General features: G+C 66.8%; 46 protein-coding genes and 1 pseudogene (1 of these 47 only partly in view). 21 read left to right on the plus strand and 26 right to left on the minus strand.

Annotation, left to right across the window (positions count from 1 at the left end):
* The 6 genes from GR303_RS17970 to GR303_RS17995 all read left to right on the plus strand — a co-directional run.
* On the plus strand, positions 1-330 hold the 3' portion of the coding sequence (locus tag GR303_RS17970; RefSeq protein ID WP_161724707.1) for an FAD-linked oxidase C-terminal domain-containing protein. It extends 1,104 nt beyond the left edge of the window; the window shows 330 of its 1,434 coding nt (coding positions 1,105-1,434); its start codon lies beyond the left edge, outside the window; the stop codon is at positions 328-330.
* Entirely contained in the window at positions 327-1,511 is a 1,185-nt protein-coding gene (glcE, locus tag GR303_RS17975) for a glycolate oxidase subunit GlcE (protein WP_161724704.1), read from the plus strand. The genes GR303_RS17970 and glcE overlap by 4 nt, the downstream gene beginning before the upstream one ends.
* A 63-nt stretch (positions 1,512-1,574) precedes the next feature.
* Positions 1,575-2,930, plus strand: coding sequence for a glycolate oxidase subunit GlcF (glcF, locus tag GR303_RS17980; protein ID WP_161724701.1), 1,356 nt, complete (start codon positions 1,575-1,577; stop codon positions 2,928-2,930).
* A 250-nt stretch (positions 2,931-3,180) separates the two neighbouring features.
* Positions 3,181-4,545: a chromosome partitioning protein ParA gene (locus tag GR303_RS17985; protein ID WP_161724699.1), complete on the plus strand. Its 1,365-nt coding sequence runs from the start codon at positions 3,181-3,183 to the stop codon at positions 4,543-4,545.
* A gap of 123 nt (positions 4,546-4,668) precedes the next feature.
* On the plus strand, positions 4,669-5,268 hold the full coding sequence (locus tag GR303_RS17990) for an NUDIX hydrolase (RefSeq protein WP_201752126.1): 600 nt from the start codon (positions 4,669-4,671) through the stop codon (positions 5,266-5,268).
* A 55-nt stretch (positions 5,269-5,323) separates the two neighbouring features.
* Positions 5,324-6,028 carry a DUF2076 domain-containing protein gene (locus GR303_RS17995; RefSeq protein ID WP_161724694.1) on the plus strand — a complete coding sequence of 235 codons (705 nt, stop codon included), beginning with the start codon at positions 5,324-5,326 and terminating at the stop codon, positions 6,026-6,028.
* A 131-nt stretch (positions 6,029-6,159) separates the two neighbouring features.
* On the opposite strand, the gene GR303_RS18000 is transcribed toward GR303_RS17995, so the two are convergent.
* Positions 6,160-6,888, minus strand: coding sequence for a L,D-transpeptidase (locus GR303_RS18000; RefSeq protein WP_161724691.1), 729 nt, complete (start codon positions 6,886-6,888; stop codon positions 6,160-6,162).
* Between the two features lie 233 nt (positions 6,889-7,121).
* Here GR303_RS18000 and GR303_RS18005 point away from each other — a divergent pair, with 233 nt between their 5' ends.
* Positions 7,122-7,967 carry a DMT family transporter gene (locus GR303_RS18005; RefSeq protein ID WP_161724688.1) on the plus strand — a complete coding sequence of 282 codons (846 nt, stop codon included), beginning with the start codon at positions 7,122-7,124 and terminating at the stop codon, positions 7,965-7,967.
* On the opposite strand, the gene GR303_RS18010 is transcribed toward GR303_RS18005, so the two are convergent.
* A complete protein-coding gene (locus GR303_RS18010) occupies positions 7,964-8,452 on the minus strand; it encodes a PaaI family thioesterase (RefSeq protein WP_246205688.1) in 489 nt (162 codons plus the stop codon). The genes GR303_RS18005 and GR303_RS18010 overlap by 4 nt on opposite strands.
* Positions 8,453-8,511: 59 nt before the next feature.
* Positions 8,512-8,946 carry a MarR family winged helix-turn-helix transcriptional regulator gene (locus GR303_RS18015; protein WP_161724682.1) on the minus strand — a complete coding sequence of 145 codons (435 nt, stop codon included), beginning with the start codon at positions 8,944-8,946 and terminating at the stop codon, positions 8,512-8,514.
* 196 nt (positions 8,947-9,142) lie between these two features.
* Here GR303_RS18015 and groES point away from each other — a divergent pair, with 196 nt between their 5' ends.
* Positions 9,143-9,430, plus strand: coding sequence for a co-chaperone GroES (gene groES / locus GR303_RS18020; protein ID WP_114945189.1), 288 nt, complete (start codon positions 9,143-9,145; stop codon positions 9,428-9,430).
* 51 nt (positions 9,431-9,481) lie between these two features.
* Positions 9,482-11,116, plus strand: coding sequence for a chaperonin GroEL (gene groL / locus GR303_RS18025; protein WP_161724680.1), 1,635 nt, complete (start codon positions 9,482-9,484; stop codon positions 11,114-11,116).
* Between the two features lie 88 nt (positions 11,117-11,204).
* Here the strand turns inward: groL and gstA are convergent, their stop codons facing one another.
* A complete protein-coding gene (gene gstA / locus GR303_RS18030; protein ID WP_161724677.1) occupies positions 11,205-11,822 on the minus strand; it encodes a glutathione transferase GstA in 618 nt (205 codons plus the stop codon).
* 27 nt (positions 11,823-11,849) lie between these two features.
* Complete coding sequence (locus tag GR303_RS18035) at positions 11,850-12,293, minus strand: DoxX family protein (RefSeq protein WP_161724674.1); 444 nt, start codon at positions 12,291-12,293, stop codon at positions 11,850-11,852.
* A 96-nt stretch (positions 12,294-12,389) separates the two neighbouring features.
* Here GR303_RS18035 and GR303_RS18040 point away from each other — a divergent pair, with 96 nt between their 5' ends.
* Complete coding sequence (locus tag GR303_RS18040; protein ID WP_246726459.1) at positions 12,390-12,827, plus strand: MarR family winged helix-turn-helix transcriptional regulator; 438 nt, start codon at positions 12,390-12,392, stop codon at positions 12,825-12,827.
* A 53-nt stretch (positions 12,828-12,880) separates the two neighbouring features.
* Here GR303_RS18040 and GR303_RS18045 read toward each other — a convergent pair whose 3' ends face one another.
* From GR303_RS18045 to GR303_RS18065, 5 genes are all read right to left on the minus strand, one after another.
* Positions 12,881-13,708: an aldo/keto reductase gene (locus tag GR303_RS18045; protein WP_161724672.1), complete on the minus strand. Its 828-nt coding sequence runs from the start codon at positions 13,706-13,708 to the stop codon at positions 12,881-12,883.
* 177 nt (positions 13,709-13,885) lie between these two features.
* Positions 13,886-15,277 (minus strand): M10 family metallopeptidase, encoded by a 1,392-nt coding sequence (locus GR303_RS18050; protein WP_161724670.1) that lies wholly within the window; start codon positions 15,275-15,277, stop codon positions 13,886-13,888.
* Positions 15,278-15,428: 151 nt separating this feature from the next.
* Entirely contained in the window at positions 15,429-16,214 is a 786-nt protein-coding gene (locus GR303_RS18055; protein ID WP_161724668.1) for a MetQ/NlpA family ABC transporter substrate-binding protein, read from the minus strand.
* Between the two features lie 33 nt (positions 16,215-16,247).
* Positions 16,248-16,913 (minus strand): methionine ABC transporter permease, encoded by a 666-nt coding sequence (locus GR303_RS18060; protein ID WP_161724665.1) that lies wholly within the window; start codon positions 16,911-16,913, stop codon positions 16,248-16,250.
* Entirely contained in the window at positions 16,903-17,997 is a 1,095-nt protein-coding gene (locus GR303_RS18065; RefSeq protein WP_161724663.1) for a methionine ABC transporter ATP-binding protein, read from the minus strand. The genes GR303_RS18060 and GR303_RS18065 overlap by 11 nt, the downstream gene beginning before the upstream one ends.
* Before the next feature lie 257 nt (positions 17,998-18,254).
* Between GR303_RS18065 and GR303_RS18070 the strand changes: the two genes are divergently transcribed.
* Positions 18,255-20,351, plus strand: a complete 2,097-nt coding sequence (locus GR303_RS18070) for an ABC transporter ATP-binding protein/permease (protein ID WP_161724661.1) — start codon at positions 18,255-18,257, stop codon at positions 20,349-20,351.
* A gap of 85 nt (positions 20,352-20,436) precedes the next feature.
* Here GR303_RS18070 and GR303_RS18075 read toward each other — a convergent pair whose 3' ends face one another.
* The 7 genes from GR303_RS18075 to GR303_RS18105 form a co-directional block, all read right to left on the minus strand.
* The gene (locus tag GR303_RS18075) at positions 20,437-20,922 is read right to left on the minus strand and encodes an META domain-containing protein (RefSeq protein WP_161724658.1); all 486 of its coding nucleotides are present in this window, start codon (positions 20,920-20,922) and stop codon (positions 20,437-20,439) included.
* 114 nt (positions 20,923-21,036) lie between these two features.
* Positions 21,037-22,011 (minus strand): ATP phosphoribosyltransferase, encoded by a 975-nt coding sequence (hisG, locus tag GR303_RS18080; protein WP_161724655.1) that lies wholly within the window; start codon positions 22,009-22,011, stop codon positions 21,037-21,039.
* Positions 22,011-23,105 carry an ATP phosphoribosyltransferase regulatory subunit gene (locus GR303_RS18085; protein WP_161724652.1) on the minus strand — a complete coding sequence of 365 codons (1,095 nt, stop codon included), beginning with the start codon at positions 23,103-23,105 and terminating at the stop codon, positions 22,011-22,013. Before GR303_RS18085 ends, hisG begins: the two co-directional genes overlap by 1 nt.
* 819 nt (positions 23,106-23,924) lie before the next feature.
* A complete protein-coding gene (locus GR303_RS18090) occupies positions 23,925-24,371 on the minus strand; it encodes a hypothetical protein (RefSeq protein WP_161724649.1) in 447 nt (148 codons plus the stop codon).
* A gap of 70 nt (positions 24,372-24,441) precedes the next feature.
* Positions 24,442-25,926 (minus strand): histidine--tRNA ligase, encoded by a 1,485-nt coding sequence (gene hisS / locus GR303_RS18095; protein ID WP_161724646.1) that lies wholly within the window; start codon positions 25,924-25,926, stop codon positions 24,442-24,444.
* Positions 25,927-26,313: 387 nt separating this feature from the next.
* Positions 26,314-27,663: an omega-aminotransferase AptA gene (gene aptA, locus GR303_RS18100; RefSeq protein ID WP_161724643.1), complete on the minus strand. Its 1,350-nt coding sequence runs from the start codon at positions 27,661-27,663 to the stop codon at positions 26,314-26,316.
* 103 nt (positions 27,664-27,766) lie between these two features.
* Positions 27,767-27,988, minus strand: a complete 222-nt coding sequence (locus GR303_RS18105) for a heavy-metal-associated domain-containing protein (protein WP_161724640.1) — start codon at positions 27,986-27,988, stop codon at positions 27,767-27,769.
* A gap of 166 nt (positions 27,989-28,154) precedes the next feature.
* On the opposite strand from GR303_RS18105, the gene GR303_RS18110 reads away from it, so the two are divergent.
* The 3 genes from GR303_RS18110 to GR303_RS18120 all read left to right on the plus strand — a co-directional run bounded on the left by GR303_RS18110 (position 28,155) and on the right by GR303_RS18120 (position 30,687).
* Complete coding sequence (locus tag GR303_RS18110) at positions 28,155-28,664, plus strand: hypothetical protein (RefSeq protein ID WP_161747591.1); 510 nt, start codon at positions 28,155-28,157, stop codon at positions 28,662-28,664.
* Positions 28,665-28,716: 52 nt separating this feature from the next.
* Positions 28,717-29,592: a TIGR01459 family HAD-type hydrolase gene (locus tag GR303_RS18115; protein ID WP_161726610.1), complete on the plus strand. Its 876-nt coding sequence runs from the start codon at positions 28,717-28,719 to the stop codon at positions 29,590-29,592.
* 150 nt (positions 29,593-29,742) lie between these two features.
* The gene (locus GR303_RS18120; RefSeq protein ID WP_161726612.1) at positions 29,743-30,687 is read left to right on the plus strand and encodes a bifunctional riboflavin kinase/FAD synthetase; all 945 of its coding nucleotides are present in this window, start codon (positions 29,743-29,745) and stop codon (positions 30,685-30,687) included.
* A 43-nt stretch (positions 30,688-30,730) separates the two neighbouring features.
* On the opposite strand, the gene GR303_RS18125 is transcribed toward GR303_RS18120, so the two are convergent.
* Both GR303_RS18125 and msrB read right to left on the minus strand, forming a co-directional pair.
* Positions 30,731-31,900, minus strand: a complete 1,170-nt coding sequence (locus tag GR303_RS18125) for a DUF3095 domain-containing protein (RefSeq protein WP_161726614.1) — start codon at positions 31,898-31,900, stop codon at positions 30,731-30,733.
* A gap of 8 nt (positions 31,901-31,908) precedes the next feature.
* Positions 31,909-32,412 carry a peptide-methionine (R)-S-oxide reductase MsrB gene (gene msrB / locus GR303_RS18130; protein WP_161726616.1) on the minus strand — a complete coding sequence of 168 codons (504 nt, stop codon included), beginning with the start codon at positions 32,410-32,412 and terminating at the stop codon, positions 31,909-31,911.
* A 287-nt stretch (positions 32,413-32,699) separates the two neighbouring features.
* Between msrB and ileS the strand changes: the two genes are divergently transcribed.
* From ileS to GR303_RS18160, 6 genes are all read left to right on the plus strand, one after another.
* On the plus strand, positions 32,700-35,648 hold the full coding sequence (ileS, locus tag GR303_RS18135) for an isoleucine--tRNA ligase (RefSeq protein ID WP_161726618.1): 2,949 nt from the start codon (positions 32,700-32,702) through the stop codon (positions 35,646-35,648).
* A 131-nt stretch (positions 35,649-35,779) separates the two neighbouring features.
* On the plus strand, positions 35,780-36,262 hold the full coding sequence (lspA, locus tag GR303_RS18140) for a signal peptidase II (RefSeq protein WP_246205864.1): 483 nt from the start codon (positions 35,780-35,782) through the stop codon (positions 36,260-36,262).
* Positions 36,263-36,350: 88 nt separating this feature from the next.
* Positions 36,351-36,986 (plus strand): hypothetical protein, encoded by a 636-nt coding sequence (locus GR303_RS18145; RefSeq protein WP_161726620.1) that lies wholly within the window; start codon positions 36,351-36,353, stop codon positions 36,984-36,986.
* A 210-nt stretch (positions 36,987-37,196) separates the two neighbouring features.
* On the plus strand, positions 37,197-38,528 hold the full coding sequence (locus tag GR303_RS18150; RefSeq protein WP_161726622.1) for a M16 family metallopeptidase: 1,332 nt from the start codon (positions 37,197-37,199) through the stop codon (positions 38,526-38,528).
* A 30-nt stretch (positions 38,529-38,558) separates the two neighbouring features.
* Positions 38,559-39,836 carry a M16 family metallopeptidase gene (locus tag GR303_RS18155; protein WP_161726624.1) on the plus strand — a complete coding sequence of 426 codons (1,278 nt, stop codon included), beginning with the start codon at positions 38,559-38,561 and terminating at the stop codon, positions 39,834-39,836.
* A gap of 147 nt (positions 39,837-39,983) precedes the next feature.
* Complete coding sequence (locus GR303_RS18160) at positions 39,984-41,303, plus strand: glucose-6-phosphate isomerase (protein ID WP_246205863.1); 1,320 nt, start codon at positions 39,984-39,986, stop codon at positions 41,301-41,303.
* Positions 41,304-41,407: 104 nt separating this feature from the next.
* Here the strand turns inward: GR303_RS18160 and GR303_RS18165 are convergent, their stop codons facing one another.
* Positions 41,408-43,000, minus strand: coding sequence for an isocitrate lyase (locus GR303_RS18165; RefSeq protein ID WP_161726626.1), 1,593 nt, complete (start codon positions 42,998-43,000; stop codon positions 41,408-41,410).
* 483 nt (positions 43,001-43,483) lie between these two features.
* Between GR303_RS18165 and mutL the strand changes: the two genes are divergently transcribed.
* Positions 43,484-45,334, plus strand: coding sequence for a DNA mismatch repair endonuclease MutL (gene mutL / locus GR303_RS18170; protein WP_161726628.1), 1,851 nt, complete (start codon positions 43,484-43,486; stop codon positions 45,332-45,334).
* A gap of 43 nt (positions 45,335-45,377) precedes the next feature.
* On the opposite strand, the gene GR303_RS18175 is transcribed toward mutL, so the two are convergent.
* The 6 genes and pseudogenes from GR303_RS18175 to GR303_RS18200 all read right to left on the minus strand — a co-directional run.
* Positions 45,378-45,776, minus strand: coding sequence for a PilZ domain-containing protein (locus GR303_RS18175; protein ID WP_161726630.1), 399 nt, complete (start codon positions 45,774-45,776; stop codon positions 45,378-45,380).
* 114 nt (positions 45,777-45,890) lie between these two features.
* Positions 45,891-46,934 (minus strand): L-glyceraldehyde 3-phosphate reductase, encoded by a 1,044-nt coding sequence (gene mgrA / locus GR303_RS18180; protein ID WP_161726632.1) that lies wholly within the window; start codon positions 46,932-46,934, stop codon positions 45,891-45,893.
* 84 nt (positions 46,935-47,018) lie between these two features.
* Entirely contained in the window at positions 47,019-48,059 is a 1,041-nt protein-coding gene (locus GR303_RS18185) for a zinc-dependent alcohol dehydrogenase family protein (RefSeq protein WP_161726633.1), read from the minus strand.
* A 79-nt stretch (positions 48,060-48,138) separates the two neighbouring features.
* On the minus strand, positions 48,139-49,236 hold the full coding sequence (locus GR303_RS18190) for a calcium-binding protein (protein ID WP_161726635.1): 1,098 nt from the start codon (positions 49,234-49,236) through the stop codon (positions 48,139-48,141).
* 1,229 nt (positions 49,237-50,465) lie between these two features.
* On the minus strand, positions 50,466-51,023 hold the full coding sequence (gene rsmD, locus GR303_RS18195; RefSeq protein WP_161726637.1) for a 16S rRNA (guanine(966)-N(2))-methyltransferase RsmD: 558 nt from the start codon (positions 51,021-51,023) through the stop codon (positions 50,466-50,468).
* A gap of 170 nt (positions 51,024-51,193) precedes the next feature.
* Positions 51,194-51,626: pseudogene (locus tag GR303_RS18200) on the minus strand (pseudouridine synthase); the annotation flags it as partial.

Consider the following 51,626-nt stretch of genomic DNA (forward strand, 5'->3'; position numbering starts at 1 on the left):
GAGATCGTGAAATCCTACGGGCTCGGCGTCGCCAACGTGTTCCATGCCGGCGACGGCAACCTGCATCCGCTCGTCATGTTCAACACCAACGTGCCGGGCGAGATGGAGAAGGCCGAGAAGGCGGGTGAGGACATCCTGAAGCTCTGTGTCGAGGTCGGCGGCTGCCTCACCGGAGAGCATGGGGTGGGTATCGAGAAGCGCGATCTGATGACCTATCAGTTCAATGCGGTCGATCTCGAGCAGCAGATGCGGGTGCGCGGCGTGTTCGATCCCCGCTGGCTGCTCAATCCCGCAAAAGTGTTCCCGCTCGAAGGAAGGTTCGCCGCGTGACCGTTCATACTCCCCGCGACGAGCAGGACGCTTCCATCATCATCCGCGAGGCGGCCGACAAGGGCACGCTGCTGAACGTGTCCGGCAACGGCACGAAGGCGCCGATGGGACGCCCGAACCAGACCGACGCCTCGATCTCGTCCTCGGGTCTCACCGGGATCACGCTCTACGAGCCGGCCGAACTGGTGATCTCGGCCCGCAGCGGCACGCCGGTGCTGGAGGTCATGCGGGTGCTCGCCGCAAAGGGGCAGGAACTGCCCTTCGAGCCCATGGATTACCGCTATCTGCTCGGAACGAAGGGCGAGCCCACCATCGGGGCCGTGGCGGCGATGAACATTTCGGGCCCGCGCCGCATCATGGCGGGGGCGGCGCGCGACAGCCTCATCGGCGTGCGCTTCGTCAACGGGCGCGGCGAGGTGGTGAAGTCCGGGGGGCGCGTGATGAAGAACGTCACGGGGCTCGACCTCGTGAAGCTCATGGCAGGCTCCTGGGGGACGCTCGGCTTTCTCACGGAGGTCACGTTCAAGGTGCTGCCGAAGCCCGAGCGCATGGCGACTCTCGTCATTCGCGGCCTCGACGACCGGCAGGCCATCGAGGCCTTGTCCACGGCTCTCGGATCGCCGTTCGACGTGACGGGTGCGGCGCATCTGCCAGACCGCGACCGGCGCGGCGGCAGTACGCTGATCCGGCTCGAAGGGTTCAGGGTCTCGGTGGATTATCGCATGAACGAGCTCAAGCGCCAGCTGAAGCGATTCCGGTTCATGGACATTCTCGAAGGTGTCGGAGCTGAGGCGCTCTGGCAATCGGTGCGAGATGCAACGATCCTGACCGATCAGGGCCAACGCGCGATCTGGCGCGTCTCCACCGCGCCGACCAAGGGGCCGGATCTTGCCGCCCACGTCGCCCAAGCTCTCGATGCCCAGTGGTTCTACGATTGGGGCGGCGGGCTCCTTTGGATCTCGACGCCGCTCGAAGGCGACGCGGGCGCTGCGATCCTGCGCGAGGCCACCCGAACCTTCGGCGGCCACGCCACCCTCGTGCGGGCACCCGCCGAGGTGCGCTCGGCCGTCGATGTGTTCGAGCCGCAGCCCGAGGCCCTGATGAGGCTGACCCGCGGAATCAAGGTCTCGTTCGACCCGGCGGGGATCCTCAATCCTGGGCGGATGTATGCAGGGGTGTAGTCAATGCGTGCAGTCAGCGTATTCTGAAGCCGGCCTTTGGCAGAAAGCTATTTTTGATCCGTCATGCAAACCAATTTCACCCCAGATCAGCTGAAAGACCCCGCCATGGCGGCGTCGGAGAAGATCCTCCGAACCTGCGTGCATTGCGGCTTCTGCACCGCCACTTGCCCGACCTATCTGCTGCTCGGCGACGAGCTCGATTCCCCGCGCGGGCGCATCTACCTGATGAAGGACATGCTGGAGAGCGGCAAACCTGCCTCGCCTGAAGTGGTGAAGCACATCGACCGCTGCCTCTCCTGCCTCTCCTGCATGACCACCTGCCCGTCGGGCGTGCATTACATGCACCTCGTCGACCATGCCCGGGCCTATATCGAGGCCACCTACACGCGGCCCTGGCACGACCGGCTCCTGCGCTGGGTTCTCGCCACCGTGCTGCCCTATCCGGCCCGCTTCCGCGCGGCGCTTGGCGCAGCGATGCTGGCCAAGCCGTTCAAGGGACTCATCGGCGCCCTGCCGCTGCTCGGCAATCGCCTGCAGGCGATGATCGAGCTCGCCCCGGCGCGGGTGCCGGCCCGCTCGCCCTTCGAACAGCCCGGCACCTTCAAGGCGCATGGGGAGCGCCGCGGCCGGGTGGCGATCCTGTCCGGCTGCGCCCAGCCGGTGCTCAAGCCGGGATTCAACGAGGCCGCCATCCGCCTCCTCAATCGCCATGGTGTCGATGTGGTTCAGCCCAAGGGGGAGGGGTGCTGCGGTGCCCTCGTCCACCATATGGGCCGAGATGAGGACGCTCATGGTTTCGCCAGGCGCAACATCGACGCCTGGATCGCCGAGATGGACGGCGAGGGGCTCGATGCCATCGTCATCACCGCCTCCGGCTGCGGCACGACGATCAAGGATTACGGCTTCATGTTCCGGGACGATCCGGCCTATGCCGAGAAGGCGGCCCGGGTCTCCGCCATCGCCAAGGACGTCACCGAATACGTCACGTCCCTCACGCTGATGGAGCCGGTGCGGGAGTCGGACCTCGTGGTGGCCTATCACTCGGCCTGCTCCATGCAGCACGGGCAGGCGATCCGCACCGAGCCGAAGACCCTGCTGAAGCAGGCGGGCTTCACCGTGAAGGACGTGCCGGAAGGGCATATCTGCTGCGGCTCGGCCGGTACCTACAATCTGCTCCAGCCGGAAATCGCCTCCCAGCTCCGCGCCCGCAAGGTCGCCAATATCGAGCGAACCAAGCCCGATCTCATCGCCACCGGCAATATCGGCTGCATGACCCAGATCGGTAAAGGAACCGAAATCCCCATCGTCCATACGGTCGAGCTTCTCGACTGGGCGACCGGCGGCCCCATGCCTGAAGCCCTGGAGGCGGCGGGCTTCGGGAAGCGCCCGACCCAGCCGTTAACCACTGCCGCAGAATAGGCCTGCTACCTTCTTACGCAACGAAATTTTGTTTCCGAACCGGGCGGCTCTGCGCTAAAAGGTAAGGAAAGGGTAAATTTCGAGAGAGCGTAAGGGCGGCACGATGTCTTCGGGTTGGACGTCTTTCCGGAACCGTTTCGGAAAAAAGCAGGACGAGGCGGCACCGGCCTCTCCGCCGGGGAATGGCGCTATGTCAGAAACGGCGTCTGCGCCGGCCGCCGCTCCCCCTGAAAGGGGAGAGCCACCTGTCGTGCGTCCCAACGGCATGCTCGACTCGGTCGGCCAGAAGAACGAGCTGATCCGGGTCCGCTTCGCCAACATGATCGACCGGCTGGAGGAGATCCGCAGCCTCAAGGAGGATTTCGCCCTCCTGAGCGAGCCGGTGAACGATCTCATCCGCCATTACCCGCAGCTCCAGTCCCGGCTCCTCGAGACGGAAGCGGTGCTCAAGCAGGAGACCGAGACCACCCAGACCCTCCGCCGGGAACTCGCCGATCTCAACAGCCTCCATGCCCGAACGGTCGACGACCTCACCGCCGCCGTCTCGCAGCTGCGCAAGGCGGAGGCCAAGGTGCGCGAGCAGGATTCCTACATCGAGGACCTGCGGCTGAACGTGAAGGACAAGGAGGCGATCGTCGCCGACCTGGAGAACCAGCTCTCCATCGAGACCGAGCGCGCCCGCAACATCACGGAAGAGAACCAGGCCCTGCGCCTCGAGGCGCAGGAGGCCGACCAGACGGTCGCCCGCGCCGAGCGCGAGCTGATCGAGACCCGCGAGCGGAACGGCCTGCTCGATCACGAGGTCAAGCGGCTGCAGAAGGTGGCGGAGGAGCAGAACTACCGGCTCTCCAGCCTGTCCAACCGTTATGCCGAGCTGGAGACGCAGCTCGAGTCCACGCGCCAGCGCGCCTCCGAGCTCGAGACCAAGCTCATGGCCGAGCAGGTGCTGCGCCAGCGCCTCGAAACCCAGATCGATTCCGAGCGCTCGGCGCACCAGACCGACATCTCCGCCCTGGACATGAAGATCGAGGGGCTCAACTCGCGCCTGTCGGCCACCGACAAGATCCTGGCGCATACCCGCGATCAGCTGCGCGACAAGAACGAGGCGCTGCGCGGGGTCGAACGTTCCCTGAAAGAGACCACCATCGAGAAGAACACCCTGGAGCGCCGCCTGGAAGCCACCCAGCAGGAGGTCGAGCGGCAGGTGGCCATGGTCAACGAGCTCCAGCGCTCGCGCATCGAGCTGCAGGAGCGCGTCGAAATGCTGGGGAAGGCCATCGCGGCCAAGGATTTCCAGATCGAAAGCTCCGACAACAAGGTGGCGAGCCTCACCGAGCGCATCGACCAGCTCACCAAGCGCTTCGAGCAGGAGCGCAGCGCGCTCGAGGCTGCCAACCGCCGCCTCACGGAGGAGCTGCAGAACGAGAAGGCCGAGCGCTCCCTCGTGCAGGGCGCCCTCGAGATCGCGCGCGAGAGCCGCACCAAGATCCAGAAGAAATACGTCGCCCTGCGCAAGAAGACCCGTCTCGACACCACGGAGGACGATCCCGCCCTCCTCGACGAGGAGGAGATCGAGACCAATGTCCGGCCCCTCAAATCGCCGGATGCCGAATAGCAGGCACCTTAGAGCCCCGCAGAGATGCGGGGCTTCTTGTTTGGCGAATTCACCCGTGGGATGAATGAGAGGCGCACCCGCTGCGCAAGGAGCATTGCCGCGTTCAGGAAAAGGCAGGGTGTCTTGGAGCCTCCCTTCGGTACAAGTTTCGACCCAGCCGCTTTTCGCGCGCATGTTCAAACCCTCCTGGACGAGCATGCACGAGCCTTCGGCGTTCCCGAGGACAGGCATGCGCTCCTGAGGCGGCAGATCGCCCGCGGGGACAGCATTCATTTCCGCCGCACCTTCCCCGGCCATGTCACCACTTCGGCCTTCATCCTCGATGCGGAGGGGAGGAGAATCCTGCTGATCCATCACCGCTCCCTCGGGCGGTGGCTGCAGCCGGGCGGGCATTACGAGCCGCCTGACGATCTGGCGGGCTCGGCCCTGCGCGAGGCGGCGGAGGAGACGGGAATGGACGGCCTCTGCCTCGATCCCTGGCATCGGCTATCCGGTATCCCCATCGACGTCGACACGCACCGGATCCCGGCGAGACCCGACCGGGACGAGCCCGAGCATTGGCATCACGACATCCGCTATGTGGTCCGAGCGGAAACGGTGGATAACCTCCGGCCCGACCTGCGCGAGGTGCATGGGGCCGCCTGGCGGGAACTCCACGCGTTGGAGGCGCTGGCTCCGCAGGCTCTGCGGAATATGCGTAGACTGGGTCTCACGCACCCCTAACAAACGCGAAGGCTATGCTTACATCTGTCTCCGATATCCCAGAAGGAGGCTTGCCATGAACGATCAGGAACGCCAGGTCATCAGCGACATCTTCCGACGCCTCGAGCAGGTGGCGAATCAGCCGCGCGATCCGGAGGCCGAGCGCTTCATCGCCGAGAAGCTGCGCCAGCAGCCCTATGCCCCCTATGCGATGGCTCAGGCGATCTTCGTTCAGGAGCAGGCACTGGCCAATCTCCAGGCCGAGAACGAGCACCTGCGCTCGGAGCTTGAGCAGGCGAGCCGCCGGCCGCAGGGCGGGGGCTTTCTCGCCAGCATCTTCGGAGGCGGGTCACGGCCGCCGGGGCCTGCTTACAACACCCCGCCGACGCGTCCGGCATCACCCTGGAGCCAGCCGCAGCACCATCCGCATCAGCATCATTACGGTGCGCCGCAGGGCGGCATGATGGGCGGTGCGCCCGGTCCCTGGGGCGGTGGCATGATGCAGCGCGGCGGAGGCGGCTTTCTGAGCACCGCCCTCTCGACGGCAGCCGGCGTCGCCGGCGGCATGATGATCGCCAATGCCCTGACTCATGCCTTCAGCGGCGAGAACAACCCCCTGAGCGATGCCTCGTCCCTGGCCGGACTCGGCGGCGCGGATCAGGCGGCCGATGCCGGCGGCCTCGGCAACATCACGGACTCCCTCTACCAGGCGCCGCAGGACAGCCAGCAGGACTTCTCCGACTTCGGCGGCGACGGGGGAGACGAGGGGGACTGGGCTTAACCCGTTTCGCCGATGCTCACGGGGAGCGCCCGCCCTCAGCCGCGTGCATCAGAACCGGGCGCTTTCCAAAAGAAGATGGCCGGGGCGAGCCCGGCCACGTCCATGTCATGTGCTGTCGTTCAGCGGCGCCGTCAGATCACGATCACGGGCGTCCCGACCTTCACGCGGTTGTAGAGGTCGACCACGTCCTCGTTGAGCATGCGGATGCAGCCGGAGGAAACGGCCTGGCCGATGGTGTGCGGCTCGTTGGTGCCGTGGATGCGGTAGAGCGAGGAGCCGAGATAGAGGGCGCGGGCGCCGAGCGGATTGTCGGGGCCGCCTTCCATGTAGCGCGGCAGATCGGGGCGGCGACGCAGCATCTCCGCCGGCGGGCGCCAGTCGGGCCATTCGCGCTTCATGGATACGGTCTGGCGTCCGCTCCACTCGAATCCTTCGCGGCCGACGCCGATGCCGTAGCGGATGGCGCGGCCGCCTTCCTGAACGAGATAGAGGAACCTGTTGTTGGTGTCGACGACGATGGTGCCCGGACGCTCAGTGCCGCGGTAGGACACGATCTGGCGCTGAAACTGCGGCGCGATGGCGTAGTCGATGCTGTTGTCGTAGCCGCCGGTATTTCCATAGTCCTGCGGGAGCGAGGCCACGACGCTGCCGGTGGTGCGCACGTCGGAGGGATAGCCTGCGACACTGGCCCGGCGCGATGACGGGCGGGTGACGAGAGGATAATCCTCCCTATAGCCGTCTTCCGTGCGGGCATAGGGATAGTCGTAGCTCGGCGCGATGTAGGTATTGCCGTAGAAGTGACCGTTCCTGGCGAGCGGCTGCGCGGAGGCCGCGGCAGGCAGGAGGACGGCCAAAAGCATTGCAGAGCAAGGAGTCCAAACGCGCATCGGTTTATCCTATAGCTGTGTTTGCAGAATAAACGGCAAGCGCGGCTTTTGTTTCCGCCAAGCCGCATGAATTTACGTGCGCCGGTCAGGACCCCTTTCCTGTCGATGTTTGAAAAAGTGGGATGAAGCCCTCGGCAAAGTGCTGTAAGAGCCTTGCCTTCGTCGGCGCTCATCCCGGACGCCGCCCATCACTTCGTCGTGAGATCATGAGATTCGGTCCCGCCCTGAGGGCGGCTGCGGGCATCGCGGTTCTGTCCATCATGGATGCGGTCATCAAAGGGATGGCTGCCTTCTACCCCATCTTCCAGGTCGCCTTCCTGCGCTTCGCCTGCGGCACCCTTATCGTGGCCGGCGTCGTCTCCGTCATGCGGCCGGGCTGGCCGAGCCGGGAAACGGTCGCGGCGAACGCGGTCCGCTCCGTCATTGCCGTGGTGACCGCCGTCAGCTTCTTCTATGCGCTGGGCCAGCTGCCCCTGGCCGAAACCCTGGTCCTGTCGTTTCTCTCCCCCATGTTCATCGCCCTCTTCGGGCTCCTGATGCTGAAGGAGAGGGTCGATGCCCGGATCATCGGAGCCATCGCCATCGGCTTCGCCGGAACGCTCATCGTCGTCCTGGGACAGACCGAGGAGGCGAATGCGGCGCGATCCTGGGGCGGGGTCGCGGCAGCGCTGACATCCGCGGTCACCTACGCGCTCAGCCTCGTGCTGCTGCGCCAGCGGGCCCAGCGGGACAAGTTCCTCCACATCGTCGTCTTCCAGAATGCCGGCCCGGCGGTGCTGGTCGCGCCCTTCGCGCTCTTCGTCTGGCAGCCGCTCGATATCATGCATATGGGCTGGTTCATGCTCATGGGCCTGTTGGGCTTCATGGGCCACATGCTCATGGTCACGGCCTACGCCAAGGCCGAGGCGGCGCGCCTCGCCCCGCTCGAATACACCGCCCTGATCTGGGCCGTGCTGATCGGTTACGGGGTGTTCAGCGAGGTCCCGACCTGGGCGACCATGGGCGGCGGCGTTCTGATCGTCGCCGCGGCCATGCTCACGTCGAAGCGCTAGGCGGCTTTCCGGGCCGTCGCATCGAAGATCATGCAGGTCTCGGTGCCATGGGCCAGAAGCCGGCCCTTGGCATCGAAGAGCTTGCCCTCCGAGGTGGCGAGCGTGCCTCCGCGATGGACGAGGACGCCCTCGCACCTCACCTTGCCGGTGTTCGGCAGGATCGGCCGGACGAAGTTGAGCTTCATCTCCACCGTCGTATAGCCCTGGCCGGCGGCGAGGGTAGTGTGGACGGCACAGGCCATGGCGCTGTCGAGGATGGCGGAGGTCCAGCCGCCATGGATGGTGCCGAGCGGGTTGAAGAAGCTTTCCGTCGGCTCACCTTCGAATGTGACCCGGCCTTCCTCCACATGGGTCATGTAGACATTGGTGGATCGGGAAAAGGGAGGAGCCGGATAGCGGCCCTCAAGCATGCCACGCAGGAAAGCAAGGCCCGGTTCGGCCGTCAGCACATCCCGCGATACGATCCCATGAACCCGCTCAACCATTGCCGTCTCCATCTGTGCATATACACAGTACGCGAGGAGCCGGCCTCGTGCAATGGCTCTCAGGAGGGGTATGTGGCTTTTCGCAATGCCCGCATGGCTCGGCGGGCCTCCTCGGCATCCATGTCCTTGAGACGACCTTCCAGCTGCGATTGAGCCTGCTGCCAGAGGGGAATGGCGGTTTCCAGAATGGCCTGTCCCGCAGGTGTCAGCCTGTGCCGCAGGCCACGCCCTTCGCCCGGGATCGGCTCGATCCAGCCGTTCTCGGTCAGGACTTTCAAGTTCCTCACGAGGGTGGTGCGTTCCAGTCCGAGCCGCTCCGCGAGGAGGGTTTCGGACGCGGTCGTTCCATGACCGATGGCGCCCAGGATGCCGAACTGGGGGAGCTTCAGGCCCAACGGCCGCAGCGCCGCCTCGTAGGTCCGGCTGAGCAGCCGGGCCGTCATGCGGGCATGGAGGGCAAAGCAGGTCTTGCCGATGGCTTCCAAGTCGGTCATGAAACGATCATGACCTGCCCCTATGACGCGTCAAGGCCCTCTTTTCCGGGCCTTGCTTTGCGGCAGGCGACTTGACTCCCTGCCGACATGAGCCTATCTCGCCGCCAGCGTTAGCACTCACCAAAGGACAGTGCTAACAGCCGAGAGACCAGGGTGCGGCCAGAGGGGCTGTGCCAACAGTCAAAGGGGAAGTTCCATGAAGTTCCGTCCGCTGCACGACCGCGTCGTCGTCCGCCGCATCGAGGCCGAGGAGAAGACGGCCGGCGGCATCATCATTCCGGACACCGCCAAGGAGAAGCCGCAAGAGGGCGAAGTCGTCGCCGTCGGCCCCGGCGCCCGCGACGAGAACGGCAAGGTTGCGGCTCTCGACGTGAAGGCCGGCGACCGCGTCCTGTTCGGCAAGTGGTCGGGCACGGAGGTCCGCATCGACGGTCAGGACCTCCTGATCATGAAGGAATCCGACATCATGGGCATCGTCGGCTAACCGGCCGCGGCGACCCGTCCAAGTTTTTCAATTTAACTGGAGGCTAAGCCTATGGCTGCCAAAGACGTTAAGTTTTCTTCCGAAGCCCGCGAGAAGATGCTGCGCGGCGTCGACATCCTCGCCGATGCGGTGAAGGTCACGCTGGGCCCGAAGGGCCGCAACGTGGTGATCGAGAAGTCCTTCGGCGCTCCGCGCATCACCAAGGACGGCGTGTCGGTCGCCAAGGAGATCGAGCTCGCCGACAAGTTCGAGAACATGGGCGCCCAGATGGTGCGCGAGGTGGCGTCGAAGACCAACGACATCGCCGGCGACGGCACCACCACCGCGACCGTGCTCGCCCAGGCCATCGTCCGCGAGGGCGCCAAGGCGGTTGCCGCCGGCATGAACCCCATGGACCTCAAGCGCGGCATCGATCTTGCCACCACCGCGGCGATCAATGACATCAAGGCCCGCGCCAAGAAGGTGCAGTCCTCCGATGAGGTTGCCCAGGTCGGCACCATCTCGGCCAACGGCGACAAGGACATCGGCGAGATGATCGCCCATGCCATGCAGAAGGTCGGCAACGAGGGCGTGATCACCGTCGAGGAAGCCAAGACCGCCGAGACCGAGCTCGACGTCGTGGAAGGCATGCAGTTCGATCGCGGCTACCTCTCGCCGTACTTCATCACCAACGCCGAGAAGATGGTGGCCGAGCTCGAGGATCCTTACATCCTCATCCACGAGAAGAAGCTCTCCTCGCTTCAGCCGATGCTGCCGATCCTCGAGGCTGTCGTTCAGACCGGCAAGCCGCTGCTGATCATCGCTGAGGACGTCGAGGGCGAGGCGCTCGCCACCCTCGTGGTCAACAAGCTGCGCGGCGGCCTGAAGATCGCCGCCGTGAAGGCTCCGGGCTTCGGCGACCGCCGCAAGGCCATGCTCGAGGACATCGCGATCCTGACCGCCGGTCAGACGATCTCCGAAGACCTCGGCATCAAGCTCGAGAACGTCTCCCTGCCGATGCTCGGCCGCGCCAAGCGCGTTCGCATCGAGAAGGAAAACACCACGATCATCGACGGCGCCGGCAAGAAGCAGGACATCGAGGCTCGCGTGGCGCAGATCAAGGCGCAGATCGAGGAGACCACCTCGGACTACGACCGTGAGAAGCTCCAGGAGCGTCTGGCCAAGCTCGCCGGCGGCGTCGCGGTGATCCGCGTCGGCGGCGCCACCGAGGTCGAGGTGAAGGAGAAGAAGGACCGCGTGGACGACGCGCTCAACGCCACCCGCGCTGCGGTGGAAGAGGGCATCGTCCCCGGCGGCGGCACGGCCCTGCTGCGCGCCAAGGCTGCGGTTGCCAAGATCTCGAGCGACAACCCGGACGTGAAGGCCGGCATCAACATCGTCCTGCGCGCCCTCGAGGCTCCGATCCGTCAGATCGCCGAGAACGCCGGCGTGGAAGGCTCGATCGTGGTCGGCAAGATCACCGAGAACAAGAGCGACACCTACGGCTTCAACGCCCAGACGGAAGAGTTCGTGGACATGCTCCAGTCCGGCATCGTCGATCCGGCGAAGGTCGTGCGCACGGCTCTGCAGGATGCGGCTTCGGTCGCCGGCCTCCTCGTCACCACCGAGGCCATGGTCGCCGAGCTGCCGAAGAAGGAATCCGCTCCGGCGATGCCGGGCGGCGGCATGGGCGGCATGGACTTCTAAGAAACCCGGGCACCATGGCCTGAGAAATGAAGAAGCCCCGGAGCGATCCGGGGCTTTTTCGTTGTGCGATAGGGATCGGGCCCGGATCTTACGCCGCCTTCTTCAGCAATCCCTCCACCTCGAGCGCCTTCTGCACGCTCGGACGGGCGGCGACGCGCGCCTGGAAGGCCTGCAGGTTCACGAAGGGCGAGATGTCGATGCCGTGGAAGTTCGTCCAGTTCACCACGGTGAAGAGGTAGGCATCGGCGATGGTGAACCTGTCGCCCATGAGGAAGGGCTGCTTGGCCAACGACCCATCGAGATGGGCGAACCGGGTGGCAAGACGCTCCTTGGCGGCAGCCTTCACCGCATCGGGCGTCGCGGGGTTCCAGAGGGGCCCGAAGCCCTTGTGGATCTCGGTGCTGATGAAGCCGATCCATTCTAGCAGGCGGTAGTGCTCCATGGTGCCGTGAGCGGGCGCAAGGCCGGCCGCAGGCTGGCTGTGGGCCAGGTACTGGATGATGGCGCCCGCTTCCGTCAGCACGGAGCCGTCCTGAAGGCCGAGGGCCGGGACATAGCCCTTGGGGTTGATGGCGGCATAATTCGCGCCCGCCTCGGTGGTGCGGGTGGCGAGATCGACTTTCTCGAGGGAGAGGTCGATCCCGGCTTCGCGGGCGACGATGTGGGGCGCCAGCGAGCAGGCGCCCGGGTAGTAGTAGAGCTTCATGGGTTTCTCCAGGATCGAGGAGGGGGTTTAAGCCGCAGCCTTGAGGGATGCCGGGGCGAGGGAGAGCGGGCGGGATGGCTTCAGGGCATAGGCCCCGTCGCCGAGAAGGGCCTGTGCGACGGAGAGCACGATCAGATAAAGCGGGTATTCCCAACCGCCGCCCTGGGCCGAGAAGACCCAGCCGTTGCCGATATGCACCCAGGCCGCGCCGAAGAGAACGGGAAGCAGGGCAAGGGCCACCCAGCGGCTCTGAACGCCGAGCACCAGCAGGATGCCGCCGATCAATTCAGCCCAGAAGGTGGCATAGGCCAGGAAGGCCGGCAGCCCGAGGGATTCGAAGTACTGTGCCGTGCCGGCCAGCGTGAAGGTCATCGCCTTCAGGATGAGGCTGTGGGCGATGTACATGATGCCCAAGGAAACCCGGAGGAGCAGGGCGGCATAGGCGGAGGAGGATGGTTGAACCTGTGTCATTGCAAATCTCCATGCAAGTGCATAGATATTTGATGCACGTGCATGGAATTGTCAATTTGCATGCACTTGCATAGAAACCAGCAGAGGTTTGCCCCGATGCAAGAGCCTTCTCCGTCCATCATCAGAGCCTGGGGACGATTGATCCGCACCGAACGTACGGTGGTGGGACGGATCGAGGCGTCTTTGAAGAGCGCAGGCCTGCCGTCGCTCCACTGGTACGATGTGCTGCTGGAGTTGAAGCGTGGACCCGGCGGCAGGCTCACCCCGCGGGAAATCGAGGCGGCGGTGCTGTTCGAGCAGTACAACCTGTCCCGTCTCCTCGACCGCATGGAGGGGGAGGGGCTCGTGCGCCGCATCCCCTATCCTGGGGACAAGCGCCGCCAGATCGTCGAGATCACCGACGAGGGCAGGGCGCTGCAGGAGCGGATGTGGAGCGTCTATGGAGCGGCCATCAATCGCTTCATCGGCGACAAGCTCACCGACAGGGAAGCCGGTCAATTGTCGGCCCTGCTGCTCAAGCTGCTTCAGGAATGACCGGCTGCATGCCTCTGGTCTGAGAGGCCCGCTCAACGATCCCGGTTGGCGCTTCAGCCGAACACGGCCGGGTCGGGGCCGACCCGGCCGGACGCGCGGTCGAGCCCTTCGATGACGCGCATGTCGTCCGCATCGAGCCTGAAGCCGAAGACGTCGAGGTTTTCGCGGATGCGCGAGGGCGTTACGGATTTCGGGATGGCGATGAGCCCGCAATCCATATGCCAGCGCAGGATGATCTGGGCCGGGGTCCGCCCGTGCTTGCGGGCAAGGGCGGTGATCTCCTGGTCGTCGAGCAGGGTTCCCTGACCGAGCGGCCCCCAGGATTCGGTGGCGATGCCGTGCCGGGCATGGAAGGCCCGCAGCTCCTTCTGCTGGAAGCGGGGATGCAGCTCGATCTGGTTCACGGCGGGCGTCACGCCCGTCTCGTCGATGACGCGCTGCAGGTGCTCCACCATGAAGTTCGAGACGCCGATGGATCTGGCGCGTCCCTCCTGCCGGAGCCTGACCAGGGCCCGCCAGGTATCGCGATAGGCCTCGCTGCCGGCCACGGGCCAGTGGATGAGATAGAGGTCCACGAAGTCGAGTCCGAGGCGGGACAGGCTCTCGTCGAAGGCACGCAGCGTGCTGTCGTAGCCCTGCCGGTCGTTCCACACCTTGGTGGTGATGAAGAGCTCCTCTCGGGAAACGGACGCCGCCCGGATGGCATGTCCCACGCCTTCCTCGTTGCCGTAGATGGACGCCGTGTCGATGGAGCGGTAACCGGCGCGGACGGCCTCGGCGACAACACTCTCGGCCTGCTCATTGGTGACCCGCCAGACACCGAAGCCGAGCTGCGGCATGGCATTTCCATCGTTCAGGCGGATCGTGGGTACGGTCGTCATCGGCTGCTCCGTTGAGAATGCGGGAAGAGGTAGAGCCGCATTCCGGTAAGCAAAGAGTGAATGCCTGCCGGACGACATGCTGGAATCGGCAGGCTGCCCCGTCTTGCGCCGGGCAGCGCGCAGACCGACGCAAGACGGAAGCGCCGGCGGAACAGGCTGCAGAACGCGCCCGGCGCCTCAGATCACGTAGAAGTCGGCCGCGGCGAGCTTCAGGTTGGGCTTGAGCACGGCGAACTTGATCTGCGCGACGCTGCCGGTGCCGTCCTGGTCGTAGAACAGGTCGCCGGACTTCTTGTCGTAGACGATCCGGTCCTTCGTGTCCTTGGCCGCGGTGCCGGTGGCAAAGGCAGATGTGTGCATCTTGCCCCGTCTGATCCCCAGGAAGATCGCATCCTCAAGGTAGATCAGGTCGCTCACGGTGTTGAAATCGCTGATCCGGTCGATGTTGCCGGCGGAGGGCGCATCCGACAGGGGCGTGCCGAAATAGAAGCGGTCGCGGCCGGCGCCACCCGAGAGCAGGTCATCGCCGGTGCCGCCATAGAGCCTGTCGTCGCCCGAAGCGCCGGTGAGGGTGTCGGCGCCGGATCCGCCCTTCAGCGTGTTGCGGGCCTTGTTGCCGATCAGCCTGTCGGATCCCTCGCCGCCGACGGCGTTCTCGATTACCACGTTCGGGCCGATGCAGACGGAGTCCCGCGTCGAGGGCCCGTTGCTGAAGTTGATCGCTTCGCTGACGGCGCTGTACCAGCCCGAACGCAGATCGATGACGCTGTCCTTGGAGCCCCGATACACCATGGTGTCGGTCCCGCCGGCATCGTAGATCGTCTGCCAGTACTTCTGGCCTTCATGGAAGGTGTAGGTCGTGCTGCCCGCGTTCGTCCTCGTGTCGCGGCCGTAGAGATGCTGGATGGCCAGCATGTCGAGATACATTGGCGTCGTCGGGTAGAAGTCCGGCGTGGCGGTGGATGACCAAGGCGACGAGGTGTAGCTCATGATCGTCGAGAAGTGGTGATCGTATTTCGACGGCAGCAGATTCGAGTTGTAGGGCGAGAGATCGAAGGAGTGCTTCAGGCCGAGCGCGTGTCCGACCTCGTGCATAAGGGCGTAATAGGCATATGTGCCCGGCCTGTTGGCATCGTTGCCTGAGGTGTTCCAGCTGTTGACGTTCATCCAGATGTCGCCGGACCGGGGCACGTCGGCCGGCATGTAGGCGTGCCCGTCGGCACCTGGGGGGCCATAGAGGGTCTTGGCGAAGCGGATCTCGCCCACCGTGACACTGTTGTCGGAGGTGCGGGAAGCCGACAGCCCGGAGATGGCCATCCAGGCGTCAATGGCCATGCCGGCTCCCTGGATCTCTGTGGCGCTGAACTGGGTCCAGCTCCTCTGCTCGCCATAATAGGAATAGCCGTTGGCGAACCAGGCCGTCCCTTGCGGGACGCTCCAGGTGATGTGGGTGCCGACCCCGGCCCTTCCGGATCCCCATTTGTCGCCGAAGATCAGCCCCGTTCCCAGGCCTGCGAGGATGGTGGACACCCGGTTGGTGTCGAGCGAGTTCTGGGATGGATTGGCCATGCCTGCCCCAAATCCGGCCGCGGAGTGTTTCGAGCCACTATAACGTCAGGCTCAGGCGGCGCAATGGCGGCCGAGGGGCGCAAAAGAGGGATGTGCCGTAACGTCAAAGGCCGGGCGCAGAGCCCGGCCTCCTGCAGGGATGATGCGCCGCTTACCAGCTCGTGAGCACCGCGCCCTTGAACTTCTCCTCGACAAACTTCTTCACCTCGGGCGAGCGGTAGGACTCCACGAGGGCCTTCACCCAGGGCTTCTCCTTGTCCTCGCTGCGCACGGCGATGAGGTTGACGTAAGGACCCTTCGGGTTTTCGCGGGTGATCGGGTCCTTCACCGGATCGAGGCCGGCCTGAGTGGCATAGTTGGTGTTGATGACGGCCGCATCCACATCGTCGAGCACGCGGGGCGACTGGGCCGCCTCGATCTCCACGAACTTGATCTTCTTCGGGTTGTCGGTGATGTCGAGCGGGGTGGGCTTGAAGCCGACATTGTCCTTGAGCTTGATCAGGCCCTTGTCCTGCAGGAGCAGGAGCGCCCGACCGCCATTGGTGGGATCGTTCGGGATTGAGACCGTGGCGCCGTTCGGCAGGGCATCGAAGCTCTTGTGCTTCTTCGAGTAGAGGCCGATGGGGAAGTTCACCGTGAGCGCGACGCTCTCGATCTTGAAGCCACGGTCGGCCTTCTGGTTGTCGAGATAGGGCTGGTTCTGGAACGAATTGGCCTCGATGTCGCCGGCGGCCAGCGCGGCGTTCGGAACCACGTAGTCGGAGAACTCGATGATCTTGATGTCGAGGCCCTTCTGCGCCGCGATGGGCTTCACCGCTTCCAGGATCTGTGCGTGCGGGCCGGGCGTCGCGCCGATGCGAACGGTCTGCGTCTGCGCGAGGGCGGGCAGGGCGGCAAGGGAGAGGAGGGCGGCAAGGCCCAGGGTCTTCAGGGACATCGGATTCACTCCTTGTGCGATGTTTGGGGGCTGTCAGGCGTGGCGGATGCGCTTGTTGAGGCGGCGGGCGAGCCTGTCGCCGATGGTCTGCACCGCCTGGACGAGGACGATGAGGACGACCACCACCGCGAGCATCATCTCGGGCATGAAGCGCTGGTAGCCGTAGCGGATGCCGAGATCGCCGAGGCCTCCGCCGCCGACCGCGCCCACCATGGCCGAGAAGCCCAGAAGCGACACGACGGCGAGGGTCAGGCCGAGCACGATGCCGGGCAGGGCCTCGGGGATCAGCACCTTCAGCACGATCTGCAGCGGGCTGGCGCCGAAGGCGCGGGCGGCTTCGATCAGGCCCTGGTCGACCTCGCGGATGGCGCCCTCGATCAGGCGCGCGATGAAGGGCGTCGCGGCGATCGTCAGCGGCACGATGGCGGCGCTGGTGCCGATGGAGGTGCCCGCGATCAGGCGCGTGAAGGGGATGATCGCGACCACGAGAATGATGAAGGGCGTCGAGCGCGTGGCGTTGACGACGACGCCGACCACCCGGTTCACCCAGGGCGCAGCGAACAGCTCGCCCCTGCCGGAGGTGGCCAGGAACACGCCGAGCGGCAGGCCGAGGAGGGTGGCGATCAGGGCCGCGACCGCGACCATGTAGAGGGTTTCGCCGGTGGAGTTGGCGATGAGGCGGATCATCTCAGGCGACATGGCCGAGAACCTCCGTATCGAGAGCGTGCCTGTTCAGGAAGTCGAGGGCGGTGGCGAGCGAGGCCTCCGGCACGCTGACCACGAGGGTGCCGAAGGGCCGGCCGGCGATCTCGTCCACCGAGCCGGAAAGGATGTTGGCCTCGATGCCGAGGTCGCGGGCAAGCCGCGCGAGAACCGGATCGGTGGCATGGGGCCCGCGGAAGCCGATGCGGATCACCGCCTGGCTGCCCGGCGTCGCCTCCGGTCTGAGCCTGCTCTGCACGTAGGGCGGCAGCGCGCGGCCGGATTCATCGGCGAGGAAGGAGCGCGTCACCTCGTGCCGCGGCCGGGTGAACACGTCGAACACGTCGCCCTGCTCGACGATGCGCCCGCCCTCGATCACCGCGACCTCGCGGGCGATGGTGCGGATCACCGCCATCTCGTGGGTGATGAGCAGGATGGTCAGGCCCAGTTCGTCGTTGATGCGGCCGAGCAGATCGAGGATCGAGCGGGTGGTCTCCGGGTCGAGGGCGGAGGTCGCCTCGTCGGAGAGCAGAACCTTCGGCTTGGTGGCCAGCGCGCGGGCGATGCCGACGCGCTGCTTCTGGCCGCCGGAGAGTTCTGACGGGTAGCGATTGCGCTTGTCGGAGAGGCCGACGAGAGCCAGAAGCTCCTCGACGCGCGTCCGGATCTCCGCCTTGTCATAGCCTGCGACCTCGAGCGGCAGGGCGATGTTCTGCGCCGCCGTGCGCGAGGAGAGCAGGTTGAAGTGCTGGAAGATCATGCCGATGGAGCGCCGGGCGTGGCGGAGCGCCTGCTCGGGCAGGGCCGCGATATCGGCCCCGTCCACGATCACCTTGCCGGAAGAGGGCTTCTCCAGGCCGTTCACGAGACGGATCAGGGTGGACTTGCCGGCGCCGGAGCGGCCGATCACGCCGAGGATCGAGCCCTGAGGCACGGCAAGGTCGATCTCGCGCAGGGCCGTGACCGGCTGGCCGTCACGGCCGGGAAAGGTCTTCGACACCTTCTCCAGGCGCACGATGGGGGCCGCCGGCACGAGGCGCTGGACCGGCTGGTCGCCAAGGTATCCGAGGGGAGCGTTCATGGAGTCGCTTTGCTGAAAATGTCGCAGGTTGCTGCGGGCACAGATGAGCCATCCCGTTCTCATTGTCAACGGTTTTGTTCTTTAAAGAGGACAATTTGATTTGAAGAACAAATCCTTCTCTCTGGGCGGTCTGTTGCTGACGTCTCAAGACTGCTATCGCTTGCCAGAAGAGGAACCCCTCCTTTCTTTCGCCACAAGCACGATTGATCCGGCCTCATGTTTCGGAGAGCCGGGCGGGATCCCGGCAGGAGATGTGTATGATCAAGGCGAGCCTTGTGCTGGCATTCGTGGGCCTGAGCGTCCTCGCGGCTTCCCTCTCGGGAGCAGTCGCGGTTCCGTTCTATTTGCCCCTCTCGACCCTCGCCCTGGCCGGGGTGATGTATGCGGGACGCCTCGTCCCGAAATTCCTGCGCATCTTCTTGGTGATGCTCTCGGCCACGCACCTGGTGCTGGTCGCCCTCATTCTCGGCGCGCGGGCGGGGCTCATCACGGGCGATTATACGGGCTACGTGCCGCCGCCTTCGGCCGCGCTCGGCGCGACGGTTTTCGGGGCCATCATCTTCGGGCTTGCCTACGTGCCCGTGGTGCGGACCGTCTGCCGCATCACCGACCGCTATCTCGAATCCCAGGCCGACAGCCTCATCCGCATTCCCTTCATCGGCCTCGTGCAGGCGCGGGAAGGCACCATCGGCACCTGGATCATCGCCATCCTCATCGCGATCAACCTCGCCCAGGTGGCCCTGAACGTCCGCCTCAGCTTCTTCTCGCGCGACATGTTCAACGCGCTCGAGGCGAAGGATGCCGCAGCCTTCTGGTACCAGCTCTTCGTCATCTTCACCCCGCTCGCTGCCGTCTTCGTGGCCATTGCGCTCACCGAGGTGCTGCTGCAGAACGTGCTCACCATCCGCTGGCGCGCCTACCTCAACACGTACTACGTCGGCGAATGGCTCGGGAACGGCGCGCATTACCGGATGCAGCTTCTCGGCCGCGGCGCCGACAACCCGGACCAGCGCATCTCGGAGGACCTGCGCAAGTTCGTCGAGAGCACCTATTCGCTCTCGATCGGCCTCATGAACCAGGCGGCGACCCTGGTCTCCTTCGTGGCGATCCTCTGGACCATCTCGGCGGGCTTCACCTTCCCGGGAACGAACGTGGAGGTGCCGGGCCTGCTGGTCTGGGTCTGCGCCGGCTATGCGATCCTCGGCACCTGGGTGACGCACCTGATCGGCCGGCCGCTCATCGGCCTCAACTTCGAGCAGGAGCGGGTGGAGGCGAACTACCGCTTCTCCCTGGCGCGCCTGCGCGAATACACGGAGCAGGTGGCGCTTCTCTCCGGCGAGTCGGCCGAGCAGGAGGGCATTGCCCGGCGCTTCGGCCAGATCGTCGACAACTACATGCGGATCGTCATCCGGCTCATCAAGCTCAACACCTTCACCTCCGCCTATTTCCAGGCCAACGTGGTGGTGCCCTACATCCTGACCGCGCCCTACTACTTCGTCGGCAAGATCTCGCTCGGCCAGATGCAGCAGGTGGTCGGCGCCTTCTCCCGGGTGGAGTCGGCGCTCACGTATTTCATCACCATCTATACGACGCTCGCCGACTACAAGGCCGTGCTCGACCGCCTGACCACCTTCGAAGGGGCCATCGCCTCGGCCCAGCGGGTCGGCGGCGAGAGTAAGCTTTCGATCACCCAGGCTTCGGGAGGCGAACTGCGCCTGAAGGATCTCGACGTGCGCCTGCCCGACGGCAGCGCCCTGCTGCGTGCGGACGGCCTCGCCTTCCGGCCGGGCGAGCGAACCTTGATGACCGGCCCCTCCGGCTCGGGCAAGTCGACCCTGTTCCGGGCGATCGCCGGCATCTGGCCCTTCGGCGAGGGGCAGGTGCTGGTGCCGGAAGGCCAGACGATGATGCTCCTGCCGCAGCGGCCTTACATCCCCATCGGCAGCTTACGCGACGCGGTGACCTATCCGAGCAGGAGCGACACCTATACGGATGCCGAGATCGCCGAGGCCCTGCGCACCGCCAAGCTGCCCCAGATCGCGGATCGCCTCGACGAGGAGCGGGCCTGGAGCCAGACCCTGTCGCTGGGCGAGCAGCAGCGCCTGGCGGTGGCCCGTGCGCTTCTCGCCAAGCCCGACTGGCTCTTCCTCGACGAGGCGACGGCGGCTCTCGACGAGCCCACCGAGGCGGAGGTCTACCGCGTCATCCAGGAGAAGCTGCCGCAGACCACCGTGGTGTCCATCGGCCACCGCTCGACGCTCGCCGCCTATCACGACCGGCGCATCGACATGAAGCGGAACGAGAACGGCCTCTCCACGCCCGTCGACCTGCGTCAGGCCGAGCCTGCGGAGTAGCCCAAGGCGCTATCGACGCCTCTTTACGCATAACAAAATGGCCGGCGTCGAGCCGGCCTTTTCCGTTCGGGTTCGGCAAAAAAACTTACAGCGAGCGCTCGAAGCGCAGCTCGCCGCCGTTCTGGGTGCGGATGATCAGGTTGCGGCCCTGGATGTCCCACTTGCCCGAGGAGCGCAGCGCCATCAGGAAGGCCTGCTCGATGGCCATGGTGCCCTTGTCGCAGCTCTTCTTCGTGAGCGCGAAGGGGCCGACCGCCAGGCCCTGATCGCGCAGGGGATAGGCGGCGGTGGCATAGGTGTTGCAGCCGGAGAAGCCGGTGGCGCGCAGCTGGTCGTCGAGCCGGAAGCTCGGGCGCTCGCCGGAGAAGGGCTTGCCGTTCAGGCTGATGGCCACCCAGGAGGAGTTGAGCGGGAAGACCTTGCCCGCCTGCCCCTGTCCGGGCTGCGGAACCTTGGGGTCCACCTGGCGGGTCGGTCCGACAGGGCGGCCGAGCGTCGCTGCTGTCTGGGCTTGGGCGCCCGAGACGGCGGCGAGGGCCGCCAGCAATGCTGCAAGTCGAAGCGCGATCATCGGAACCTCTGCATCGGAAAAACGCCCGGACCATAAGGAACCTTGCGCGCCGAAGCAACGCCCAAGGTGAGGCCGCGGCGACGTTGTCCTACGACCTCGTGCGCAGAACCCGCCTCAGCCGATCCGCCTCAGCAGCCTTTCGGTCAAGGCGTTGGTGGGGCGGAACAGGTAATCGAAGGCCCGGACCGAGATGTCCTGGGCGCCGATCCCCTGCAGGGCCGCCACGATGTCGAACACCTGCGCCGTGCGGCAATGGAGCACGACCTCCCGGCCAAGCGCATGGCCGTAGGGCAGGCTCGCCCCGTGCTCCTTGGCCAGAGCGAGCAGGGCGGAGGCCCGCGCCGGGTCGAGGGCCGCGCGCACCTCGCGGCTCGCGCGCGCCTCTTCCTCGGCGGCGATGCGCGTCAGCACGGCGGTTGCCGCGGCGCGCGCGCGCTCCGACCAGGGAGCCCGGGCCGAGGCCACGAGATTGGCTTCGGAGCGCAGCATCACCCCGTCGTCGAGGATCTTCAGGGCATTGGCGGCCAGCGTCGCGCCGGTGGTGGTGATGTCGACGATCAGCTCCGCCGAGCCCGCGCTTGGCGCTCCTTCGGTGGCCCCCAGGCTCTCGACGATCCGGTAGTCGGACACGCCCTTCTCGGCGAAGAAGCGGCGGGTGAGGTTCACGTATTTCGTGGCGACCCGCATCTTGGTGCCGTGGCGCGCGCGCAGATCCGCCGCCACCTCGTCGAGATCGGCCATGGTGCGCACGTCGATCCAGGCCTGCGGCACGGCCACCACCACATTGGCATGGCCGAAGCCCAGCGGGGTGAGCAGTTCCACCGCCTCGTCCGCGTCCGGGATCTGCTCGCGGATCAGGTCCTCGCCGGTGATGCCGAGATGGGCGGTGCCCAGGCTAAGCTGGCTCACGATCTCGGAAGCGGACAGGAAGGCGACTTCCACGTCCGGCACGCCGGCGAGCGTGCCGCGGTAATCGCGCGCCCCGCGGGACTGGGTGAAGACGAGGCCGGCGCGGGCGAAGAAGGCGGCCGCGTTCTCCTGCAGGCGCCCCTTGGAAGGAACCGCGAGGATGAGAGGGGAATCGGTCATCAGGGCCTCCCCACGATGCGGTCGAGCCAGAAGGAGCAGCCCACCGCCGGGATCGGCGCCTCGGCGCCCAGGTGCTCCAGGAGCCGGTCGTAGCGCCCGCCGCCCACGATCGGCTTCCCGTCGCCGCGGCGCGGGTCCTGCACCTCGAAGATGAAGCCCGTGTAGTAGTCGAGGTTGCGGGCGAAGTTGGCCGCGAACGAGAAGCGGCTCACCTCGAGCCCGCGCGCGGCCATGAAGCCGGTGCGCTCCTCGAAGAGGCCGAGAGCCGGGCCGAGATCGAGCCCCGCATCCCGGGCCAGCGCCCGGACCGCGTCGGCGGCCTCGTCCGGATCGCCGGCGATGGTCAGGTAGCGCTCCAGCACCTCCCGCGCCTCGTCGGGCAGGCCGGTGCGGTTGGCGGCGCGGGCCAGGAAGCGCTCGGCGATCTCCCCCGCGCTGCGCCCGCCCACCCGGGCGATGCCCGCAATCGACAGGATGTCCTCCACGAAGGCCTTGGCCGCCTGGGGCGCCTGGCCCTCGATGGCGGCGAGAAGGCCCGCATGCTCCTGGCTGCCCGGAGCATCCGTCTCGACCAAGCTCGCGAGCCCCTGGCCCGAGACGATGGCCCGGATCACGCGCCGCTTGGCGGCAGGCGCGACCCCGAGCGCGTCGATGAGGGCGTGGAGGAGGCCCATGTCGCCGAGCCTCACCGCCGGGGCGGGGGCGCCGAGCCGGGCGAGCCCGTCCAGGGCGAGGGCGAGGATCTCCGCATCCACGGCTGAGACGTCCCGCCGGCCGATGGATTCCAGGCCGGCCTGCAGGAACTCGCCGCTCTCGTTCGGGCGCATGCGGAAGACCGGGCCGCCATAGGAATAGCCCAGGGGCTCGGCGCCGCGCTGGGCGAGGTGCTGGAGGCAGACGGGAATGGTGTATTCGGGCCGCAGGCACAGCTCGGTGCCCGCGGCGTCCTGCGTCACGAACATGCGGCGCCGGATATCCTCGCCCGACAGGTCGATGAACACGTCCGCCGGCTGGAGCACCGGGGGCTCGATCCGCGCATAGCCCTCGCGCTCGAACAGCGCGATCAGCGCAACAATGGCTTCCGTCTCCGTCACTGGCCTTGCCCGATCCTCATGCTGGCACGCTCTCTAGCAATGCTCGGGCCTGAAGGCGATTGTTTTCGGCGGGAAGGGTGAACGGGGGCACAAACCGCTGCTTCAGGGCGATGATTTCCCGGCGTCATCCCGGATCGGCTGCGCCGTCCGGGATGACGCGGGTGGTGAGTCTTTCACAGATCCAGCGCCTTCGGGCCCGCAGCGGGAGCTGCGAGCCGTCGGGTTTGCTCGAGGGTGGCGCTTGGGGCAGCCCGGCTCGATGGGTGGTGGTGTGGATGGAAGAGCCGGACGGCCTCTTCGCGCACGGTTCTTTTCAGGCGGACCTGGAACAGGCCAGGATCGGCCTCCCGCGACCACAGGATTGCGAGCCCTGCGGCGGGACCGTGCCTGCTCCCACACTGCGACGCCTCGCGAGCGCGCCCCTCACAGGAGCAGATCTAAGACAACGATATAGCCGAGCTTGCAGCAGAAGTCAAGAACAAAGTAAGAACATTACACCCTCACCTCGTCCTCACCTCGTCCTCACCTTGCCCTCTCCCCGCCGCGGGAGAGGGTGGCCTGCGCAGCAGGCCGGGAGAGGGGCCGTCAGACGTCGAGCACCGCCCCTCTCCCGGCTCGCTCCGCTCGCCACCCTCCCCCGCAGAGAGGGGAGGGTTTATCCTGAGTTCTCTCCTGCACACGATCCCGGATCGGCTGCGCCGTCCGGGATGACGACGGGGCGGTGCTCGAGGGCATGCCGATGATGACGTTAAGGAAGGGGGTGCATGCCGGTCCCGGATTCCGCTGCGCTTCGTCCGGGATGCCTCAAGGTACGAACACCTAGTGCTTCTCGGCCGTGTCGCTCTTCTCGCCCTTGGGCTTGGCCGTCTTGCGCTTGCTGTGGTCGCTGGAGCGGTTCACGTATTTGACCTTCTTGGGCTCCGCCTTGCCGCTCTCCTCGCCGACGAGGCTGGGGGGCAGGAAATGGCGGGCGGCTTCCGTCACCACGCCGGCAACGGCGCCGGCGGCCGTCTGGGTCAGGTCGGCCGTCTGGGAGCCCGCATCCGCAACAGCCGCGCCGGCCTTCTTGGCGGTGCGGGTCTTGGTGAGCGCTGCGGCAGCGGCGCCTGCGGCGGCGATGAGCGCGTCGGCCAGGATCTCACGGCCGAGATCGGTGTTGATCAGGTCCATGAGGCCGGACTTCTTGGCCGATTTCGCCAGCTTCGTGCCCGTGCTCTTGCCGGAACCCTTCTTCGATTTGCTGCCGCTCTTCTTGTCCTTCGCCATGTTCGTCTCCTGATGGTCAAGCTTCCGAGACAACCCGAAGGTCGGCATCGGGGTTCCAGAACGGCCAAGGTTATCCGAAATGGCGGCCGAGAACCTCGCGCACGGCCTCGACCAGCTTCTCCTCGGCCACGGAGAACTGCGCCGGGCGGGCAGCCTTCCACTCCTCGTTGGAGGCGATGGCCTGGGCCGCCTTGGCGCCCTCGATCAGGTCCTTGATCTCCACCTCGCCGCGCTCGCGCTCGTTGGAGCCCTGGATGACCACGCAGGGGCTCCCCCGCCGGTCGGCATATTTCATCTGCGCCTTCATGCCCGAGGAGCCGAGATAGAGCTCGGCCCGGATGCCGGCCTGGCGCAGACGCGAGACCATGCGCTGGTAGGCGGCGATCTGGTCGCGGTCCATCACCAGCACCACGACGGGACCGGGCGTCTGCGCGCCGGACACGATGGGGCTCTTCACCATCTGGAGCGCCGACAGCAGGCGCGAGACGCCGATGGAGAAGCCGGTCGCCGGAACGGGCTCGGTGCGGAAGCGGCCCACGAGGCCGTCATAACGCCCGCCGCCGCCCACGGAGCCGAAGCGCACGGGGCGCCCGTCCTCGTCCTGCACCTGGAAGGTCAGCTCCGCCTCGTAGACCGGACCGGTGTAGTATTCGAGGCCGCGCACCACGGAGGGGTCGATGGTCACGCGATCCTCGTATCCGGAGGAGGCGACCAGGGCAGCGATCTCAGCGAGCTCGTCCGCGCCTTCCAGGCCGCGAGTCGAGGTGCCGACGACCCTGCGCAGGTTCTCGACCGTCTCCGCATTGTCCGCGCCCTTGGCGCTCGTGAAAGCCAGCACGCGCTGGATGGCATCCGCCGAAAGCTCCGCGCCCTTCGTGAAGTCCCCGCTCTCGTCCTTGCGGCCTGCGCCCAGAAGCTGGCTCACGCCTTCAGGCCCCAAGCGATCGAGCTTGTCGATGGCGCGCAGCACCGTCAGACGCTGGCCGGCCTTGTCCTCGCCGCCGAGGCCGATGGCTTCGAGCACGCCGTCCAGAACCTTGCGGTTGTTGACCTTGATGATGAAGTCGCCGCGCTTGAGCCCGAGCCGCTCCAGCGTATCGGCGGCCATCATGCAGATTTCCGCATCCGCCGCGACGGAGGCGGCGCCCACCGTGTCGGCGTCGAACTGCATGAACTGGCGGAAACGGCCGGGGCCGGGCTTCTCGTTGCGGAACACCCAGCCCACCCGGTAGCTGCGATAGGGCTTGGGGAGCGCATCGAAGTTCTCGGCCACGTAGCGGGCAAGCGGCGCGGTCAGGTCGTAGCGGAGCGACAGCCACTGCTCGTCGTCGTCCTGGAACGAGAACACGCCCTCGTTCGGCCGGTCCTGATCGGGCAGGAATTTTCCCAAAGCGTCGGTGTACTCGACGAAGGGCGTCTCGACCCCCTCGAAGCCGTAGAGTTCATAGGACTCGCGGATCGCCGCCAGCATGCGCTCGGTGGCGGCGAGATCGGCGGGAGTGCGGTCGGCAAAGCCGCGCGGCGCGCGGGCCTTGATCGTGTCGGCCTTGGACATGGTTTTTTAACGGCAGCCGTTGGAGTGGAAAACGTGCTGCGGTCACTACTCCCTGTAGCGGGGAGGGGCAAGGGTTGTTGCCATATGGGCAGTATCAGCCGTCATCCCGGACGAAGCGAAGCGGAGATCCGGGATCGTTTGCAGGATGAACCGCATGTTTCCCTCCCCCTTGCGGGGAGGGGCAGGGGTGGGGGTAGTCCGACCGGGTGACGGGCTCGCCAAGTCAGGCGCTGTACGGCCTCCCGTGTCACTTACAAAGGATAACACTCCGACTTTGCGACCCCCACCCTCAATCCCTCCCCGCAAGGGGGAGGGAAGAGGCGCTTCATCCTGCACGCGATCCCGGATCGGCTCAAGCCGTCCGGGATGACGCATGTTAGGGGAGGTTCAAGCCACCGCCTTGATCACCTTGGTGAGCTTGTCGACGATCTCGCCGATCTGCTCCTCGGTGACGATGAGCGGCGGGGAGAGGGCGATGGTGTCGCCGGTGACGCGCATCATGATGCCGTGCTCCTGGAAGCCGCGGTCCATGGCCTCGAAGGCGCGGGCGCCGACCGCGTCGGGCCGCGAGGCGAGGTCGATGGCGCCGACGAGGCCGATGGTGCGGATGTCGAGCACGTTCGGCAGGCCCTTCAGGGAGTGGATCGCATCGGCCCAGACCGGCTCCAGGGTCCTGGCCCGCTCGAACAGCCGCTCGTCGCGGTAGATGTCCTGGGCGGCGAGGGCCGCGGCGCAGGCGAGCGGGTGGCCGGAATAGGTGTAGCCGTGGAAGAGCTCGATCATGTGCTCCGGACCCTTCATGAAGGTGTCGTAGAGCCCCTGGCGCACCATCACGCCGCCCATGGGCACGGCGCCGGAATTCACGCCCTTGGCGAAGGTGATCATGTCCGGAACGACGCCGTAGCGCTCGGCGGCGAACGCCGTGCCGAGGCGGCCGAAGCCGGTGATGACCTCGTCGAAGATGAGCAGGATGCCGTGCCTGTCGCAGATCTCGCGCAGGCGCTTGAGATAGCCCTTGGGCGGAGCCAGCACGCCGGTGGAGCCGGCCATCGGCTCGACGATCACGGCCGCGATCGTCGAGGCGTCGTGGAGGGTGACGATGCGCTCGAGCTCGTCGGCCAGATGCGCGCCCCATTCGGGCTCGCCGCGGGAGAAGGCCTGCTGCTCGCGGTTGTAGGTGTGGGGCAGGTGGTCGACGCCCGCCAGCAGGGAGCCGAAGAACTGGCGGTTCTTGACGATGCCGCCCACCGAGATGCCGCCGAAGCCGACGCCGTGATAGCCGCGCTCGCGGCCGATGAGGCGCGTCTTGCTGCCCTGGCCCCGCACGTTCCAATAGGCCAGCGCCACCTTCAAGGCGGTGTCCACGGCCTCCGAGCCGGAATTGCAGAAGAAGACGTGGTTGAGATCGCCGGGGGCGAGCTGGGCGAGGCGCGAGGCCAGCGCAAAGCCGCCCGCATGGCCGAACTGGAAGGCGGGCGAGTAGTCGAGCTCCTCGGCCTGGGCCTGGATGGCCCGGGTGATCTCGTCCCGGTTGTGGCCGGCGTTGCAGCACCAGAGGCCGGCCGCGCCGTCGATCACCTCGCGCCCCTCGGGGGTGTAGTAGTACATCCCCTTGGCGCGGGCGATCATCCGCGGCCGCTGCTTGAACGAGCGGTTGGCCGTGAACGGAAGCCACCAGGCCTCCAGGTCGTTGGGCGCGGTGAGATCGTTGGCGGCTCTGGACGTCTGGGCGCTCATAGGTTCCCCCGGGGAAAGCAATGTCCCGGGCAGCCTATCAGCGCTCCGGAGGGCTCGCAAAAGGAACTTTGCGGCAAGCCATGAACGGGGAGCAATCCTGCCGCTACATGGTCATGGCCTGGGCTTCGTAACCGGCGGCATCGAGGGCCTGGGCCACTTCGAGGGCCTGGGCCCTCGTGACCACGTGCACGCGCCCGTGCTCCAGGTCCACCTCGACCTTGGCGGACGGATCGAGGCGCTGGATCGCCTTGGTCACCGAATTGACGCAGCCCTGGCAGGTCATGCCCTCCACCTGCATCAGAAGATCCTTGCGGGGTTCCTCCATCGTCTCCGTCCTCTTCGAAAGCTCTGTCGGGATGCGATAGCCAACGCGCCGCTGCGCGAAAATGTCCATTTCGGGAATGCGAAGCTTGCCGACCGATTCGCCGTGATTCACTGTCTGTTAAGACACTGATTCGGCCGAAGCGCCGAGCCGGGGAGCGGGGGCACCCATGGTCACGAACAAGAAATCCATTCCGGTCCTGCGGGGTCGGAAGGCGGCTTTGCTCGCCTTCACGCCAGCCTTTCTGACGGCAGCCATGCCGGCCTACGTTCCCGTGGGGACGGGCCTCGTCATGCCGTATGCGGTCTTCCTGGTCGCGATCGCCGTTCTCGGCATCGTTCTGTTCCGGCGCCAAGCCGAGGCCGAGCACCGACCGCGCGCCCGAACGGCGGCTCCGGGCCCGCAGCAGGCGGGTGCGGCCGCGCCGCTCGTCCTGCGCCCGCCGCGGGCCGATGCCGGCGGTCCGGCCTTTCTCCTGCGCGAGCTTGCCCGCACCGCCGACGGGCAGGCCGGCCCGGCGCAGGCGCGTCCGGCCAAGCCCGCGCTCGTCGCGGAGGAGATGCGGGGTCAGGCGTGCCTGCCCGACCCGTGCCTGCTGCCGTCCCTGCACAGGTTCGCCGGCGAGATGGCGGTTCTCGACGGGCCCGAGCGCGCTCCGGCCCTGCAGCGCGCCGGTTGACTTGGGGCACGCAAGAGCCTACCCGCCCGGGTTCATCAGATGCCGAGAACCCATGACCGCTTCATCCCGACCCCTTCTCGTCGAAGGCCTGCAGCCTCTCGCCGATGCCTACGATCTCATCCTCTGCGACGTCTGGGGCGTGCTGCATAACGGCGTGAAGGCCTATGAGGCGGCAAGCGATGCGCTCACCCGCTTCCGCGCCAAGGGCGGGCGGGTGGTGCTGGTCTCCAACGCGCCCCGTCCCGGCTCCTCGGTGGGAACGCAGCTCGACGGGTTCCAGGTGCCGCGCTCGGCCTACGATGCCATCGTGACCTCAGGCGACCTGACGCGGCTCGCCATCCAGGAGCGCATCGACAAGGTGGTGCACCACATCGGCCCGCCCCGCGACATGCCGATCTACAATGGGCTTGAGGTGCGCTTCGGCTCCATCGCGGAGGCGGATTACGTGGTCTGCTCCGGCTTCGACAACGACGAAGAGGAGACGGTGGAGGACTACCGGCCGCAGCTCGAAGCCATGCGCCGCCGCGGCCTGCTCATGGTCTGCGCCAATCCCGACCTCGTCGTCGAGCGCGGCCACATGATCCTGCCCTGCGCCGGCACCATCGCCCTGGCTTACGAGGAGATGGGCGGCGAGGTGTTCTACGCGGGCAAGCCGCACCGCCCGGTCTACGAGCGGGCTCTTGCGGTGGCGTCCGATCTCGCCGGCCATCCGATCCCGAAGGAGAGGGTGCTGGCGGTCGGCGATGCCATCCGCACCGACATCGCGGGCGCGGTGGGCTTCGGCATCGACGCCCTGATGATCGCCCGCGGCATCCACGCGGAGGAGCTGGGGCTGCACAGGGGCGATCTCGTGTCGGATCATGCGCAGGATTGGGTGGACCGGCAGCCGGTGCGGCCGACGGCGCTCACGGACGTGCTGTCCTGGTGAAGTTGCCTATCCATCGCGTGTCATCTCCTCCGCTCGCGCTAAGGCCGGGAATGACACCGAGGCGTCGCTCCTCCCTTGACCCACCGGTTGCTTTTCGACAGGGTCGCGCGGCATTGACCCCTCCACGATGAGTTCCGAGGTTCTCCCCCGATGCCCACCCCCTTCGCGATCTGCCGCGATGGCGAGCCCGTGCCCGAGAGCCTCGGGGGAGCCGTGGCGGCCATCGGCAATTTCGACGGGGTGCATCGCGGGCACCGGCATCTGCTGCAACTGGCCCTGAATTCGGGACGGCCCGCCGCCGCCGTCACCTTCGAGCCGCATCCGCGCACCTTCTTCCAGCCCGACAGGCCGCTCTTCCGCCTGACGCCCGAGGCCGTGAAGCTCGCGATCTTCGCGCGCCTCGGCCTGACGGGCGCCTTCGTGCGGCGCTTCGACGGAGCGCTCGCCGCCCTGACGGCGGAGGACTTCGTGAATCTGCTGGCGCGGGAGCTGCAGCTGTCCGGCGTGGTGATCGGTCACGACTTCCATTTCGGCCGCGGGCGCGAGGGCAATCCGGAGCGCATGGCAAAACTCTGCCGCGAACGGGGCCTCGACTGCCTGGTGGCGCCGGCCGTCGTCGAGGGAACGCAGCCGGTTTCCTCCAGCGCCATCCGCGCCGCCCTGGAAGCGGGCGACGTCGCCGCGGCCGGCCGCCTCCTCGGCTATCGCTGGTTCGTCCGCTCCGAGGTGCGCCATGGCGACAAGCGCGGGCGGGTGCTGGGCTATCCGACCGCCAACATGGCCTTGGGCAGCGATTGCCGCCTGCGTCACGGCATCTACGCGGTGCGGGCCTCCGCCGGCGGCAGGATTGTCGATGGCGTCGCCAGCTTCGGCCGCCGCCCGACCTTCGACAACGGGGCGCCGCTGCTCGAAGTGCATCTCTTCGACTTCGCCGGAGACCTCTACGGGCAGGTCCTGGACGTGGAGTTCGTCGGCTGGATCCGCGGCGAGGAGCGCTTCGACGGAATCGAGGCGCTGATCGCCCGGATGGACCTGGACTCGATCGAGGCCAAGCGGATGCTGGCGGAGGATCAGGTCGTTTCGATGATTGCATAGGGATCGATCCCGGATCGCCTGCGGCGTCCGGGATGACAGCCCTTCACAAAGCCGGCCTCATCGCCTGCGCGGCCATGGCGTAGCCGCCCATGGCGCCGTCCACGAAATGGATGTGGTCGGCTCGGGTGGGCGAGGGCACGAAGCAGGTCATGAGGGCCGCATCCTGCCGGTGCAGCCCGGAGCGGGCGATGCCCCTGCGCTCGGCCTCCTGGAGCAGGGCCTGCAGCCGGTCGGCAAGGGCGGGCGTGCAGTCCAGCGTCATCCGCAGGCCGTCATCGAACTTGCGAAAGTCCGTGTTCTCGACAAGCTGGTGGCTGTACTGGGCGGGATCGAAGCCGCCGTATGGGCGGCCCGTCCGGAAGATCAGGAACGCGGCGAGACGCCCGGCCGCGAGCCGCACCAGGGGCCACAGGCGTAGACCGCTCGTCCGCACGGTCTTGGCCTCGATCCCGAAACCCTTGAACGGGGACGCGAGCGGAGGCCCCTTGTCCGGCAGCGGACGGCCGGCTTCCGGGCCTTCTGCCAGCGACAGAACCTCGCTCACGAGGAGATTGAAGGCCTCCGGGCTCGTTCCGGGCGCGGGCAGGATGATGAGGGAGAGGATCACGCCGCGCTCCGGCCTGATCTCGTCGAAGCGGCAGCTCAGGCCGGACAGGTCGGGCAGGGTGCCCGGCGGGGCGGGGGGAAGGGCGAAGGCTCCCTCCTTCATCCGCCGCTCGGCCCAGGCCAGTCCGCCGCCGGAGAACATGGCGTAGGACACGTCCGGCGAGGCCGCAAAGCGGGCGATGCGCACGTCCTGGCCCGCGGCGCGGATCTCCGAGACCGGAACGAGCGCGATGCGCAGCTCGAAGCCGAAGGCTTCATTCACCCAGGTCGCGGTGGCGGAGAGCGCCTCCTGGGCCGCCTCGGCCTGGGTCGCCGGCAGGGCGAAGCTCGCGCCGTCGCCGCCGAACACGAAGGGGAATTCGCTGGTGCCGAGCCGGTTGGCCAGCGCGGCGATGACGGCGGCGGCGGCCGTGTTGACCTCCTTGTAGCGGCCCGCCCGGATGGCGGCGGTGGAGCGCACGATGTCGCTCAAGCCCAGCACCCAATCGTCCGGAACGGGCAGATACAGCGCCGGGTCCGTCAGCTCGGAGAAATGGTCGAAGACGGGCAGGCGGTCATAGAAGCCGGCGCCCGTCCGCCGATCGCTCTCCTGGCGACCGCCTGCCATGGGAGGCTCTAGCCTGCGACCTCGCCCTCGGGGGCGCCGCGGCCGAGTTCGTCCGGGAGCGGGTCGCCCTCGGCGACGAAGCGCATGGACACGGAGTTCATGCAGTAGCGCTCGCCAGTCGGAGGAGGGCCGTCCGGAAAGACATGGCCGAGATGCCCCTGGCAGCGGGCGCAGCGGATCTCGGTGCGGATCATGCCGTAGCTGGTGTCGCGCACGAAGGCGATATGGGAGCGGTCGATGGGATCGAAGAAGCTCGGCCAGCCGGTGCCGGACTCGAACTTGGTGCCGGACTTGAACAGCGGCAGGCCGCACATGCGGCAGCAATAGGTGCCCTTTTCCTTGGCCTCGTTGAACACCCCGCAGAAGGGCCGCTCCGTGCCGTGCTCCAGGAGGACGCGGCGCTCCTCGTCGTTCAGGTTGGCGGCCAGGGCGCGGAACTGCTCCGGACTGGGCGGCGCGAGATCGAAGCCGGCCCGGGAGCGCCTTTCAGCCGTGGTGGTCTGATCTGCCATGGTACGATCCTTCCTGCCCGCCATCCGCCGGGCACCGTGACGCTTGTTCCTGCCTTAGATAGGGTGCTGCGGCCGGAATCACCACGCTTTATTATCCCGCCCGGCGCTGCTAAAAGGCTCCCATGTCCATGGTTTCTCAGGCCCTGCCGGCGGCCCGGATAGGCACGGCGCGAATTATCGGCCCGGCTTTCGCATAGCCTGCGAAGGTCCGGGATCCCAGCCGTTCGCCTGTAAGAGAAGCCCGATGCGCCCGCCTGTCCCCGGGCCACACAGACCGATTGATCGTCATGACCGACAAGCCTGAAAGCGCCGCCCGCGACTATTCCGAGACCCTGTTCCTGCCCCAGACCGAGTTCCCGATGCGGGCCGGCCTGCCGCAGCGTGAGCCCCAGCTCCTCCAGCGCTGGAACGAGATCGGCCTCTACCGGCGCCTGCGCGAGGCTCAGAAGGGCCGTCCGCGCTTCGTGCTGCACGACGGCCCCCCCTATGCCAACGGCAACATCCATATCGGCCATGCCCTCAACAAGATCCTGAAGGACATGGTGGTGCGCTCGCAGGGCATGCTGGGCTTCGATTCCAACTACGTTCCCGGCTGGGACTGCCACGGCCTGCCGATCGAATGGAAGATCGAGGAGGAGTACCGCGCCAAGGGCAAGAACAAGGACGACGTGGACATCGTCGAGTTCCGCCGCGAGTGCCGCGCCTTCGCCGAGAAATGGATCGACGTGCAGCGCGAGGAGTTCAAGCGCCTCGGCGTCGAGGGCGACTGGACGAACCCTTATCAGACCATGAGCTTCGACGCGGAAGCGCAGATCGCCCGCGAGATCATGCGGTTCGCGATGAGCGACCAGCTCTATCGCGGCTCCAAGCCCGTCATGTGGTCGCCCGTCGAGAAGACCGCGCTGGCCGAGGCCGAGGTCGAGTATCACGAGAAGACCTCCACCACGATCTGGGTGAAGTTCAAGGTCACCAACACGCTCGATGGCGATCTCGACGGCGCCTCCGTCGTGATCTGGACGACGACTCCCTGGACGATCCCGGCCAACCGCGCCATCGCCTACGGCGAGACCATCGCCTACGGCCTCTACGAGGTGACGGAAGCCGCCGACGACAACTGGGCGAAGGTGGGCGACCGGCTCATCATCGCCGACAAGCTCGCGGGCGAGGTCTTCGCCGCCGCGCGCGTCTCTGCCTACCGGCGCGTGAAGGACGTGCTGCCGGTGATGCTCGAGCGCTGCGCGCATCCGTTCCGGGGCCTCGAGGGCGCAAACGGCTACTGGGATTTCGGCGTGCCGGTGCTGCCGGCCGATTACGTCACGGACGATGCGGGCACGGGCTTCGTGCACACGGCTCCGGGGCACGGTGCGGACGACTACAACACCTACGTGAAGCATCGCGACGTGTTCGCCGCCTGCGGCACGAAAGAGGTGCCGCACACGGTCTCGCCCGACTCGTCCTACTTCCCCGACGTGCCGTTCTTCGCGGGCGAGCGCATCTATGACGACAAGGGCAAGGATGCGGGCGCCAACGAGGCCGTGATCAGGAAGCTCGTCGAGGTCGGCGCGCTCATCGCGCGCGGCCGCCTCAAGCACCAGTATCCCCATTCCTGGCGCTCGAAGGGGCCGCTGATCTTCCGCAACACGCCGCAATGGTTCATCTCCATGGACAAGCCGCTCGACGGGCAGGGCGACACCCTGCGCCAGCGGGCGCTCCATGCGATCAAGACCGTGGAATGGGTGCCGGAAACGGGCGAGAACCGCATCACCGGCATGATCGAGAACCGGCCCGACTGGGTGGTGTCGCGCCAGCGCGCCTGGGGCGTCCCGATCGCGGTCTTCGTGAAGAAGGGCACCAACGAGATCCTCAAGGACGAGCGCGTGAACGACGCCATCGCCGAGGCCTTCGAGAAGGAGGGCGCCGACGCCTGGTACGCGGATGACGGCGCGCGGTTCCTTGCGCCCTTCGGCTACGATCTCGCCGACTTCGAGAAGGTGAACGACATCCTCGACGTGTGGTTCGACTCCGGCTCCACCCATGCCTTCGCGCTGGAGAAGCGCGACGACCTGAAGGTGACGCGCAGGGTCGATGGCGGCCCCGATCAGGTGATGTACCTGGAGGGTTCCGACCAGCACCGCGGCTGGTTCCACTCGTCGCTGCTGGAGAGCTGCGGCACGCGCGGCCGCGCGCCTTACGACATCGTGCTGACCCACGGCTTCGTCCTCGACGAGAAGGGGCAGAAGATGTCCAAGTCGCTCGGCAACGTGGTCGCGCCGCAGAAGGTGATCCAGGATTCGGGCGCCGACATCCTGCGCCTGTGGGTGGCGGCCTCCGACTACTCGGACGACCTGCGCATCGGCCCGGAGATCCTCAAGACCTTCGTGGAGACCTACCGCAAGCTGCGCAACACGATCCGCTGGATGCTCGGCTCGCTGGCGCATTTCCGCGAGGCCGACAAGGTTGCGTTCGCGCAGATGCCGGAGCTCGAGCGCTTCGTGCTGCATCGCCTCGCCGAGCTCGACGGGGAGATGCGCGAGGCCTACGGCACCTTCGACTACAAGCGGGTGATCGCGCTCCTCAACTCCTTCATGACCACGGATCTGTCGGCGTTCTACTTCGACATCCGCAAGGACACGCTCTATTGCGACCCGATCTCGAGCAAGGTGCGCAAGAGCGCGCTTACCGTGATCGACCAGACCTTCCGCTGCGTGGCGACCTGGATCGCGCCGATCCTCGCCTTCACGGCGGAGGAGGCGTGGCTCGCGCGCTATCCGGAGGCCGTGTCGGTGCATCTCGAAACCTTCCCCGAGGTGCCGGCGGAGTGGCGCAACGACGCGCTCGCCGAGCGCTGGGCGAAGGTGCGCCGCGTGCGCCGCGTCGTCACGGGGGCGCTGGAGATCGAGCGTGCGCAGAAGCGCATCGGCGCGAGCCTCGAGGCCGCGCCCGTCGTCCACATCGCGGATGAGGGCCTGCTCAAGGCCGTGCAGGGCCTCGACCTCGCCGAGATCTGCATCACGTCCGGCATCCGGGTGGAGCAGGGCGAAGGGCCGGCCGGGGCCTTCCGCCTCGAGGAGGTGAAGGGCGTGGCCGTCGTGCCCGCGCTCGCCGAGGGACGCAAATGCGCCCGTTCGTGGAAGGTGAGCCCCGAGGTCGGCACCGATCCGGACTACCCGGACGTGACGCCCCGCGATGCGGCGGCGCTCCGCGAGTGGGACCAGCTGAGGGCGGCGGCCGAATGAGCAGGATGGACGAGCCGGGGGCTCCGCTGAGCGAAACGGGTGCTGCCTCGCAGGCAGGGCCGAGGCGCTCCCGCGCGCCAGGTCGTGCGCGATCAGCCGGTGGCGCCAAGGCCCGCACAGCGCGGTCCGGCCTGTCGGCAGCGTCGCTTCTCGGCTTCTCCGCCGCCCTGATCACCCTCGTCCTCGACCAGGCGACGAAGCTCTACACCCTGTTCGTCTTCGACCTGCCGGTGAAGGAGCCGGTGGAGTTCGCCCCCTTCATCAACCTGATCGTGGTCTGGAACCGGGGCATTTCCTACGGGCTGTTCCAGCAGAGTTCCGATCTCGGCCGCTGGGCGCTGATCGTGATCTCGATCCTGGCCGCCATCGGCCTGTCGGTCTGGATCCGCCGCACCTCGGCCAAGCTCCTGGCCGCCTCCCTCGGCCTGATCGTGGGCGGCGCGCTGGGCAACGTGATCGACCGGCTGGCCTATGGCGCGGTGTTCGACTTCATCCAGTTCCATATCGGGTCGTGGTCCTGGTACGTGTTCAATGTGGCCGATGCCGCCATCGTTGCGGGGGTGGTCGGTTTGCTTTATGACTCCTTCGTCCTGGAGGGACGGCGGGCGCGATAATGTTACCTTTCGGTGCCCAGCTGCCTTATGTTCGCCAGAATGAGCGATCAGGCCTTCCGGCTACAACGAGAAACCAATGGTGGGTGCCATGAAGGGAATGACAATCATCGGCTGCGCGGGGGCTCTGGCGCTTTTGGCCGCTACCGGCGCCTCGGCGCAGGAGGGCGAGGCCGTGAAGAGCCTGCTGGGCAGCATCGGCATCATTCCCAAGGAAAAGCCGCCCATCGTCTACAACGAGCGCGCGCCCCTGGTGCTGCCGCCGAAGATGGATCTGCCTCCTCCCGCTCCAGGCGGAGGCCCCGAGGCCCGCAACGGCAACTGGCCCAAGGATCCCGACGTCGCCGCCCGCCGCAAGGAAGCCCGCGAGGCGCGCACGCCCTATACCAGCTCCGAGCTGTACAAGAACACCGAAGGACGCCCCCTCTCCATCGAGGAAATGCGCGCCGGCCGCAACCCGAGCAACTACGCCACCGCTCCCGGGCCCGCGGACCGCGCGACGGACAAGAGCGTCATGACGCCCGACGAGCTGCGCTCCTTCTCCTCCGACAAGAACGTGAAGCTCTCCGGCAACGGCCTGGAGCGCCGCTATCTCAGCGATCCTCCGGGACCCCTCCTCAAGGCCCAGGGCAATGCGCCCCTGAGGGCCTCTGCCGATCCGGTGCAGATGGAGCGCGATCCGGACAGCCCACAGGCCTTCATCCGGCAGCAGCAGAGCAGGCAATAAGGTTGTCTCTCCTTCCTTCTTCAGGCGAACGGGCTCCCCCCGCTTCGCCTGAAAACGTTATGGGGGCCTCGAAAGGCCAAGTCTGGACCGCCGGCGTAGACCATGCCGCACTGGAAAGAGATCCGGCCTCGCTTGCGTGCCCCCTTAAATCGATTATTCCCGTACGAGAATTCCGACGAAACGAATTCATGTCGCCAAGGTTGAAACGTCATGGACACTGCCTCTAAGCCCCTTCTTCGCGCCGACGCCGCCTCCTTCGGGCGGACAGAGGGCAGCGGTCCGAACCTCTCCGCCTTCACGCTCGACAACGGCCTCGATGTGGTGGTGATCCCGGATCATCGCGTGCCGGTCGTCACCCACATGGTGTGGTACCGCAACGGCTCCGCGGACGATCCGATCGGCCAGTCGGGCATCGCGCACTTCCTCGAGCACCTGATGTTCAAGGGCACGGAGAAACATCCGGCGGGCGAGTTCTCCAAGGTGGTGTCCGGCCTCGGCGGCCAGGAAAACGCCTTCACCTCCTTCGACTACACGGCCTATTTCCAGCGCGTTGCCCGCGAGCACCTCAAGACCATGATGGAGTTCGAGGCCGACCGCATGACGAACCTCCTGCTGGAGGAATCCGTCATCGCGCCCGAGCGCGACGTGGTGCTGGAGGAGCGCCGCATGCGGGTCGAGACCGATCCGTCCGCGCAGCTGTCCGAGGCCATGGCCGCCTCGCTCTTCGTGCATCACCCCTACGGCATTCCGATCATCGGCTGGATGCACGAGATCGAGACGCTCAACCGCGATCACGCGCTCGATTATTACCGCCGCTTCTACACGCCCGAGAACGGCATCCTGGTGGTGGCCGGTGACGTGACCGAGGACGAGGTGCGCCGCCTCGCGGACGCCACCTACGGACGCATCGCCCCGCGGGGCAAGCGCCCGGTGCGGGTGCGCCCGCGCGAGCCGGAGCCCGTGGCGGCCCGCCACATCACCGTGGCGGATCCCAAGGTCGAGCAGCCGACCATGCAGCGGCTCTATCTCGTGCCGTCGTGCCGCACGGCGACGCAGCGCGACTGCTATTCCCTCGAGCTGCTCGCCGAGGTCATCGGCGGCGGCCCGACATCGTATCTCTACCGCAAGCTCGTCATGGAGCGCGGGATCGCCGTGAATGCCGGCGCCTGGTACATGTCCTCCTCCATGGAGGACACCCGCTTCTGCGTCTATGCGGTGCCGGCCGAGGGCGTCTCGCTTCCTGCGCTCGAGGAGGCCGTCGACCAGGTTCTGAAGACGATTCCGGCGGAGGCGCTGGACGCGGATTCCATCGAGCGCGCCAAGACCCGCCTCGTGGCCGAGACGATCTATTCCACCGACAGCCAGTCGTCGCTTGCCCGCATCTACGGCTCGGCGCTCGCCATCGGCGAGACCATCGAGGATGTGCGCCGCTGGCCCGTCGAGATCGAGACCGTTCTCAAGGACGATCTCGCCTCCGCCGCGGAGCGCTACCTCATCCCCCGCCGGTCCGTGACGGGCTACCTGCAGAAGTCGGCGTCCTGACGCCGCCTGCACCACAATTCCGAGGTTCCCATGACCGCTTCCGTCGAAACCCTGTCCTCGTCTCCGACCCAGGTGAAGGCGCTGACCTCAGCCGGCGGCGTCGAGGCCTGGCACGTCGAGTCCGACGTGGTGCCGCTGATTGCCGTCTCCTTCATCTTCGAGGGCGGCTCGGCGCATGATCCCGCCGACAAGCCGGGCGTGGCGCAGATGCTCGCCCGCCTGCTCGACGAGGGTGCGGGCGCCTACGATTCCGATGCCTTCCAGGAGCGGCTCGCGGCACGCGCCATCGAGCTGTCCTTCAATGCGGGCAACGACGCCCTCGGCGGCTCGCTGAAGACGCTGGTCAAGCATGCGGACGAGGCCTTCGAGCTGCTGCGGCTCGCGCTTGCCGAGCCGCGCTTCGACCAGGATGCCATCGAGCGCGTGCGCGCCCAGACCATCGCCGGCCTGAAGTACCAGCAGAACGACCCCGGCGTGATGGCGACCCGCCGCTTCTTCGAGGAGGGCTTCGCGGGTCATCCTTACGGCCGCCCGACCTCCGGCACCCCGGAGAGCGTCGCCGCGATCACGCGGGACGATCTCGTGGCCATGCACCGCGCGATCATCGCCCGCGGCCGGGTCAAGGTCGCGGTGGTCGGCGCCATCGGCGCCGACAATCTCTCCGCCCTGCTCGACAAGGTGTTCGGCTCCCTTCCCGAAGCCAAGCCCTTAAGCCGCATCGAGCCCGCTTCGCTGCAGAAGCTCGGCTCGCAGATCGTGGTCGATATCGACGTGCCGCAATCGGTGATCCGCTTCGGCATGAACGGCATCGCCTGGCGCGACCCGGGATTCATTCCGGCCTATGTGCTCAACCACATCCTCGGCGGCGGCGCCTTCACCTCGCGCCTGTTCCAGGAGGTGCGCGAGAAGCGCGGTCTGGCCTACAGCGTCGGCACCTCGCTGGTGAGCTATCGCTCCGCCGCCATGACCTGGGGCTACACCGCCACCAAGAACGAGCGCGTGGTCGAGGCCCTCGACGTGATCGCCGGCGAGATGGCGAAGCTGACGAGCGAGGGTCCCTCCGACGAGGAGCTGCAGAAGGCGAAGGACTATCTCATCGGCTCCTATGCCCTGGGCTTCGACACCTCGACGAAGATCGCCCATACCCTGGCGCAGATCGCCTTCGAGGGCCTCGGCATCGACTACATCGCCCGCCGCAACGCGCTGGTGGGCGCCGTGACCCAGGCGGACATTCGCGGAGCGGCCGAACGCATCTTCGGCGGCGGGCAGATGCTGACCGTGATCGCGGGACGGCCGACCGGAGTGTAAGCCCCTCTCAGGCGCCGGGTGCGGGCTCGTCATCCGAAAGAACCGTCGGAGGCGGCTGCCCGGGCAGGGGGCTTTCGCGTCCGGCTCTAGCCTAGTCTGCCTCTCTGCCCTAATCTTGCGCTCCTTCTTTGAACAAGTCGGAGTACCATGATGGCCCTGCAGCAATCGATCGATCTTGCCCTGGACACCAATATCGGGGGAGGCGGTCTGCCGCAGGCGGCGTTGGACGAGGCGCTCGGGCTCGTCGATCAGGCCATGAAGCGGCTCGCCGAGGACGATTCCTCGGGCCGGCTCCCGCTGCTCCACATGCCCCGCACCTCGGACGATCTCGCCAGCATCCGCGAGGCGGCCGCCTTCCTGCGGGACGACGCCACCGACGTGGTGTTCCTCGGCACCGGAGGCTCGAGCCTCGGCGGCCAGACGCTCGCGCAGCTCAAGGATTACGCGGTGCCCGGAGCGGGCCGTTTCACCGAGAGCCCGCGCGTCCACTTCCTCGACAATCTCGATCCCATCACCTTCGACCGCATCCTCCACAAGCTGCCGCTCTCCTCGACCAAGTTCGTGTCGATCTCGAAATCCGGCGGCACGGGCGAGACCCTGATGCAGACGATCGCCGTGCTCACGGCTCTGGAGAAGGCGGGCCTGCGCGCGCATCCCAAGGACGTGTTCCTCGGCCTCTCCGAGCCGCGCAAGGCCGGGGCCAGGAACGCGCTGCGCGATCTGCTGGAGCCGGAGGAGGTGCGCTTCCTGGAGCACCACACCGGCATCGGCGGGCGCTATTCGGTTCTCACCAATGTGGGCCTGCTGCCGGCCGCCGTGCTCGGCCTCGACATCGCCGCCATTCGCCAGGGAGCGGCGGAGGCCTACGAGCCGTTCCGCAACGGCGCTGCGGCAAAGGACGCTCCGGCAGCCCTGGGTGCTGCGCTCAACGTCGCCGCGGCGAAGTCGGGCAAGGGCATTGCGGTTGCCATGGCCTATGCCGATCGCATGGAGCGCTTCACACGCTGGTGGGTGCAGCTCTGGGCCGAGAGCATCGGCAAGGACGGCCACGGCACCCAGCCGGTGGCGGCCATCGGCCCGGTCGACCAGCACAGCCAGCTTCAGCTTTATCTCGCGGGCCCGAACGACAAGCTCTTCACGGTTCTCACCACAGGCGTGGCGGGCAAGGGACCGCTCATGGACGAGAGACTCGCCAAGCGGGCCGGGGAGCCCGGCTTCGGGGCCAAGCGCATCGGCGACCTCGTAGCAGCCCAGGGCCGCGCCACGGCCGACACGCTCGCCCGGAACGGCCGCCCGACGCGGCAGATCCATGTCGAGACGCTCAACGAGCGTGCCGTGGGCGAGCTTCTCATGCACTTCATGCTGGAGACGATCCTTGCCGGCTACGCGCTGGGCGTCGATCCGTTCGACCAGCCGGCGGTGGAGGAGGGCAAGATCCTCGCCAAGCAGTATCTCGCGCAGGGCTAGGCTTCCCGAAACAGGAGCGCCCTGCAACCCGAAGGCCGCAGGGCGCTTATTCTGATGCCGTCGTGATGGATCGGGCGAGGCGGCTTTGCCCCGCCCGATGTTGCTCAAGCCGCAAACTGGTTCATGGTGTTGTGCGCGCCGCCGGCCTTGAGGGCTGCCTCGCCGGCGAAGTATTCCTTGTGGTCGTCGCCGATGTCGGAGCCGGCCATGTTCTGGTGCTTCACGCAGGCGATGCCCTGGCGGATCTCCTGGCGCTGCACGTTGCGCACATAGCCCAGCATGCCCTGCTCGCCGAAATATTCCTTGGCGAGGTTGTCGGTGGAGAGCGCTGCCGTGTGGTAGGTGGGCAGGGTGATGAGGTGGTGGAAGATGCCCGCGCGCTTGGCGGCATCCGCCTGGAAGGTGCGGATGCGCTCGTCGGCTTCCCGCGCCAGCTCGCTGTCGTCGTAATCCACGCTCATGAGCTTGGTGCGGTCGTATTGCGACACGTCCCTGCCGGCCTTCTCCCACGCGTCGTAGACCTGCTGGCGGAAGTTGAGGGTCCAGTTGAAGGACGGCGAGTTGTTGTAGACGAGCTTCGCGTTCGGAATGACCTTGCGGATGCGGTCGACCATGCCGGCGATCTGCTCGATATGCGGCTTCTCGGTCTCGATCCACAGGAGGTCCGCGCCGTGCTGCAGCGCCGTGATGCAGTCGAGCACGCAGCGATCCTCACCCGTGCCGGGGCGGAACTGGAACAGGTTGCTCGGCAGCCGCTTCGGACGCAGGAGCTTGCCGTTGCGGTTGATCACCACGTCGCCGTTGGTGCAGTTCTCCGGCGTGATCTCCTCGCAGTCGAGGAAGCTGTTGTAGAGGTCGCCGATATCGCCCGGCTCGCGGCTGAAGGCGATCTGCTTGGTGAGGCCGGCGCCGAGCGAGTCCGTGCGTGCCACGATGAGGCCGTCGTCCACGCCGAGCTCGAGGAAGGCGTAGCGGATGGCGCGGATCTTGGCGAGGAAGTCCTCGTGCGGAACGGTGACCTTGCCGTCCTGGTGCCCGCACTGCTTCTCGTCCGAGACCTGGTTCTCGATCTGCAGGCAGCAGGCGCCCGCCTCGATCATCTTCTTGGCGAGAAGATAGGTGGCCTCCGCATTGCCGAAGCCCGCATCGATATCGGCGATGATCGGAACGATGTGCGTCTGGTAATTGTCGATGGCGGAGACGATCTCGCGCTCCTTCACCATGTTGCCGCTCTTGCGCGCCGCATCCAGGTCGCGGAAGAGCATGCCGAGCTCGCGGGCGTCGGCCTGGCGCAGGAAGGTGTAGAGCTCCTCGATCAGCGCCGGAACGCTGGTCTTCTCGTGCATCGACTGATCGGGCAGCGGCCCGAATTCCGAGCGCAGGGCGGCCACCATCCAGCCCGAGAGGTAGAGGTAGCGGCGCTTGGTGGAGCCGAAATGCTTCTTGATCGAGATCATCTTCTGCTGGCCGATGAAGCCGTGCCAGCAGCCCAGCGACTGGGTGTAGAGCGTGGGGTCCGCGTCGTAGGCGGCCATGTCCTCGCGCATGATCCTGGCCGTGTAGCGCGCGATGTCGAGACCGGTCCTGAACTGGTTCTGCAGCCGCATGCGGGCGACGGATTCGGGGTCGATCCCGTTCCAGGTGCCCTGACCTTCGATGAGCATCTGCGCCTGGGTGATCTGATCTTTGTACGCCATGTCCGGTTCCTCGTTTTGTGAAGGTTGAACGATGAAGTACCGGGCCCGTTCGAAGGCGAGAAGGCGAGTTAAGGTTCAGGTGTCGAAGTTTACATGTCCTAAGGAGTCAATTTGTAAATTGTTCACAAATCAATCCAAGTTCCACACTATGGCCAAGCCATTGGAAGTTCTCGGAAAACCTGGAGAGGCTTGGGTCCTGGGCGCTAATCGGTTGATCTTCATCGGAGATACGTAATCCTAAAGGCGGAACCGGCACTGAAGGGGTAGGGCGGGCGCAGGCCCCTGAAGCTCGTGACAAGTCCCCTGTCACTCCCTTTACAACCGTGTCGATTGTTAGGCTTCCTGGCCCAGGGTGCTTTCGGGAATCGGCTTGGCGGTGAGCCGGTCCGGTAGAGACGGGAGGGAATGGGCCGGCCCGTTCTGGCTTCCCGCCTCCCGAGCGCCTATCTTCCCCTCATCCGAATCCCTGGACCCATCCGCCCCATGCCCGTCCGCCGCCTCGATCCCATTCTCGTCGACCGCATCGCTGCGGGCGAGGTCGTCGAGCGCCCGGCGGCGGCCGTGAAGGAGCTGGTGGAGAACGCCATCGATGCGGGAGCCACCTCCGTCGAGATCGCCGTGGAGGCGGGCGGGCGCCGCCTCATCCGAATCGTGGACGACGGCCGGGGCATGACGCCCGAGGATCTGGAGCTGGCCGTGGAGCGCCACGCCACCTCGAAGCTGCCGGACGGCGACCTATTCGCCATCGGCACCCTCGGCTTCCGCGGCGAGGCGCTGCCGTCCATCGGCGCGGTGGCGCGCCTGTCCATCGTCACGCGCACGGCGGAGGCCGAGACCGGTTCCGCCATCGTGGTGGAGGCCGGCGTGAAGAGCCCCGTGCGGCCCGCGCCCGCGGCCAAGGGCACCCGCGTGGAGGTGACGGACCTGTTCGCCGCCACGCCCGCGCGCCTGAAGTTCCTCAAGAGCGATCGCTCGGAGGCGCAGGCGGTGGCGGAGATCGTCAAGCGCCTTGCCATCGCCCATCCGACCATCCGCTTCACCCTGTCGGGCGAGCACCTCACGCCCTTCACCTATCCGCCGGAGGAGCCGGGCGAACACGGCTTCCTGCGCCGCCTCTCGCGGGTGCTGGGCTCCGACTTCCATGAGAACGCCATGCCCATCGGCGTCGAGCGCGAGGGCGTGAGCCTCACGGGCTTCGCGAGCCTGCCGACCTATCATCGCGGCACCGGGGCTTCGATCCATTTCGTGGTCAACGGACGGCCCGTGCGCGACAAGCTCCTGCTCGGCGCCGTGCGCGGCGCCTATGCGGATGTGATGGCCTCCGACCGGCATCCGGTGCTCGCCATGATGATCGCCCTCGATCCGCGCAGCGTCGACGTGAACGTGCATCCCGCCAAGACGGAGGTGCGATTCCGCGATCCGGCCTTCATCCGCGGCTTCGTGGTGGCGGCCCTCAAGGAGGCGATCGCGCGCCACGCCTTCCGCGCCGCGACGACGGGGGGCACCCGCACCCTGGAGAGCCTGCGCCCGCAGGGCGCGCTGTCTGCGCGTCCGGCCTATCCGCACCGGGTGCATCCGATCCGCCCGGCGGGCGCCTTTGCCGGCTGGCAGGCGCCGCTCGACGCGCCGGATCGCTCCCCCGCTCCCTTCTCGGGGCTTTCCGAAAGGCAGGCGAGCCTGCCCGATCTCGCCGCTCCTTCCGCCGACAGCCGCGCCATGCTCGCGGATGCGGAGCCTGACGGGCAGGAGGCGCCGCTCGGCGCGGCGCGCGCACAGCTCCACGGCACCTACATCGTCGCGCAGACGCAGGACGGCATCGTCATCGTCGACCAGCATGCGGCGCACGAACGCCTCGTCTACGAGCGGCTGAAGCGCGAGCGCGCCTCATCGGGCATCGCGCGGCAGCTGCTGCTGATCCCGGAGGTGGTCGATCTCGATCCCGTGGATGCGGACCGCGTGCTGGCGGAGGCTTCGGCCCTGGAAAGCCTCGGCCTCGTGGTCGAGCCCTTCGGGCCCGGCGCGCTCCTCGTGCGCGAGGTGCCCTCGGCGCTGGCGGGCGGGCGCATCAAGGCGCTGGTGCAGGACGTGGCGGACGCGCTCGCCGAATGGGGGCAGGGCGCGTCAGGCCCCCTGGAGGAGCGGCTCGACGCCGTGCTCTCGCGCATGTCCTGCCACGGCTCCATCCGCGCGGGCCGGCGCCTGCGTCCGGAGGAGATGAATGCCCTGTTGCGCGAGATGGAGGCGACGCCGCTCTCCGGCCAGTGCAACCACGGCCGGCCCACCTACGTGGAACTCAAGCTCAGCGACATCGAGAGGCTGTTCGGGCGCCGTTGACGCTTCGCCCCGCGCTCGCTGCGGCCGAGCGGGGATCCGGGGTTCAGGCGGTGGTGCGATAGAGCTTGAGGTCCTTGCGCACCGGGGCGGATGCGAGATGGACCGGCGCGGCCTGATCCAGGCAGTCCTGGAACGTGAGCGATTGCGGCGCAGCATCCATCGCCGGCGCCGCCTCGCCGTCGTTGAAGGCCACGCCCGCGAAGCCGCCGTTGCGCCAGCACACCCGGGCCCGGCGCACCTGCAGGTCGTGGGCCGCGATGAACAGCTCGAAGGTCTCGGGCAGGTCCATCTGCGGCCGCAGCGCGAGCCTGGCGCCGCCGGTCGAGATGTCCTTCACCGTGCAGGGGATCATCGCATCGGGTCCCAGCAGGATCTGCGCCGGATGATGGGCGCGAAAGCGCCTGGCGTGACGGCGGTTGTCGGCGGCGGTGACAGGGACCATGGATGCGACCCGGGACAAATGGCCAATGAAGCTTGGCATTAACCATTTGTTAACCGGTTCCTCAAGCCCCTCTAAAGGGGTATCCCCGAAGAGCCTGGGGATTGCGCCGGCCGATCAGCGCGTCGGCCCCTTCCGCTCCGCCGAAGCCGCCCAGATGTTCAGGTTGCCCTCGCCGGCGAAGCGGTCGATCTCGGCGAGTTCCTCCGCCGTGAAGGACAGGTTCTGGAGCGCGCCCACGCAATCGACCACCTGCTCGGGGCGGCTCGCGCCGATGAGCGCCGAGGTGACGCGCCCGCCGCGCAGCACCCAGGCGAGCGCCATCTGCGCCAGGCTCTGGCCGCGCCGCTCGGCGATGCCGTTGAGGCCGCGGATGCGCGAGAGGTTGTCCTCGTTGAGGAACGACGTGCGCAGGGACTTGCCCTGCGCGGCGCGGCTCTCCTCGGGGATGCCGCCGAGATACTTCGTCGTCAGCATGCCCTGCGCCAGCGGCGAGAACACGATGGAGCCCATGCCGAGATCGTCGAGGGTGTCGAGCAAGCCGTCCTCCTCGATCCAGCGGTTGAGCATGGAATAGCTCGGCTGATGGATGATGCAGGGCGTCTTCAGCTCGCGCAGGATGGCAACGGCTTCGCGGGTGCGCTGGCTGTTGTAGGAGGAGAGACCCACATAGAGCGCCTTGCCCTGCCGCACCGCCGCGTCGAGCGCCAGCATGGTCTCCTCCAGCGGCGTTTCCGGATCGAAGCGGTGCGAGTAGAAGATGTCCACATAGTCGAGCCCCATGCGCTTGAGGCTCTGGTCGAGGCTGGAGAGGAGATACTTGCGGCTGCCCCACTCGCCGTAAGGCCCCGGCCACATGCGGTAGCCCGCCTTGGTGGAGATCACCAGCTCGTCGCGCAGCCCATGGAAGTCGTTGCGCAGGATGTCGCCGAACAGGGTCTCCGCAGAGCCCGGAGGCGGGCCGTAATTGTTGGCGAGGTCGAAGTGGGTGATGCCGAGATCGAAGGCCGTGCGGCAGATCTGCCGAGCCGTCGCCGCCGACTTGTCCTCGCCGAAGTTGTGCCAGAGCCCGAGCGAGATCGCCGGCAGCAGGAGCCCGCTGCGGCCGCAGCGGTTGTAGAGCATCGTGTCGTAGCGGTTCTCGGCGGGCAGATAGGCCATCGAACTCTCCAGTGGGGCGGTTGAGAAGGATTACATAGCGCGCCTGGCGCGTGTTCAACAACGCGAGGACGGAACCTTCGGCCCTCAGAAGCGGGTGATGACGCCGATGCCGAGGCCCTCGAAGCGGTCCATGGCCATGAGCGCGGCAGGCGCCTCGTCGAGGCTCAGGTGCCGCCCCACGAGCCTCTGCGGCGCGAGCTTGCCCGTGCGGATCATCGCCATCATGTCCTGGTAGCGGAAGGCCTGCATGCCGTGGCTGCCGTAGATCTCCAATTCGTGCGCGATGACCTGCGCCATCGGCACGGCGGCTCTCGCATGCTCGCCCACCATGAGCCCGACCTGCACGTGACGCCCGCGGCGGCGCAGGTTCGCGATGGAGTTGAAGCAGGTGACGGGGTGGCCCAGCGCATCGATGGAGACATGCGCGCCGCCCCCCGTGATCTCCCTGACCGCGCCCACCACATCCGCCGTCTCGCGGCCATTGACGGTGGCCACCGCGCCCATCTCGCGCGCGAAGGCGAGCTTCTCCTCCGTGAGGTCGACGGCGATCACGTTGGCGCCCATCGCCGTCGCGATCATGATGGCGGAGAGGCCGACGCCGCCGCAGCCGTGAACGGCGACCCACTCGCCCGGCTTCACGCGGCCCTGGTCGACGACGGCGCGAAACGACGTGACAAAACGGCAGCCGAGGCTTGCGGCGGTGACGAAGTCGAGCTCCTCGGGCAACCCCACGAGATTCGTGTCGGCATAGTCGACGGCCACGTATTCCGCGAAGGATCCCCAGGCGGTGAAGCCCGGCTGGAACTGCCGCTCGCAGACCTGATGGTTGCCGGAGTTGCACTCGTGACAATGTCCGCAGCCGCCGACGAAGGGCACCGTGACCCGGTCGCCCTTCTTCCAGCGCGTCACCTGCCTGCCGGCGGCGAGCACCGTGCCGGCGAGTTCGTGCCCCGGCACGTGCGGCAGCGCCACGTCGGGATCGTGCCCCATCCAGCCGTGCCAGTCGCTCCGGCACAGGCCCGTGGCCTCCACCTTGATCACGACGCCGTCCGCGGAGGGTGTCGGGTCCGGCACGTTCCGCACCTGCGGCGGCTGGCCGAACTGCTCGAAGAGAACCGCTTTCATGACGCGCCTTTTCCTCCGTGACCGCTCAGGGCGGTATAGCGGTCATGGGAGGGCAGGGCAAATGCAGCCCTCATGCTTCTCAGATGACGAAGAAGTCGTGATGGGTCAGCTTGAGGTTCTTCGAGAGCGTGCCGATCTTCACCTGAGCCTTGGAGCCGGTGCCGTCCTGGTCGAAGTAGAGCGCACCGGTCTTGCTGTCGTAGACGATGCGATCCTCCTTGTCCCTGGCGGCCTTGCCCTTCACGAACATGTCGGCCTTGAACTTCACGCCCGCGGGCGTGCCCTTGCCGAGATTGGCGAAGATCTTGTTCTCCAGCCAAAGGGAATCGTATCTCGGGTCGAAGTCGTGGATGCGGTCGACGTTGCTGCTCGTGCTGGGCTTCGTGTCGAAGACGAACACGTCGTGCTCCTGGCCGGAGCCGCCGTAGAGCCTGTCGTTGCCGGCGCCGCCATGCAGCGTGTCGGCTCCCTCATCGCCCTTGAGGATGTCATTGCCCGCAGAGGCCTTCAGCACATCGTTGCCGCCGAGGCCCCGGAGCGTGTTCGCGCCGGCATGGCCGAGGATCTCGTTGGCGGTATCCGAGCCGGAGAGGCTGGCGCTCTTCTTCGACGAGAGGCCTGCCAGCCTGAGCACCTCCACCTCTGCGCCTTGCGCCAGCCCATAGCTGGCCGCGGCAATGACCGTATCCCGGCCCTCCATGCCCGCCTCCGCGAGGATGTCTCCGGCACGGACATGATAGGTGTCGTTGCCGCCGCGCCCGCTCAGGATCGCGGCGCCGTTCCCCGCAAGAACGTCGTCGAAGGACGACCCGATCAGCCCCTCGACCTCCGCGTAGACGTCACCCGCAGCCTCGCCGCCCGTGCCGCCCGCGAGGCTCGCCGTCACGCCGGCCGTGGCGCCCGCGAAGGAGACGTAGTCGATCCCGCTGCCGCCGTTGAGGCCGTCGGCGCCTGCGCCGCCGAACAGCGTGTCGCTGCCTTCGCCACCCTTCAGCAGATCGTCGCCCTCGGCCCCGACGAGGGAATCGTCGCCGCCGCTTCCGTCCATCGTGTCCTTGAACGCGGTGCCGATGTACTGATCGTCCCGGATCGTGCCCGTCAGCGAAAGGGCTTTGTCGCGCGGGTCGACGATCTGGATACCGCTCGAAAGGAGCGCAGCAATGCGCCCATCGGCCATCAGGGACAATCCCGCGACTGAGGACAATTGCTCTGCTGCTGGCCTGTCCACGAGCAACTTCTCACTGACGCGGTTCCCGGCCTCATCGTAGATCGCCAATCGAACTTCCGACTTGCTGATAGCCAAGTTAGGGACGACCTGAACAGCTAAGGCAAAGCTACCGTTGGGAAGCGCCACGACATCCGGCGTCCCGACTGCGTCAGCCTCTGTGCCGCTTGCATAAAACGCCTGCGGTTCGGTGACCTTTGTACCTGTAGCATCGAAGACTTGGAACTTCACGGTTGTGCTTGGTTCAAACCCGGACTCGTCGATCTTGCCGTTCTCGACCCAAGTCACAACAAACCCGCCACCTTGAAGGGCAGTTACCCTAACATCTGCATCGGCAAGGGCTACAATTGTCTCTATGGAGAAGGCTTGAAGCACGCTAAGCCCACCCGTGGCGGATGGAGCAAGTACATAGCCTTTGAAGGCCGAGGGATTCCCGCGAACCATGAACGCGACGTTGCCGTTATCAAGCACCGTCAGATCCGCGATAGGGTCGTACTCAGAGGCATTAACTGCATCGAATTCCAAAACATTCGAGCGAGTTCCGTCGGGGTTCAAAATGCGTACGAAGGCTTTGGCATGCAGACTACTCACTGCAACGATGGTCCTGCCGTCTCCTAGGCTTTCGCCGGATTGAGCATAATACCTTGAGCTGGAAGGTGGATCGAGGACAAGCACGGGCTTGTCGCTCGGCGTCAGGTCGGCATTGTAGATCCCTGTCCAAGGGGCAACATAGATGCCGTCCGAACTCTCACGGTGCTCGGTCCAGGTGAGCGATAGGCGTCCGTCCGGGAGTTCCACGATGATCGGATGATAGCCTCCCTTGCCTAAGTTCCACCCACCGACTGGATTGATGTGAGGAGGAACGACGCCATCCGGGATCTTGAGAGCCTGCTCCGTCTTGAGAGAGCCGTCTGCATTATAGATCCACGCCTTCATCTTGGCTTCAGACCACACCCTCCCGGCTCTGGCGATGACCAGGAAGGTGCCATCCTTGAGGGTCGTCACATGAGGGTCTTGGATGCCAGCGGGAAGATCGATCTTGGATCCCCACAGATATGGTTCGGCCATGGCGATCCCCATCACAATCAGAACAAGACGCCTCATGGCGCGGTGACGCAATGTTATGCAGAATCAACAATAGGACAACCGTCTTGTGAAAGGCGGGCCGTGGAACGATAGGATCACCCCCTGAACCGCCCGAACACCACCCTGGTCTCCCCGTAATCCCGCCGCTCGATCTCCTCGAAGCGCTCCGGCAGCGAGACATCGACGCCCTGCGCCTCCTCCACGATCACGAGCGCGTCGGGTACGAGCCAGCCGCCCTCCGCGCAGGAGCGCAGGGCCTTGGGCGCGAGGTCCTTGCCGTAGGGCGGGTCGCAGAACACGACGGAGAAGGGGGCATTGGGCGCGGCCTCGCCCATGCGGGTGGCGTCGCGGCGGAAGAGGCGGGTGGCGCCGCCGGCGCCCAAAGCCTCGACGTTCTCGCGGATGATGCCGCGGGCCTGCGCTCCATCGTCGACGAAGAGCGCGAAGGCCGCGCCGCGCGAGAGCGCCTCCAGCCCCATGGCGCCGGTGCCGGCGAAGAGTTCGAGCACGCGCGCGCCCTCGACGGGATCGTCGTAGGAATGCTGGAGGATGTTGAAGATCGTCTCGCGCAGGCGGTCCGAGGTCGGGCGGATCGCGTCCGAGCTCGGCCCCTTGAGCGAGCGGCCGCGCCAGCGCCCGCTCACGATTCTCATGGTTCAAACCTCATGAAGAGAGTCTCACAAATACTCAAAGAGCCTCATCCTGAGGAGGACCGTCAGGTCCGTCTCGAAGGACGAGGCGTCTCCAGTGCACTCTGGACCATCCTTCGAGACGCAGCCTCACGGCTGCTCCTCAGGATGAGGTTGGTGTTTCCCTGTGCTTTTCAGCGGCGGCCGCGCGGGCCGCCTTTTGAACCGCCCTTGAAGCCGCCCTTCGAGGCGCCGCCCTTGGATGCACCCCCTCTGGGGCCTCCCTTGAAGCCGCCAGGGCCGCCTCTCGGCCGCGAAGGCCCATCGCCCCGCGGCGGGCCGCGGCGGGGACGGTCATCGTCGCCACGGGCCCGGAAGGGGCGTTCGCCTTGGGGCTTGCGCGGGCGGTCGTCGCCCCCCTCGCGGGAGCGGAACGGCCTGTCGCCCTGCGGCCTGCGGGGACGATCCTCGCCGCTTTCGGCGCGGGCGCGGAACGGCCGGTCGCCGGCGGGCCTGCGCGGGCGCTCGTCGTCGCTGCGGCGCGGACGGGCTGCGCCCTCGCGCTCGCGACGGGCCGGGGCGGCATCGCGATCCGCCGTGCGGCGGCGCGGGCGCTCCTCGCCCCCG

The sequence above is a fragment of the Microvirga arsenatis genome, from assembly GCF_009910705.1.
GTDB classification, from domain to species: Bacteria; Pseudomonadota; Alphaproteobacteria; order Rhizobiales; family Beijerinckiaceae; genus Microvirga; species Microvirga arsenatis.

Bases quoted from the DNA above. Each gene is read 5' to 3' on its own strand.
- glcF (WP_161724701.1), top strand. From the start codon at position 1,575: ATGCAAACCAATTTCACCCCAGATCAGCTGAAAGACCCCGCCATGGCG.
- GR303_RS17995 (WP_161724694.1), top strand. From the start codon at position 5,324: ATGAACGATCAGGAACGCCAGGTCATCAGCGACATCTTCCGACGCCTC.
- GR303_RS18000 (WP_161724691.1), bottom strand. From the start codon at position 6,888: ATGCTTTTGGCCGTCCTCCTGCCTGCCGCGGCCTCCGCGCAGCCGCTC.
- GR303_RS18005 (WP_161724688.1), top strand. From the start codon at position 7,122: ATGAGATTCGGTCCCGCCCTGAGGGCGGCTGCGGGCATCGCGGTTCTG.
- GR303_RS18010 (WP_246205688.1), bottom strand. From the start codon at position 8,452: ATGGTTGAGCGGGTTCATGGGATCGTATCGCGGGATGTGCTGACGGCC.
- GR303_RS18015 (WP_161724682.1), bottom strand. From the start codon at position 8,946: ATGACCGACTTGGAAGCCATCGGCAAGACCTGCTTTGCCCTCCATGCC.
- groES (WP_114945189.1), top strand. From the start codon at position 9,143: ATGAAGTTCCGTCCGCTGCACGACCGCGTCGTCGTCCGCCGCATCGAG.
- groL (WP_161724680.1), top strand. From the start codon at position 9,482: ATGGCTGCCAAAGACGTTAAGTTTTCTTCCGAAGCCCGCGAGAAGATG.
- gstA (WP_161724677.1), bottom strand. From the start codon at position 11,822: ATGAAGCTCTACTACTACCCGGGCGCCTGCTCGCTGGCGCCCCACATC.
- GR303_RS18035 (WP_161724674.1), bottom strand. From the start codon at position 12,293: ATGACACAGGTTCAACCATCCTCCTCCGCCTATGCCGCCCTGCTCCTC.
- GR303_RS18040 (WP_246726459.1), top strand. From the start codon at position 12,390: ATGCAAGAGCCTTCTCCGTCCATCATCAGAGCCTGGGGACGATTGATC.
- GR303_RS18045 (WP_161724672.1), bottom strand. From the start codon at position 13,708: ATGACGACCGTACCCACGATCCGCCTGAACGATGGAAATGCCATGCCG.
- GR303_RS18050 (WP_161724670.1), bottom strand. From the start codon at position 15,277: ATGGCCAATCCATCCCAGAACTCGCTCGACACCAACCGGGTGTCCACC.
- GR303_RS18055 (WP_161724668.1), bottom strand. From the start codon at position 16,214: ATGTCCCTGAAGACCCTGGGCCTTGCCGCCCTCCTCTCCCTTGCCGCC.
- GR303_RS18060 (WP_161724665.1), bottom strand. From the start codon at position 16,913: ATGTCGCCTGAGATGATCCGCCTCATCGCCAACTCCACCGGCGAAACC.
- GR303_RS18065 (WP_161724663.1), bottom strand. From the start codon at position 17,997: ATGAACGCTCCCCTCGGATACCTTGGCGACCAGCCGGTCCAGCGCCTC.
- GR303_RS18070 (WP_161724661.1), top strand. From the start codon at position 18,255: ATGATCAAGGCGAGCCTTGTGCTGGCATTCGTGGGCCTGAGCGTCCTC.
- GR303_RS18075 (WP_161724658.1), bottom strand. From the start codon at position 20,922: ATGATCGCGCTTCGACTTGCAGCATTGCTGGCGGCCCTCGCCGCCGTC.
- hisG (WP_161724655.1), bottom strand. From the start codon at position 22,011: ATGACCGATTCCCCTCTCATCCTCGCGGTTCCTTCCAAGGGGCGCCTG.
- GR303_RS18090 (WP_161724649.1), bottom strand. From the start codon at position 24,371: ATGGCGAAGGACAAGAAGAGCGGCAGCAAATCGAAGAAGGGTTCCGGC.
- hisS (WP_161724646.1), bottom strand. From the start codon at position 25,926: ATGTCCAAGGCCGACACGATCAAGGCCCGCGCGCCGCGCGGCTTTGCC.
- aptA (WP_161724643.1), bottom strand. From the start codon at position 27,663: ATGAGCGCCCAGACGTCCAGAGCCGCCAACGATCTCACCGCGCCCAAC.
- GR303_RS18105 (WP_161724640.1), bottom strand. From the start codon at position 27,988: ATGGAGGAACCCCGCAAGGATCTTCTGATGCAGGTGGAGGGCATGACC.
- GR303_RS18110 (WP_161747591.1), top strand. From the start codon at position 28,155: ATGGTCACGAACAAGAAATCCATTCCGGTCCTGCGGGGTCGGAAGGCG.
- GR303_RS18115 (WP_161726610.1), top strand. From the start codon at position 28,717: ATGACCGCTTCATCCCGACCCCTTCTCGTCGAAGGCCTGCAGCCTCTC.
- GR303_RS18120 (WP_161726612.1), top strand. From the start codon at position 29,743: ATGCCCACCCCCTTCGCGATCTGCCGCGATGGCGAGCCCGTGCCCGAG.
- GR303_RS18125 (WP_161726614.1), bottom strand. From the start codon at position 31,900: ATGGCAGGCGGTCGCCAGGAGAGCGATCGGCGGACGGGCGCCGGCTTC.
- msrB (WP_161726616.1), bottom strand. From the start codon at position 32,412: ATGGCAGATCAGACCACCACGGCTGAAAGGCGCTCCCGGGCCGGCTTC.
- ileS (WP_161726618.1), top strand. From the start codon at position 32,700: ATGACCGACAAGCCTGAAAGCGCCGCCCGCGACTATTCCGAGACCCTG.
- GR303_RS18145 (WP_161726620.1), top strand. From the start codon at position 36,351: ATGAAGGGAATGACAATCATCGGCTGCGCGGGGGCTCTGGCGCTTTTG.
- GR303_RS18150 (WP_161726622.1), top strand. From the start codon at position 37,197: ATGGACACTGCCTCTAAGCCCCTTCTTCGCGCCGACGCCGCCTCCTTC.
- GR303_RS18155 (WP_161726624.1), top strand. From the start codon at position 38,559: ATGACCGCTTCCGTCGAAACCCTGTCCTCGTCTCCGACCCAGGTGAAG.
- GR303_RS18160 (WP_246205863.1), top strand. From the start codon at position 39,984: ATGATGGCCCTGCAGCAATCGATCGATCTTGCCCTGGACACCAATATC.
- GR303_RS18165 (WP_161726626.1), bottom strand. From the start codon at position 43,000: ATGGCGTACAAAGATCAGATCACCCAGGCGCAGATGCTCATCGAAGGT.
- mutL (WP_161726628.1), top strand. From the start codon at position 43,484: ATGCCCGTCCGCCGCCTCGATCCCATTCTCGTCGACCGCATCGCTGCG.
- GR303_RS18175 (WP_161726630.1), bottom strand. From the start codon at position 45,776: ATGGTCCCTGTCACCGCCGCCGACAACCGCCGTCACGCCAGGCGCTTT.
- mgrA (WP_161726632.1), bottom strand. From the start codon at position 46,934: ATGGCCTATCTGCCCGCCGAGAACCGCTACGACACGATGCTCTACAAC.
- GR303_RS18185 (WP_161726633.1), bottom strand. From the start codon at position 48,059: ATGAAAGCGGTTCTCTTCGAGCAGTTCGGCCAGCCGCCGCAGGTGCGG.
- GR303_RS18190 (WP_161726635.1), bottom strand. From the start codon at position 49,236: ATGGCCGATGGGCGCATTGCTGCGCTCCTTTCGAGCGGTATCCAGATC.
- rsmD (WP_161726637.1), bottom strand. From the start codon at position 51,023: ATGAGAATCGTGAGCGGGCGCTGGCGCGGCCGCTCGCTCAAGGGGCCG.